General features: G+C 42.2%; 47 protein-coding genes and 1 pseudogene (1 of these 48 running past the window's edge). 34 read left to right on the forward strand and 14 right to left on the reverse strand.

The window, feature by feature from the left end:
* Nucleotides 1-135: 135 nt before the first annotated feature.
* The 10 genes from miaE to LG003_RS08570 form a co-directional block, all read right to left on the reverse strand.
* A complete protein-coding gene (gene miaE / locus LG003_RS08525) occupies nucleotides 136-897 on the reverse strand; it encodes a tRNA isopentenyl-2-thiomethyl-A-37 hydroxylase MiaE (RefSeq protein WP_262980532.1) in 762 nt (253 codons plus the stop codon).
* Between the two features lie 4 nt (nucleotides 898-901).
* Nucleotides 902-3457, reverse strand: coding sequence for a DNA mismatch repair protein MutS (gene mutS, locus LG003_RS08530; RefSeq protein WP_262980533.1), 2556 nt, complete (start codon nucleotides 3455-3457; stop codon nucleotides 902-904).
* A gap of 545 nt (nucleotides 3458-4002) precedes the next feature.
* Entirely contained in the window at nucleotides 4003-4458 is a 456-nt protein-coding gene (locus tag LG003_RS08535; protein ID WP_262980534.1) for a type II toxin-antitoxin system PemK/MazF family toxin, read from the reverse strand.
* An 801-nt stretch (nucleotides 4459-5259) separates the two neighbouring features.
* Nucleotides 5260-6390: a hypothetical protein gene (locus LG003_RS08540; protein WP_262980535.1), complete on the reverse strand. Its 1131-nt coding sequence runs from the start codon at nucleotides 6388-6390 to the stop codon at nucleotides 5260-5262.
* Nucleotides 6391-7034: 644 nt separating this feature from the next.
* Entirely contained in the window at nucleotides 7035-8150 is a 1116-nt protein-coding gene (locus LG003_RS08545; protein WP_262980536.1) for a DUF346 domain-containing protein, read from the reverse strand.
* A gap of 469 nt (nucleotides 8151-8619) precedes the next feature.
* Nucleotides 8620-9738, reverse strand: a complete 1119-nt coding sequence (locus tag LG003_RS08550; RefSeq protein WP_262980537.1) for a hypothetical protein — start codon at nucleotides 9736-9738, stop codon at nucleotides 8620-8622.
* A 457-nt stretch (nucleotides 9739-10195) separates the two neighbouring features.
* Nucleotides 10196-11323 carry a hypothetical protein gene (locus tag LG003_RS08555; RefSeq protein ID WP_262980538.1) on the reverse strand — a complete coding sequence of 376 codons (1128 nt, stop codon included), beginning with the start codon at nucleotides 11321-11323 and terminating at the stop codon, nucleotides 10196-10198.
* A 513-nt stretch (nucleotides 11324-11836) separates the two neighbouring features.
* Nucleotides 11837-14440, reverse strand: a complete 2604-nt coding sequence (locus LG003_RS08560; protein WP_262980539.1) for a TonB-dependent receptor — start codon at nucleotides 14438-14440, stop codon at nucleotides 11837-11839.
* A gap of 64 nt (nucleotides 14441-14504) precedes the next feature.
* On the reverse strand, nucleotides 14505-15545 hold the full coding sequence (locus tag LG003_RS08565) for a FecR domain-containing protein (protein WP_112877109.1): 1041 nt from the start codon (nucleotides 15543-15545) through the stop codon (nucleotides 14505-14507).
* A complete protein-coding gene (locus tag LG003_RS08570; RefSeq protein WP_112877108.1) occupies nucleotides 15524-16033 on the reverse strand; it encodes a sigma-70 family RNA polymerase sigma factor in 510 nt (169 codons plus the stop codon). The genes LG003_RS08565 and LG003_RS08570 overlap by 22 nt, the downstream gene beginning before the upstream one ends.
* A gap of 719 nt (nucleotides 16034-16752) precedes the next feature.
* Between LG003_RS08570 and LG003_RS08575 the strand changes: the two genes are divergently transcribed.
* The 10 genes and pseudogenes from LG003_RS08575 to LG003_RS08620 form a co-directional block, all read left to right on the forward strand.
* Nucleotides 16753-17784 carry a hypothetical protein gene (locus tag LG003_RS08575; protein ID WP_112877107.1) on the forward strand — a complete coding sequence of 344 codons (1032 nt, stop codon included), beginning with the start codon at nucleotides 16753-16755 and terminating at the stop codon, nucleotides 17782-17784.
* A gap of 631 nt (nucleotides 17785-18415) precedes the next feature.
* Complete coding sequence (locus tag LG003_RS08580) at nucleotides 18416-18970, forward strand: dihydrofolate reductase family protein (RefSeq protein ID WP_112877106.1); 555 nt, start codon at nucleotides 18416-18418, stop codon at nucleotides 18968-18970.
* Between the two features lie 382 nt (nucleotides 18971-19352).
* Nucleotides 19353-19625, forward strand: a complete 273-nt coding sequence (locus LG003_RS08585; RefSeq protein ID WP_240000735.1) for a hypothetical protein — start codon at nucleotides 19353-19355, stop codon at nucleotides 19623-19625.
* 520 nt (nucleotides 19626-20145) lie between these two features.
* Complete coding sequence (gene cas3, locus LG003_RS08590) at nucleotides 20146-22863, forward strand: CRISPR-associated helicase Cas3' (RefSeq protein WP_112877105.1); 2718 nt, start codon at nucleotides 20146-20148, stop codon at nucleotides 22861-22863.
* Between the two features lie 14 nt (nucleotides 22864-22877).
* A complete protein-coding gene (casA, locus tag LG003_RS08595; protein WP_262980540.1) occupies nucleotides 22878-24482 on the forward strand; it encodes a type I-E CRISPR-associated protein Cse1/CasA in 1605 nt (534 codons plus the stop codon).
* Nucleotides 24482-25063, forward strand: coding sequence for a type I-E CRISPR-associated protein Cse2/CasB (casB, locus tag LG003_RS08600; RefSeq protein WP_112877103.1), 582 nt, complete (start codon nucleotides 24482-24484; stop codon nucleotides 25061-25063). Before casA ends, casB begins: the two co-directional genes overlap by 1 nt.
* A gap of 20 nt (nucleotides 25064-25083) precedes the next feature.
* Nucleotides 25084-26118 (forward strand): type I-E CRISPR-associated protein Cas7/Cse4/CasC, encoded by a 1035-nt coding sequence (gene cas7e, locus LG003_RS08605; protein WP_112877102.1) that lies wholly within the window; start codon nucleotides 25084-25086, stop codon nucleotides 26116-26118.
* Nucleotides 26119-26128: 10 nt separating this feature from the next.
* Nucleotides 26129-26875, forward strand: coding sequence for a type I-E CRISPR-associated protein Cas5/CasD (gene cas5e / locus LG003_RS08610; protein WP_112877101.1), 747 nt, complete (start codon nucleotides 26129-26131; stop codon nucleotides 26873-26875).
* The gene (gene cas6e / locus LG003_RS08615) at nucleotides 26862-27536 is read left to right on the forward strand and encodes a type I-E CRISPR-associated protein Cas6/Cse3/CasE (RefSeq protein WP_112877100.1); all 675 of its coding nucleotides are present in this window, start codon (nucleotides 26862-26864) and stop codon (nucleotides 27534-27536) included. Before cas5e ends, cas6e begins: the two co-directional genes overlap by 14 nt.
* Nucleotides 27537-28610: 1074 nt before the next feature.
* Nucleotides 28611-29272 (forward strand): annotated as a pseudogene (locus LG003_RS08620) (transposase); the annotation flags it as partial.
* A 990-nt stretch (nucleotides 29273-30262) separates the two neighbouring features.
* On the opposite strand, the gene LG003_RS08625 reads toward LG003_RS08620, so the two are convergent.
* Complete coding sequence (locus tag LG003_RS08625; RefSeq protein WP_112877099.1) at nucleotides 30263-30877, reverse strand: plasmid pRiA4b ORF-3 family protein; 615 nt, start codon at nucleotides 30875-30877, stop codon at nucleotides 30263-30265.
* Between the two features lie 672 nt (nucleotides 30878-31549).
* Here LG003_RS08625 and LG003_RS08630 point away from each other — a divergent pair.
* The 7 genes from LG003_RS08630 to LG003_RS08660 all read left to right on the forward strand — a co-directional run bounded on the left by LG003_RS08630 (nucleotide 31550) and on the right by LG003_RS08660 (nucleotide 38674).
* Entirely contained in the window at nucleotides 31550-33127 is a 1578-nt protein-coding gene (locus LG003_RS08630; RefSeq protein ID WP_112877098.1) for a phosphoethanolamine transferase, read from the forward strand.
* A 956-nt stretch (nucleotides 33128-34083) separates the two neighbouring features.
* Nucleotides 34084-34605: an AidA/PixA family protein gene (locus LG003_RS08635; protein ID WP_112877097.1), complete on the forward strand. Its 522-nt coding sequence runs from the start codon at nucleotides 34084-34086 to the stop codon at nucleotides 34603-34605.
* 36 nt (nucleotides 34606-34641) lie between these two features.
* The gene (locus LG003_RS08640; protein WP_112877096.1) at nucleotides 34642-35232 is read left to right on the forward strand and encodes an AidA/PixA family protein; all 591 of its coding nucleotides are present in this window, start codon (nucleotides 34642-34644) and stop codon (nucleotides 35230-35232) included.
* A 536-nt stretch (nucleotides 35233-35768) separates the two neighbouring features.
* Entirely contained in the window at nucleotides 35769-36350 is a 582-nt protein-coding gene (locus LG003_RS08645; protein WP_112877095.1) for an AidA/PixA family protein, read from the forward strand.
* Between the two features lie 39 nt (nucleotides 36351-36389).
* A complete protein-coding gene (locus LG003_RS08650; protein WP_112877094.1) occupies nucleotides 36390-36986 on the forward strand; it encodes an AidA/PixA family protein in 597 nt (198 codons plus the stop codon).
* A gap of 470 nt (nucleotides 36987-37456) precedes the next feature.
* Nucleotides 37457-38038 (forward strand): AidA/PixA family protein, encoded by a 582-nt coding sequence (locus tag LG003_RS08655; RefSeq protein WP_112877093.1) that lies wholly within the window; start codon nucleotides 37457-37459, stop codon nucleotides 38036-38038.
* Nucleotides 38039-38077: 39 nt separating this feature from the next.
* Complete coding sequence (locus LG003_RS08660; protein WP_112877092.1) at nucleotides 38078-38674, forward strand: AidA/PixA family protein; 597 nt, start codon at nucleotides 38078-38080, stop codon at nucleotides 38672-38674.
* A gap of 396 nt (nucleotides 38675-39070) precedes the next feature.
* Here LG003_RS08660 and LG003_RS08665 read toward each other — a convergent pair whose 3' ends face one another.
* On the reverse strand, nucleotides 39071-39643 hold the full coding sequence (locus LG003_RS08665; protein WP_112896199.1) for a tyrosine-type DNA invertase: 573 nt from the start codon (nucleotides 39641-39643) through the stop codon (nucleotides 39071-39073).
* Nucleotides 39644-40326: 683 nt separating this feature from the next.
* Here LG003_RS08665 and LG003_RS08670 point away from each other — a divergent pair.
* The 17 genes from LG003_RS08670 to LG003_RS08750 all read left to right on the forward strand — a co-directional run bounded on the left by LG003_RS08670 (nucleotide 40327) and on the right by LG003_RS08750 (nucleotide 56886).
* Nucleotides 40327-40866, forward strand: a complete 540-nt coding sequence (locus tag LG003_RS08670; RefSeq protein ID WP_112877090.1) for a fimbrial protein — start codon at nucleotides 40327-40329, stop codon at nucleotides 40864-40866.
* An 83-nt stretch (nucleotides 40867-40949) separates the two neighbouring features.
* Nucleotides 40950-41498 (forward strand): fimbrial protein, encoded by a 549-nt coding sequence (locus LG003_RS08675; protein ID WP_112877089.1) that lies wholly within the window; start codon nucleotides 40950-40952, stop codon nucleotides 41496-41498.
* Nucleotides 41499-41517: 19 nt separating this feature from the next.
* Nucleotides 41518-44073, forward strand: a complete 2556-nt coding sequence (locus tag LG003_RS08680; RefSeq protein WP_112877088.1) for an outer membrane usher protein — start codon at nucleotides 41518-41520, stop codon at nucleotides 44071-44073.
* A gap of 95 nt (nucleotides 44074-44168) precedes the next feature.
* A complete protein-coding gene (locus LG003_RS08685) occupies nucleotides 44169-44918 on the forward strand; it encodes a fimbria/pilus periplasmic chaperone (protein WP_112877087.1) in 750 nt (249 codons plus the stop codon).
* A gap of 24 nt (nucleotides 44919-44942) precedes the next feature.
* Entirely contained in the window at nucleotides 44943-45536 is a 594-nt protein-coding gene (locus LG003_RS08690; RefSeq protein ID WP_262980541.1) for a fimbrial protein, read from the forward strand.
* Entirely contained in the window at nucleotides 45529-46119 is a 591-nt protein-coding gene (locus tag LG003_RS08695; RefSeq protein ID WP_262980542.1) for a fimbrial protein, read from the forward strand. The genes LG003_RS08690 and LG003_RS08695 overlap by 8 nt, the downstream gene beginning before the upstream one ends.
* Before the next feature lie 14 nt (nucleotides 46120-46133).
* On the forward strand, nucleotides 46134-46625 hold the full coding sequence (locus LG003_RS08700) for a fimbrial protein (protein WP_112877084.1): 492 nt from the start codon (nucleotides 46134-46136) through the stop codon (nucleotides 46623-46625).
* An 11-nt stretch (nucleotides 46626-46636) separates the two neighbouring features.
* A complete protein-coding gene (locus LG003_RS08705) occupies nucleotides 46637-47182 on the forward strand; it encodes a fimbrial protein (RefSeq protein ID WP_262980543.1) in 546 nt (181 codons plus the stop codon).
* 27 nt (nucleotides 47183-47209) lie between these two features.
* Nucleotides 47210-48025, forward strand: a complete 816-nt coding sequence (locus LG003_RS08710; protein WP_112877082.1) for an MrpH family fimbial adhesin — start codon at nucleotides 47210-47212, stop codon at nucleotides 48023-48025.
* A gap of 29 nt (nucleotides 48026-48054) precedes the next feature.
* The gene (locus LG003_RS08715; protein WP_112877081.1) at nucleotides 48055-48360 is read left to right on the forward strand and encodes a helix-turn-helix domain-containing protein; all 306 of its coding nucleotides are present in this window, start codon (nucleotides 48055-48057) and stop codon (nucleotides 48358-48360) included.
* A 913-nt stretch (nucleotides 48361-49273) separates the two neighbouring features.
* Nucleotides 49274-49867: a fimbrial protein gene (locus LG003_RS08720; RefSeq protein ID WP_262980544.1), complete on the forward strand. Its 594-nt coding sequence runs from the start codon at nucleotides 49274-49276 to the stop codon at nucleotides 49865-49867.
* Nucleotides 49868-49956: 89 nt separating this feature from the next.
* A complete protein-coding gene (locus LG003_RS08725) occupies nucleotides 49957-50676 on the forward strand; it encodes a fimbrial biogenesis chaperone (RefSeq protein WP_262980545.1) in 720 nt (239 codons plus the stop codon).
* The gene (locus LG003_RS08730; RefSeq protein WP_262980546.1) at nucleotides 50676-51248 is read left to right on the forward strand and encodes a fimbrial protein; all 573 of its coding nucleotides are present in this window, start codon (nucleotides 50676-50678) and stop codon (nucleotides 51246-51248) included. The genes LG003_RS08725 and LG003_RS08730 overlap by 1 nt, the downstream gene beginning before the upstream one ends.
* A gap of 102 nt (nucleotides 51249-51350) precedes the next feature.
* On the forward strand, nucleotides 51351-52016 hold the full coding sequence (locus LG003_RS08735; protein WP_262980547.1) for a fimbrial biogenesis chaperone: 666 nt from the start codon (nucleotides 51351-51353) through the stop codon (nucleotides 52014-52016).
* 178 nt (nucleotides 52017-52194) lie between these two features.
* Nucleotides 52195-52854 (forward strand): fimbrial biogenesis chaperone, encoded by a 660-nt coding sequence (locus LG003_RS08740; protein WP_262980556.1) that lies wholly within the window; start codon nucleotides 52195-52197, stop codon nucleotides 52852-52854.
* Between the two features lie 81 nt (nucleotides 52855-52935).
* Nucleotides 52936-55578 (forward strand): fimbria/pilus outer membrane usher protein, encoded by a 2643-nt coding sequence (locus LG003_RS08745; RefSeq protein WP_262980548.1) that lies wholly within the window; start codon nucleotides 52936-52938, stop codon nucleotides 55576-55578.
* 147 nt (nucleotides 55579-55725) lie between these two features.
* Nucleotides 55726-56886: a hypothetical protein gene (locus tag LG003_RS08750; protein ID WP_262980549.1), complete on the forward strand. Its 1161-nt coding sequence runs from the start codon at nucleotides 55726-55728 to the stop codon at nucleotides 56884-56886.
* Nucleotides 56887-57131: 245 nt separating this feature from the next.
* On the opposite strand, the gene LG003_RS08755 is transcribed toward LG003_RS08750, so the two are convergent.
* Together LG003_RS08755 and LG003_RS08760 are read right to left on the reverse strand one after the other, a co-directional pair.
* Entirely contained in the window at nucleotides 57132-57560 is a 429-nt protein-coding gene (locus LG003_RS08755) for an NUDIX domain-containing protein (RefSeq protein WP_112877073.1), read from the reverse strand.
* A 17-nt stretch (nucleotides 57561-57577) separates the two neighbouring features.
* Nucleotides 57578-57671 carry the 3' portion of an adenylosuccinate synthase gene (locus tag LG003_RS08760; RefSeq protein ID WP_262980550.1) on the reverse strand. The gene runs 1166 nt beyond the window's last position, so the window shows 94 of its 1260 coding nt (coding positions 1167-1260); its start codon lies beyond the right edge, outside the window — the gene reads right to left on this strand; the stop codon is at nucleotides 57578-57580.

Raw genomic sequence — 57671 nt, forward strand, 5'->3', positions numbered from 1 at the left:
GTTATACCCGTTATCTTTCAAGTTGCTTCTTTTTTGTTGGCTGTACTCGCTCACCCCGGTCACATAGTTCGCTATGCTCCCAGGGATTCACTCCCTTGCCGTCGCGATGCATCTTGAAATCCATAGGGTATATATTCAGATTACAGGGATGCCACTGTGGAATTTAAAATCGCTATCTGGATTTTGAATCAATTTAGCTTCAACTTGGCCAAAATAGTTTACCCGTTCGGTAATATCTTCATTAGCAATAGATTGCGCTAGTGAAAGATAGTCTTGGTAGTGACGTGCTTCAGAGCGAAGTAGGGAGATATAAAATTTACTCAGATCTTCATCCAAATGAGGGGCCAATTTGGCGAAACGTTCACAAGAACGCGCCTCAATATAAGCGCCGATAATCAGCTTATCGACCAATGTATAAGGTTCATGGTTGATGATATGGCTAAGCATGCCTTTAGCATAACGGCTGGCAGTGATGTTTTCATAGCTGATATCGCGTGCGTTCATGATTTCTAGCACTTGATAGAAGTGATGTAACTCTTCTTTAATCAGCAGTACCATTTTATCAATCAGATCCTGGCTATAAGGTGAATTAGCTTTGGCGGTGATCTGTTTGGTTGCTTGGTTTTGGCCTCTTAGTGAGTTGAGATCGCCAATTTTCTTGTAAGCAAAATCTTCATAAGGTTTAAACCATGCCAGAAGTGTATCTTCACTTCGCTGATCTACGGCATACTTGCGGATCAAAAACATAGCGCTCTGTGCTGCTTTCAGTTCGCATAATAGATGATCCCGTAAAAGCACAGGTAAATTTTCAGGCTGTTTTGCTCTATCTACCCACAAATCCGGGGTTTCACATTGCAAAAAATGGTATATCGGTTGTAAGAGGCTTTTGTCAAACATGTTCTTACACCATATCTTTTAGCCGATAAATCCATTCCAATGCTTGACGCGGAGTCAGTGAGTCTGGATTGAGATTTTCCAATGCTTCAATCGCCGGTGATGTCTCTTCTGTTAGTAGTGCAAGTTGTGGTGTATCGACATGACTTGCTGTTGCATGGTTGGATAGCGATTCCAGCTCTTTAAGTTTCTGGCGAGCTCGTTTAATCACTTCACGTGGAACGCCAGCGAGAGAAGCAACTGCTAACCCGTAACTCTTACTGGCTGCACCCTCTTGCACGCTGTGCATAAATGCGATGGTATCTCCATGCTCTACCGCATCGAGATGAATATTAACCACGCCTTCAAGTTTTTCCGGCAACGTGGTCAGCTCAAAATAGTGAGTAGCAAACAGAGTCATTGCTTTAATGCGGTTTGCCAGATTTTCTGCACATGCCCATGCTAGAGAAAGGCCATCGTAGGTTGATGTCCCTCTGCCAATCTCATCCATCAATACCAAACTTTGTTCTGTCGCATTGTGCAAGATATTGGCGGTTTCGGTCATTTCCACCATGAAGGTTGAACGGCCGGATGCCAGATCATCGGAGGCACCTACACGGGTGAATATACGATCAACCGGGCCGATGACCGCTTTTTCAGCTGGTACAAAGCTACCGATATAGGCCAGAAGTGTAATAAGTGCCGCCTGACGCATATAGGTACTTTTACCGCCCATATTTGGACCGGTAATAATCAGCAGACGCCGCTGTGAAGATAAAGAGAGTGGGTTTGAGATAAATGGTTCACTCAGAACTTGCTCAACAACCGGATGACGACCACCGGTGATTTGAATTCCCGGTTTATCGCTCAATGTTGGGCAAACATAATTCAGGGTTTCAGCGCGTTCTGCCAGATTTGCCAATACATCAAGTTTAGCCAGTGCTTCGGCGCTGGTTTGTAATTTGGCCAAATGAGGCAGCAGCAGATCGAATAATTCTTCGTAAAGCGCTTTCTCTATTGCCAGAGATTTCCCTTTAGAGGTCAGAACCTTATCTTCATATTCTTTTAGCTCGGGGATGATATAACGCTCAGCATTTTTCAGTGTCTGGCGGCGGACATAGTGAATTGGCACCAGATGGCTCTGCCCTCGGCTGACTTGAATATAGTAGCCATGAACACCATTAAAGCCGACTTTCAGAGTATCAAGACCCAGCTTTTCTCGTTCACGGATTTCCAGTTGTTCCAGATAGTTACTGGCGCCATCAGCCAGTGTGCGCCACTCATCCAGTTCACTGTTATAACCCGGAGCGATTACGCCACCATCCCGAACTAATACCGGAGGTGTTTCTACAATCGCTTTTTTAAGCAATTCCTGTAATTCATCAAACCTGCCGATATTTTTCTGCAATTGCTTGATATAAGGGGAATCTGAGGAGTCCATAACTTGATGGATATCCGGTAATTGCTGGAATGCATGACGCATTCTTGCCAGATCCCTTGGCCGAGCAGAGCGTAGAGCCAAGCGTGCTAGCACACGTTCGAGATCACCTATCTGTAGCAAAAATGGCTGCAACTCCAAGCCAATTTCCTGCAAGGTAGCAATAGCTTGTTGGCGATTTTCTAATATCTGGCGGTCCCTGACAGGCGCATGCAACCAGCGTTTCAACATTCGGCTACCCATTGGGGTAACACACAGATCAAGAACAGAAGCGAGAGTATTATCTGTACTGCCAGACAGATTTTGTGTCAGTTCCAGATTACGACGGGTTGCGGCATCCATAATAACCGTATCTTGCTGACGTTCCATCGTAATGCCACGGATATGCGGCAGCGCCGTGCGTTGAGTATCTTTGACATATTGCAACAGGCAACCCGCGGCACGCAGAGCAAGTGCTGCTTTTTCCACACCAAAACCGACGAGATCACGGGTACCAAATTGCAGGTTCAATTGCTGTTTTGCGGTATCCAGCTCAAATTCCCATAAAGGGCGGCGGCGCAGGCCATGAAAATTTTCAATCAGCGCCATATGCTCAAAACTTTCAGGATAGAGTAATTCGACAGGACGGCTACGTTGCAATTCAGCGGCTATCGTTTCCAGCTCTGCCATTTCAGATATTTGGAAGCGGCCAGATGTCACGTCTAGTGTGGCATAACCAAATCCTTGATTATCGTGCCAAATAGCCGCCAGCAGATTATCTTGCCGTTCCTGTAATAACGCTTCATCTGTCACGGTACCTGGAGTAACGATGCGAACGACTTTACGTTCAACCGGGCCTTTGCTGGTGGCAGGATCGCCAATTTGCTCACAGATAGCGACTGATTCACCTAATTGAACCAGCTTAGCTAAATAGTTTTCTACTGCATGATGTGGCACGCCTGCCATAGGGATAGGATTGCCGGCGGATTGACCTCGTTTGGTCAGGGAAATATCCAGCAATTTTGCAGCCTTTTTGGCATCGTCATAAAACAGCTCATAGAAATCTCCCATTCTATAAAACAGCAGGATATCAGGATGCTGTGCTTTAAGACGGAGATATTGTTGCATCATGGGCGTGTGGGTGTCGAAGGTTTCTGTATTAATCATGCAGTGGTCTTAGTTAAGTTTGTGAATCAATTCTTTCGTTATGGTATCGCACCAAGCTTTAAACTTACACAAGTAAAATCTGGAAGCAATTCGCAAATTTAGCTGTAATTTTGGTCTGGTTAAATTGGCTTTGTGTGGAAGATGATAAAGCTGCGTTGCTGAAGTGGTTGAAAGAATTTTCCAATGTTGACTAGTTTTTGCTTTCTAATGCTATAGCCGTAATTGCCTTGTTGGTAAAGAATTTCCTCGGTGATGATAGTGAGATTGTTGAGTTCGGTATTGATGTCGCCGCCGCCAGTATGACCAATGTAAAATCTGAGCAAGTGTCTCATTAGTTTTTGTCATCAACTTTGCCAGCAGCCTAAGCTTTTATGTACTAAACGCTTTTTTATGGAAATTCTTTGTTGAAGTTATGGAATGCTAAAACGGCAGAAGCCTAGCAATTCAATTAGCTAGGCTTCGCAGGTCCCTTAAAGGGGATAAATATTTTGGGCCTCTATGGGCAACAGCTATATTGTCAGCGATCTTACTGGAAAAATCAAGTATCATGATTTCGATAACAATTGACTTGCATTTATGGATTTAATTATTGCTAATTGAATTTTAGTGACAATTTCTCTGGGTAAAATTTGATTTAAATAACCTCTATCAGTTCTTGGCCTTTGTAGCCGTTGCCGGCTGACTTGTTGCACAAGATCCGCTTTTGCCCAACGTGTTATTTGTTCAAAATATTTCATATTTTCAATAACGTTTTTATCAATTACAACGTGCATTCCACGTTGTAATTTATTTTGATCACATTTGCTTGATATAGGAACAACTATACAGGCATTTCCATCTATTTTACCGTTTATAATAACAACAAACCGATTTTTTACCATTTCAGGTGGTATATGACCATCATAGAAATTAGTTATTATTTTTCCTTCTTTATTTTTTGGGTAATTCCCATAGTCACATTCCAATATTTCACCCACTTTGGGACTGAAATTTATAGGCATTTGGTATTCCTCTATGTAAGGTGATAAATTCTACTATGACTTAATGATTTTTACTAAGGGCTTATTTCAATAGGATTATATAATGGAAATCAACCATTCTCATTGATGTAAAATAAAAACGGTTGATTACTACAAATTGTGATGTATATCATATTTTAAATATGGATGAAATTTGCTGTATTTGTTAGTAGTACTATTACAGCCGTAAAAATCCGAAATCCGTGTTTTTTTGATGTCCGTGACGCAGAAAAATAGCATGGTTTGCAGCTTTCCTATGAGCGTTTCTTCTGTTGAAAAAAGGAAATATGGCTGTAGTATTCTAGAGAAAGTGCTGACTGAGTGGCTGGATTAGTTTGTAACTCGTAATATACATTCATTATAAGAGTCACTATATATTGATTTATACCCTATGGATTTCAAAATGCATCGAGACGGCAAGGGAGTGAATCCCCGGGAGCATAGCAAACTATGTGACCGGGGTGAGCGAGTGCAGCCAACAAAGAGGCAACTTGAAAGATAACGGGTATATAAGCCATTGCGGTTGAATGATGAAGATTAAGTGAGACAGTAATGACGGATGAATTAATCAGTTGTAGATGTGTAGGTTAAAATATATTTTTTGCTACTTTTACAAAAATAATCGTTAAATGCTCGAATATTGATGATAAAAAAGTCCTGATACAGAATTTGGGTACAGCCCCACTATCCTCCTATCTGGCCCGGTGAATCGCAATGGATATTTTCCTTTTGCACCGGGCCAGCAGCTCATGATTATCTCGTGTGAAGCCAGCTTTTTTCTGATTACTTGATCACTGAAGCATCGATCAAGGTGATACCACCGATGAGAGCCCAGGTGGTCCACGATGATGTGGTTGATGAAGTTGTTTGCCAGAGGTGCCAGAGCGCTTTGTCAAGGCCAAGCACAAAGACCTCGATCCGACCGTCTGAATTCTTCGCTACCGTTGGGGCACTGGCGATAATACCTGTAAATGAGCTCCAGTTAGACCACGGGCCGTTATGGGAAGTTTGCCTGGTGCGCCAGAGCGTGTTATCAGCGCCGCGAGCAAAGACCTCAAGCTGGCCAGAGATATTCTTCACCGCCGCTGGGGCGCTAGTGATCACACCATCCAAACATTGCCAGTTTGACCATGAAACGGAATCGGAGCTTATCTGTGAAATGTGCCGGAGTGTGCTATCGGCACCGCGAGCAAAGACTTCGAGCCGACCATCGCAGTTGTCGATGACCACTGGGTCGCTAGTGATTACACTTTTTAGTGACTGCCAATTTGACCATTGATCAGTGTGAGCAGCCGTTTGCCAAATGTGCCAAAGGGCATTATCGGCACCGCGAGCAAAGACTTCAATCCGACCATCGGCGTTGAGATGTGCAGCCGGGTTACTCGTGAGCGTGCCGCCCAGAGATTTCCAGTTTGACCACGAATTGGTATGGGCTGCGGTTTGCCAGATGTGCCATAGCGCGTTATCCGTGCCGCGAGCAAAGACTTCAAGTCGGCCGTCAGAGTTGAGACATACCTCAGGGTTGCTGGTTATACCTCCATACAGCGGCTGCCAGCTTGACCAAGTATTGGTATCAGCGGCGGTCTGCCAGTTGTGCCAGAGTGCATTATCCGTACCACGTACGAATACTTCCAATCGACCGTCCGAATTACGATGAACGGCAGGTTTGCTGGTTACTACTCCGTTAAACTTGTTCCAGCCGGCCCAAGAGGAGTTTGGGAGCGGTGCTGTTTGCCAATTGTGCCACACTGCGCTGTCAGTGCTTACACCGAAAACCTCAAGTCGATTATCGGCATTGTTTGCTACTGAGACAATTCCAGATAACGCTATCGCAGAGTTCTCGATTTCTACCTCACCTGCAACATATGCTTCGGTATTATCTGGATTTGGCATTTTAATAGGTTCTTTTTTCATATGTATATTCTCTTTAAAAATAATTTTTCGGATTCATAAAATAATCATTTAATGAGAGAGGTATTCTGATTTATATATTGATTTTTTGACTAGTCTCCTATGTGATTTTATTAATAAAATAAAGGGTAGATGTTTTTGTTTTGTTAGTTATTGACTTGTAAAATGTTAATTAAATATAGTCTCACATTATGTGATTACATATTGTTTTGCACGAAATTATTTAAGTGGAATAAATTTAAAATAAACTGTTTTTCATTTTAAAGTCCCCGCTGTTTTCTATTTTAAATATATTTGTTTAATGTTTTTTTAAATATTTTATTGAATCATTATTAAAGCACAAAATTCATAATCTGGCTATTGAGAAACGTAGATCCTGATTTAATCATGTACCTAAAAGAGGTTATTCTGTTTGAAGTTGTTTTCCAGGCATATTCGACTAATAGTCTGTTTCAGATAGACAAAATATCTCCTTGTCATCAACGATAATATGCCAACTCGAATCGATGCCAGGTTTGTGTATCGAATATGAGATTTTTACCGGCAAATTAGGTACCACTGGCCCGATGAAGCACAGTGAATATTTTCCTTAACGTATCGGGCCAGAAGGTGACGTTCGTCTTGTGCAAAGCTGGATTCATTCCAGATTATTTGATTGCTGAAGCGTCGATTAAGCTGCCTTTGAGGGATACCCAAGCGGACCACGATGATGTGGCTTGCCAGATGTTCCAGAGTGCGTTATCGGTGCCACGCGCAAAAACTTCAAGCCGACCATCGGCGTCTTCCACTGCCGTTGGCGCGCTGGTGATCGTGCCATTTAACGTGGCCCAGTTAGACCACGGACCGGAATGGGAAACCGTTTGCCAGATGTGGTAGAGCGCGTTATTGGTGCCGCGTGCAAAAACTTCAAGCCGGCCATCGGAGTTCTTCACCACCGCAGGAGCACTGGTGATCACGCCATTCAACGAAGCCCAGTTGGACCACGGGCCGCCATGGGGAATGGTTTGCCAGATGTGGTAGAGTGCGTTATTGGAGCCGCGCGCAAAGACTTCAAGCCGGCCATCAGCGGTGCCGATGACGACAGGATCGCTAGTGATTATACCACCGAGTGAATCCCAACCTGACCACTGATTGGAATCAGGAGCGGTTTGCCAGATGTGCCAGAGTGCGTTATCGGTACCACGCGCAAAGACTTCAAGCCGGCCGTCGGAGTTGATATGAACCGCCGGGTTGCTGGTGATCACGCCGTTCAAAGATTGCCAGCTCGACCACGGACCGGAATGAGCGGCAGTTTGTGAGATGTGCCAAAGTGCATTATCGGTGCCGCGTGCAAAGACGTCGAGCCGGCCATCGGTGTTGACATATACCGCGGGGTTACTAGTAATTGTACCCCCTAAAGATTGCCAGTTTGACCAACCGGCATTGGCGGCGGTTTGCCAGATATGCCAGAGCGCATTATCGGTGCCGCGTGCGAATACCTCTAGCCGACCGTCTGTATTGATATAAACGACAGGTTTGCTGGTTACGTTTCCGCTAAGTGAGATCCAGCCGGACCAGGAAGAGCCTGAGTGTGGTGCCGTTTGTCTGTTGTGCCACACGGCATTGTCAGTGCCCACACCAAAAACTTCGAGCCGTCCATCGGAGGTGTTTACTACTGAGACAATTTCAGACAACGCGATTGGTGCGTTTTCGATTTCTATCTCATTTGCAGCAAGTGACTCGGCATTATCTGGCTTTGGTATATTAATAGGTTCTTCTTGCATATATATCCTCGTTAAAAATAATTCTTTAGATTCACTAAATAGTCATTTAATAAGCAAGATGTTTAATTCTGTGAATCAATATTCTCACTTTTACTCTTTATTCTTTGAAGAAATAATTAATGCTTTATTTGATGTTGATTGATGGTCCGTGAAGTATTAAGTGGGTGAGATGCTACATTATAAAACCTAGTGTGTTTATATATATTTTTACATACTGTCATTCAAAAATAATAAATTATAAATAAATTATTTCTCTGTTTTAAGGTTTCATTTTACTTATATTTGAAAAATATATTTTTATCATAAATAACGGGAGCGAACTTGAGCGAATACCCGGTTTGTGTGTCGAATATTGGGTTAATTTCAGCAAATAAGGTACTACTGGCCCGATGCAGTACTGTGAATGTTCTCCTTTAATGCATCAAGCCAGAAAGTTATGCGTGTCTTGTGTGAAGCTAATCTTTCCAGATTATTTAATGGCTGAAATGTCGATTAAGTTGCCGCCGAGGGATGCCCAGCTAGACCATGACGATGATGTAGTTTGCTGAATATGCCAGAGAGCGTTATCGGAACCGCGTGCAAAAACCTCAAGCCGGCCATCGGCATTCTTCGCCACCGCAGGAGCACTGGTAATCACACCAGACAATGAGGCCCACTCAGACCATGCACCAGATGCTGCCGTTTGCCAGATATGCCAGAGAGCGTTATCGGGGCCACGCGCAAAGACCTCAAGCCGACCGTCGGCGTTGATGTGTACCGCAGGGTCGCTGGTGATGACACCAGACAGTGAGCGCCAGTTTGTCCAACCAGCATTAGGAGCAACTTGCCAGATATGCCAGAGAGCATTATCGGAGCCGCGTGCAAAAACCTCAAGCCGACCATCAGCGTTGGCGATCACTACTGGATTGCTCGTTATCACGCCGCTCAGTGACTGCCAGTTTGTCCAGGGATAGGCATGAGAAGTCGTTTGCTTGATGTACCAGAGAGAGTAATCGTTGCTGCGCGCAAAGACCTCAAGCAGACCACTGGCGTTGATATATACCGCGGGATCACTGGTAAGCACGCCATTTAGTGACTGCCAATTAGACCACGGACCGGCATGGGGAGCGGTTTGCCAGATGCGCCAGAGAGTGTTATCGGAACTGCGTGCAAAGACCTCAAGTCGGCCATCGGAGTTGACATATACCACTGGGTTGCTGGTGATCTGACCACCTAAAGATTGCCAGCCTGACCAACCGGCGCTGGGTGCGGTCTGCCAATTATGCCATAGCGCATTATCTGTGCCACGCACGAATACTTCCAATCTGCCGTCTGAGTTAATGTGAACGGCGGGTTTGCTAGTTGCTATTCCAGTTAGCGAGTGCCAGCCGGACCAGGAAGATCCGGTGTTTGGTCCCGTTTGCCAGTTGTGCCATACAGCATTGTCGGTGCCTATACCGAAAACCTCAAGTCGACCATCCGCGTTGTTTGCCGCCGAGATAATTCCGGGTAACGCCGTCCAAGAAATTTCATGGGATGTTTCTATTTCTTTTGCGACAGATAACTTGGTATTATCTGGAGTTGATGTATTAATAGATTCTTTTTTCATAATATATATCCTCTTTAAGCAATATATTTAATATTTACATTAATATTCTTGCTTGTGTTTTTTTATTAGGGAAAGACATGATGAATATTTTTATTTGATGATGATTTCTGATCTGTGAAATATTGGGTAAATGTGATGTTACATTATAAAATCCCATACGTTTATATATATTTTTACATACAGCGATTCAAAAATAATAAATTATAAATGAATTGTTTTGCTGTTTTAAAGTTTCACTGTTCTTGTGTTTGAAAATATATCTTTGTCATGGCTATTTTAATTTTATTCAAAGCATCTGATAACCAATCGATTATTCTGTTAGAGATTGCTTTCCAGACATATTCAATTAAGAATCTATTTTGGGTACTACTGGCCCGATGCAGCGCAGTGAATGTTCTCTTTAATGCATTGGGCCAGAAAATGACGTATGTATTGTGCGAATCTAGCTCCTTTCAGATTATTTTATAGCTGAGGCGTCGATTAAGGTTCCCCCTAGGGATGTCCAATTAGACCACTGATTGGAATGGGGGACAGTTTGCCAAATGTGGTGGAGTCCATTACCGTTATCGCGCACAAAAACATCAAGTCGGCCATCAGCGTTCTTCGTGACATCTGGGGCGCTGGTGAGTCCGCCACTCAATAAGGCCCAGCCTGACCATGAACCGGAATGAGTGTCAGTTTGCCAGATGTGGTAGAGTGAAAGTTCTTTGTTGGAGCCGCGTGCAAAGACTTCAAGCCGACCATCGGAATTCTTCACCACCGCTGGGGCGCTGGTGATCACGCCACTCAATGAAGCCCAGTTAGACCACTGACTAGAATGGGGAGCTGTTTGCCAGATATGGTACAGTGCGTTATCGGCACCACGCACAAAGACTTCGAATCGACCGTCAATGGTGCGGATGACCATTGGATCACTCGTGATGGTGCCGCCTAATGACTGCCAACTTGACCAATAACCGGTATGGGGAGCAGTTTGCCAGATATGCCAGAGAGCGCTATCGGCACCGCGGGCAAAGACCTCAAGCCGACCATCGGAATTGATATGGACTGCCGGGTTGCTGGTGATCACGTGACCTAGAGAATACCAGTTCGACCACGGATTGGAGTGGGGAGCGGTTTGCCAGATATGCCAAAGTGTGTTGTCGGCCCCACGAGCAAAGACCTCAAGCCGACCATCGGCGTTGATATATACCGCAGGGTTACTGGTGAGCGCTCCTCCTAAAGATTGCCAGCCTGACCAACCGGCGTTGGGTGCGGTTTGCCAGTTATGCCATAACGCGTTATCTGAGCCACGCACAAATACTTCTAATCGACCGTCTGAATTGAGATAAGCGGCAGGTTTGCTGGTCACACTTCCACCGAGTGAGCTCCAGCCGGTCCAGGAATCTCCTGTGTGTGTTGTCTGCGCATTACGCCACACTGCGTTGTCAGTACCCACACCGAAAACCTCGATCCGACCATCAGAGGTGTTCGTTACTGAGACAATTCCAGATACCGCGATGGTAGGGTTTTCGATTTCTACTTTGTCCGTAACAGATAACTCAGTATTATCTGGATTTGATGTTTTAATCGGCTCTTTTTTCATATGTATATCCTTGTTAAAAATAATTTTTTAGATTAACCAAATAGTCATTTAATAATTAATGTCTTAATTCTTTAAAATTAATCTTTTCATTTATGTTCTTATTTCTTCTTAAAAAATAATGAATAATTTTTTATTTGAAGTTAACTTATGATAATTAAGTTATCGATAAGATATGATTGTATATTATAAATCTCTATAGGCTGATATATATTTTTACATACAATCATTTAAAAACAATTAATTACATGTAAACTATTTCATTATTTTAAAGTTTCATTTAATTTCTATTTTAAATATACTTTTAAAGTTGTTTTAATTTCATTAAAAATATCTGATGGCATATTATATTTATGTGAAAGTTTAAACCAGTGCCGAGCTTTAATTTTGGAGGTTGTATTAACTCCAGAGAAATAAGAGAAAATAATGTATATTGATATGTTGCTTTCACCCTAATTACGTTCTTTTGCCAGAAAGTGGCATATCATGGATATGCCACCAGTTTAACGAATGAATTTAAAAATAAGTTGTGATACCGGCACGAAACGTTCTTCCCGGTGAAGGGATATAACCGAGGCTAAGAGGCTGGATATAATATTTGTCGAACACATTATCCACACCAAACTCAAATTCGACATGCTTATTTATGCGAGCAGTCAGAGAGATATCGGCCACAGTTGCAGGCCGCCAGATAATGGGCGCCAACAGAGGAGCAGAACCGCGTCCTGGTTTTCCTGCTGGCACAGATCGTTGACCATAATGGGAAATTCTGGCGTTGGCAGATACATTGTCATTTAAGAATCGCTGTGTCAGATCGAGTGATACCGCATATTTAGGAGGAATGTGATTAGTCGCATAATCTGAAGGGAGGCTACGTGCGATGCACCCGTCATTTTCCGTACAGAATTTGACTTTTGTGTAGTAATTCATCGATAAACGCGCATCAAAGTGATCACCATGGTAAACACTCGCCAATTCCAATCCGGCAAATTTTGCTTCTTTAATATTACTGATGTACATACTCCAGTAATCATCCATCCATGAGCGGCTGATATAGTCCTTTATCCGATTATCAAAGTAGGACATTGCGATATCGAAGCTATCATTTTGAGCAATAACATTCTGGAAGCGTGATGTCAGCCCGACTTCGATATTTTTTGAAATTTCAGGTTTTATATGGTCGTCAACACTCATCATATAGCCACGAATACCTTCAACCATTGATGGAAAACGTGGGGCATAGGTATATTTGGCATGTAATGCTGTTTCATGATTAAGTTCAAGCTTAGTGCCTACCCAATAGCCGTGAGCGTGATCTCGCTTGTTGTTTATTTTCCCAGAGGTGAGCTGTGGTAACCAAGAGCTACCCGGACGAGCTGGACTGTCATCTTCGATCTGGTAGGATTTAAAATCCCATCCGCCCATTAGGGTCAGACGGTCGGCAAGCATATAGTTCCCGTTTAGGAAAAAACGGCCTTCTTTACGCTCTCCTTCCCGATTAACGGCATATTTCCATTTACCTGCGCTTGGGCCTGTGCGTTCACGAATAAAGCTGGTGCCGTAGTTTAACTCAATATCTTGCATTGAAAGCTCAAATAATGAGGTGTTACTCAAATTCATCCCTACTGTACGCATGAATTTTTTATCACCGAGGGTATTATTTGCGGTTCGAGGGCGATCGTTAACCCGTGTTTGCCATACTCCGATATCCAAATTAATCCAGGGATTTGACCCAGGTTCCCATTTATAGTTGAGGCTGTGTCTGTTCATGTTGAGTCGTGTCAGTGGCCCCTGTTCCAAGATCATAAATGTTTGGCTTAGGTTTGCCATATCCGCAACATAGGATTCTCCGTAGAGATTTTGGTAATGGCTAATGATAGCGGAGATTTCATGGCCATCGCCAAAACGAACTTTTCCTTTACCCAGTAATGACTGGCTATCTTCAGAAGTGTTAGGTACGGCATCTCCCATTGCGTACAGCGAATAACCGGCCATTTGTTCACTGAATTGTGGAATGCGGCAATCTTGTGGATCACTCTCACACAAATAGCCTGGCATGCCACGTTCCTTAGCACCCGGTCCGTGTTTGCCAGAGTGGTAATTACCTCGCTTGCGCTGAGAAGCGCCAAACAGCAATTCATAGGAAGGTTCGGCTATCGCGAAAACAATACTCCCGTTGCGATTCTTTGCGTCGAAAAGAGAGGTTTTTGATGGGGAAGCCCAATCATTGCGTTGATAATCGTCAGGATTGGAGTGATTGTTCAACAGACTTCCTTTCAGGCGCACTCCTACCTTTTGTCCATCGAGGAGGATATCACTGGCTTCAATGGTTTTTATCTCCACCGTTCCCCCAATGGCACCCATACCGCCTTTTCCTGTCGGGCCTTTACTAATATCTACCCGGCCGATGAAATCGGGATCAATAAAGGAACGGTTGGAGACACCTTGATAGCCGCGGTATAGCGCGGTCTGGTTAGATGCACCATCAACGGTAGTTAGGACTCGGCCTTGTCCTTGCAAGCCCCGGATATTCACATCCAGGCTGCCTGAACTGCGTGCTTCGCCGGATAATACCCCCGGTGTTGTTTTGAAAATATCAACGGGGTGGATCACGCCGAATTTTTCAATATCTTTGCCTTTGATGGTAGTACTGTCGAATCGCAATGGTTCATTACCTGAATACCCGCGATTGCCTGCTACCGTAAGGGGGTTTAGTACGATTACACCCTTGTTGGTCATATTCTTTGTCATTTTTACCAGCGTATAACTGCCATCGGTATGTTGGGACAGTTGTAAATGGCTGCCTGTGAGCAGTTGTACTAAACCTTGATGAGCACTGAAACTGCCGTTTAATGACGGTGCTGTTAGCCCGTTGGTTAAATTTGGATCGAAAGAGAGCGCCGTACCGGTTTGCGCCGCAAAGTGGGACAAAGAATTACCTAATGAACCTGGCGGAATATGAACAGAATAGAGTGTATCTGCTGGTGTGGTAGCGTAAAGGGGGCGTGCCGGTAGCAGTATTAATGGCAATAACAGTGTGGCTAAAGACTTTTTCTGCCAACGTGGTTGTGAATCTCGGCAGTCAACATGATATGGCATAGTAAATTCTTGATATGACATAGTAAGTTCTCCATAACTTTTTAAACTTCTTTTATTTCTATGCCGTATGAGATTGAAAAAAGTGTCAGTAAAAATGATTATTTTTATTAACTGGGTGAGGTGAGTAGAGGATAATCCAATAGCGGGTCAGGCTGCGCATTGAGAGCGGATAAGTTTGTAATAGCATATGCAGCGCCAGATCCGTATCCCGTATGGGAAAAGCACCAGAAACCCGCAGATTAGCGACTGCATCATCACAACGGATGACACCGGAACGATAGCGATTCAGCTCAGTAACCACTGCTGCCAGCGGCAAGTTATCAGCTACCATCATGCCCTGTAACCAGCTTAGGGATGCTGTTGAACGGGGATGTTGTGGGGCAACGGCAAATTGAGTGAAATGAGTTGCCTCTCCGGCATGCAATATGTGTGGCAAACCGTTATCTGGCGTAATGCGAACCGCTCCTTCTACTATTTCCACCTGAGTGTGTGAGGCTTGTTGGCGGACGCTGAATTTTGTGCCCAATGCCACAATAACGCCTTGCTTAGTTTGTACCTTAAATGGGCGAGCCGGATAGCGACTATCTTTATAAGTTTCGATATAGATTTCCCCTAGCTTTAGACCAATAAGCCGTTGGGTATCGTCATAATGAACATCTGTTGAGCTTTGAGTATTTAAAGTCACTTGACTGTTATCCGGTAATGACCAGCACTGAATTTGCCCGGTTGCAGTGTGATAATCGCCGGTGAGAAGCTGAAATTGCTCAGAGTGCCAGAAGAGCGATGATGCGCCAGCCGGTATTAACAACATGAGTGTAAGCTTTCTGATGGCTTCTCGACGAGAAAGGGGCTGTTTGTTGTTTAACAGAGGTGAGGCGATATGCGGTGGTAAATGGTGTAACCGTGCTAACAGACATTGTGCCCGTTCCCAGGCTTGAGCATGTTCTGGACTTTGTGCACACCAGGCAGCGCAGGCATTCCGATCAGCTTCGCTGGCATGACTATCATGCAAAACGGTCAACCATTCTGCGGCTTCGGCAAGTATCGTTTCAGAAGGTGTACTTGATGAAGAAGATGTGTCGGTGGAAGCCATACCAATCCCTCTTATGCCATCGCTATCAGACATTGATAAAAGCCTTGTTTCATATAACGTTTTACTGTGGACAGCGAAATATTCATCTGATTTGCAATATCTTCATACTTCATCCCTTCTATCTGGGAAAGTAAAAAGACAGTTTGCACTGGCGCGGGGAGTTGACTAAGCATAATGTCAATTTCCTGAAGTGTTTCGAGGATGATAAGTTTTTGCTCTGGTGCGGGAATAAGCGGTTCAGGCAGACTGACGAGTAAGTCCAGATAAGATTGTTCAAGTGAGCGGCGGCGATACCAGTTAACCATCAACCCCTTGGCAATAGTGACGATGTAGGCACGAGGTTCATTGAGTGGTTGTGGTAAAGGTGAACGAAGTAACTTAACAAAAGTATCTTGGGTCAGGTCTGCGGCAGTTTCATCGCAGTTAAGACGATGCTTAAGCCAACGAAATAGCCAATCATGATTGTGGATGTACATGCACTGGATCTGTTGAGTGTCAGAAACATTAACGGTCATTTTCATGTTATGCTATCAATGTAAATGCAAATCATTATCATTTTTGTATGTTACAGGTAATTGCTTTCCGTTACCAATAACTTTCCGTTACCAATAAATAGTGGATGCGAAGCGGCTGATCAAATGCATTTTTATTTACTATAAAGCAAATTAATGAATTAATTTGTAGTTTTGATTGTGATTGACAGGGATAAATTATAAGTGCCTTAAACAGAGATCGAGAATTTAAACTAAACATTCCTTTATAGTGCTATAGAATATGAGTAGTACTTCAAGGCAATTAAGATGATGATTAAGGCGTTAATAACGTATATTTTAAGGTTAAATCAATGGAGAAACTGATTCTTATTTATGGCCTAATTGATTTGATCTCTTGTTCATCCTCTATTGAGTTTTACTGTTAGTAGAGTGTTTAAGGTGTTGAGAATATCTGAATTGTTATTTTTTTAATAGTTTCAAATTGAATTTAATATTAAAAATATTTTCACAAGGGAAAATTTTAAATCATTTTAGATTTAGGGGTAAGGTAATATGATGTTGGGGTTATTGATGAGTGCCTAATATATCATGTAATTATCTTTTAATATTGATTAATGTAGGAGGTTGGAATAATAAATTTGACGTTCAAAAATAGCAAAATTCAGATATATAGCTATAATAGATGATTATATATACGATCATTACAGTGGTTAATATATTAAAAGCTTAAATGAACGAGGGATAAGATGGAAGGTACTTTAATTATTTGTATTGATTCGATTCTGAGATTTCGTTCAGATTACGATACGACAATAGCTGTACCGATGTTATCAGTCCAGGAACAGTTAGGGAAAAATGATCCGTTATTTTTCCTGAAATATTTCAGAAATAAGGTCCTAATAGAAAAAGGAGTGACAATATCAAATATATTTCTCGCGATAGAACCGTGGCAGGCTATGCTAAGCACTTGGTTGGAAATTGATATTGCTGCTTATATTGCAGAGATTAGAAAGCCTTCGCAAGAAGAACCGATATTTGATTGGATCAGTATTCAAAGAATCACATCGGTTCATCGGGTATATCAGCGAAAAGATATGAAAGATAATGAAAAACTGTCTGAATATTTTAATCGTGAACATACGCCAACAAAATATTTTAATATTGAATCAGTTTGTATGGCATCGGGTTATAGAAAAGGCGATAAAGAACATTACAGTATCAGTGAATATATCCATGAAATTAAAAATATCCCAGTTATTGCCAGTGACAGACAAATATTAATTGGCTATGATGATAATAATACGGATATTTTGAATAATAAATGTTTTGGTATATATGATAATAGAAATATCAAATATATACAGGGAACAACCTCGTTTGCGTTTTATGAATTGATGGAAGCTATTTTTAATGATGGTTTATTCTACAATTCACCACAAACAGCTTGCCATAGCTTAGAGATGATAAAGGAGATGTTAGAAATTATAGATCGCGGAAATATGAATCACGAAAAGGATAATAAAGGGTGTATTAATCAACAAGAAAATAATAGTAGAAATATTAATGGAGGTAATGATGATGGAGAATTAAATGTTGAATTTTATGATAGTGCTTTTGATCCACTGATAGAGCATATAGAAACAGAGAGGGAGTATTGGAATTATATAAAATTATTATGTCATTCGCATGGTCATTTGCCAGTAAGAATTGGCACGATTAATGAAGCTAAAGTTCCTGAATATCGCTTCTATAACAATATTATAGATGATGAAAGTTAGCTTTTATGGATGAGCTATGTTTCATCATCAAGTGTTAAAGTGCTAATAGATATTATCTTTTTGTATCTGGTCTTATTTTATTGGCTAAGTTGTTTGTTTTACTTTTTATTTTAATTTCTTGGGTTTTTCATATCTGTAACTAAGTGATATTGAATGATGGAATTTAGGTTTTAGGGTATGGAAGCAATGTTTTAGTGTTTTACTTTTTCATGTATTGTGTTGGAGAAAATATGAAGTAACGGAAGTGAATATGTGTGGTAATATATATCTTATAAAGTATAATTTCTTAGAAAATACGCGTTATCTTTTGACGGAAGTTTGAAAATATTTTAACTATACCCTATGGATTTCAAGTTGCAGCGCGGCGGCAAGTGAACGCATCCCCAGGAGCATAGATAACTATGTGACTGGGGTAAGTGAAAGCAGCCAACAAAGCAGCAATTTGAAGGATGAAGGGTATATACCCTATGGATTTCAAGATGGATCGCGACGGCAAGGGAGCGAATCCCCGGGAGCATAGATAACGATGTGACCGGGGTGAGTGAGTGCAGCCAACAACTTGAAAGATAACGGGTATATCATCAATCCGGGTGTATAGCGTTTTAACATCGTGTTTAATAGGAAGGTAATAATGCCGAAATTAATTTATTACGTCGCTGCGACAATAGATGGTTATATTGCTAATAAAAACAATGAACTGGATTGGTTGTATGAGTTTATGCTTGGGGATGATGCAACACCTTATGATGATTTTTATCGAGGTATTGGTGCTGTGATTATGGGAGCAAAAACATACGAATGGATAATGACAAATTCACCGGATGATTGGCCATACAAAAATGTTCCCGCCTTTATTCTTTCTCATAGGGCGCTGTCAACGCCTGAAGGGTTGAATATCACCATAACCAATGAAACAGTAAGAGCTATTGCTGCCAGAGCGAAGAAAGAGGCTAATGGTAAAGATGTCTGGTTAGTTGGGGGAGGTAAAACCGCTGCATATTTTGCTGAGGCTGGTGAATTACAACAAATATTCTTAACCACGATTCCGGTATTTTTAGGTGAGGGCGTTGAGGTTCTTCCTGTAAGTGAAAAAGTACATGTCATACCTAAGACGCAACGTTTCTTACGTAGCGGCGCTATTGAAAGTTTGCTGGATATAGTTGGTGCAATCTTACTCCGTAAATAAGATTACTGCCGTCATGTTCATTTGTCCTGTTTTCAGCTAAACAGGTTTAACGCTACAGTCAGATGTATTGCCCACATTAATCGCGCCATATTGATGGCATAAAAGTGGCGCGATTATCTGAATTGCACCATAATCGTGCCAGTATTCTTACTGGGGATGATCCACTTACCGTATTTACAGCCTTATTGCTGATGTAAATAAGCGAACTTCCCGCCTGGCAGCTAATTTTCCGTTGATTCGTTCAAATCTATGTCCGTTAACTTTTGTCGATATACCGGAAGAGGCATATAGCCGTGCAATGCTTGGTATTTATGAAATGACCTGAGTTGAATTACTACGGGATCTTTATCTATGGGCTTATGAGCGTTCTGCCCGAGAATATTTGGCTGTCACGCAGGGAATCACCACACCAGATCCGTTAAGATTACAATATCGAAATGTGATTAAGCAGATCGTTTATCGGGTAGTTGCCACGCCGGAGACGGATTCAATTGACGTTATAGATAAATTAATTTCCGATGAATTAAGCCAATCTGAGCGTGACACGTTAAAGGCATTGGTTATTGAAGAACTACGGCGATTATATGAAGGTGTGTTGGCAAGGTATGGCCTCCGACCTCCACAATTTGAAAAATGGAAGCGAAAACACCGATAGTCTTTGTATTCACGCTATTGAATTGCCGCATGGTCATAAAAAATTTCTGGATTAATTACATCATTATCTTAGATAAGCTATTAATTAGCTCTTTTGTTATGCCGTCGCATCAGAGCTTAAATTTATACAGATAAGGATTAAAAGCGATTTGTGGAATAATTGTAATTGACATCGCTAAACACCCATCAGTACTTTCATCTCACCTTGGCCTGACATCATATACGCAGGGTTATCAGTGTAAATGAACCTTTGGTAAAACGGGTACATACCTTAAAATATAATTATCTTTATTTATCAGATAGATGAATATAGGTTGGCTACCCAGTCAAACTGCGCCTTGCACTACGATGTCACTTTAATTCTGGCTTATGCTCAGAAGTAGGACAAAAATTCATCTGTTTAGGTAGTGAGTTTTTATACAGAATTATCCTAAAAAAACAGAAACTAGTATTTTTCTGATCTAAATTTTCGCATTATGTTCTAAAAATAGGTAAAAGAGATGTTTAAGTAAGGATTTTAGATGGAAATGCCGATTTATTTTCAATACTGGGGTAAGGCGAAGCGAGTCTTAGAGATTGATAGTGCAGATTATCATCTACTTCCTTACCATTGTTTAGATGTTGCTGCGGTAGGAATGCAGTTGCTCTCTTTAGAAAGGTCGCTAACTAGAGATCTTGCTAACTTTTTAGCGTTATCTACGCAGCAGTTACGAAGCATGGTCTCTTTTATATTGGCTTTGCACGATATTGGTAAATTTGCATCTGCTTTTCAAAAATTACTTCCCGGTTTGGCAGTAGGTCTGCATCGACCAGATTGCCCTAAAGAGTATGATGGCCGTTATTTTTGTCATGATCGTATAGGATTGTATTTCTGGGAAAATATCAAAACGGGGTTACTTAATAGACTTGTTAATATTGAAGGCGCTGAACAAAGAGAACAGCGAGAGATGTTTGATACCTTAATGGTATTCATTGATTGTGTATTAGGGCATCACGGCCGGCCAATTGAGAAAACAGGCTATAAAGCGATTAAACATTTTACTGAACCTCATAATTTTAATGCTGCCAAACTCTTTGCACATCATTTGGTTGAATTATTTCAACCTGAGTTTCCCATTGAAAAATTACAATCCAAAGAGTGGCGACGGCAATTAGAACAAGTGAGTTGGCAGTTTGCTGGTATTGCAATATTGGCGGATTGGATTGGTTCTGATAGCCATTATTTTACTTATCAATCTAAACCTATGCCGTTAACAGATTATTGGAAACATGCTCAAGCAATGGCAAAAAAAGCGGTTATGGCGATAAATTTAGGTAGAACGCCGGTAATCAAACCGTTTATTTCCATTCAGAAATATTACGGTTTTGCTGCAACACCATTGCAACAGTGGGCCGAATCAATACCTGTAGATGATTCTCCTCAGTTGTTTATTTTAGAAGATGTTACTGGAGCTGGTAAAACAGAAGCGGCTCTTGCTCTTACACACCGTTTGATGCAGGCAAAAGCCGCTGATGGTTTTTATTTCGGTTTGCCTACAATGGCGTCTTCTAATGCAATATTTAGCCGGATTGCTAAACATTACCAGCAAATGTTCTCGATAGAGGATGACGGTAAACCAAATATCGTTTTAGCTCATGGTACGTGGGGGATGAATAATCAATTTCGTGAACCCGTTTTAGCGTTAGGTCACCCAGATAGAAACGATGGTAAAACAGATATCGCTGCTTCAGCGCAGTGTAATCAATGGCTAGCTGACCCACGTAAGCAGGCGTTGTTAGCGCCTGCCGGAATCGGAGCGATTGATCAGGCTTTATTGGCTGTATTACCAAGGCGCTATCAATCATTAAGATTATTTGGGCTTAATCGTAAAGTATTAATCGTTGATGAGGTTCATGCGGCTGATGAATTTATGTTTAATTTACTGGAAAATTTATTAGCGCTGCATCTTTATCAGGGTGGTTCAGCTGTTTTATTGACAGCAACATTGACCTTTAAACAGCGTCAACGTTTAACGGATATTTGGCTAAATGTTGGCGGATTGAGTTCTCAATTATTGCAAAAAACCGATTTTCCTTTAGCAACCAAAATAAGTTTAAATGCCACATTGCCCGTTATTGAACAACCGTTATCAAGCCGAAAAGATGTTAGCCGGGAAGTCAAAGTTGATTTCTTAAATAGCTTTGGCAGTTGTGTTGAAAAGGTATTAGCCGCCATTGTACAAGGGCAATGTGTCGTTTGGATACGAAATACAGTAGATGATGCTATTGAGGCTTATCAGACACTGCGAAGTTTACTTACTGAACCTGAGCGTTGTCTGTTATTTCATAGCCAGTTTATATTGCAACACCGAAAAGAGATTGAAGATCGTGTATTGACTATTTTTGATAAAAATAGTCATGGTGAATTGCGGCGGGGCAAAGCATTAATTACCACACAGATATTCCAGGAGAGTTTAGATACTGATGCCGATGTCATGATTTCAGATATTTGTCCTATTGATGATCTTATTCAGCGAGCTGGGCGTTTGCATCGCCATACTCGCGATAGTGATGGTATTTATCGGTGGGGTATTAAAGATTCACGCCCTGCACCAATATTGTGTATCTATGCGCCTGAATGGAGGGAGCAACCTGGATCAGATTGGCTAAGCCATAATTTTCGTAACACACAATATGTTTATCGCTCGCCTGCGCGTTTGTGGTTAACCATGCGCGTGTTGAGAAAACTGGGTGCTATACGTATGCCTGCGGAAACGCGTCAATTAATTGACGCGGTTTATGGTCATGCTTATGAGCAAACGCTTGAAGTGTTGAAACATCAAGAGAATGAATTAATTGATGAGGAGCGAAGTCAGGCAGCTAAAGCTAAGTCTTATTGGTTACAGTGGCAATTATATGGTTATTGTGATCGAAGTGCTGATAATTGGTATGAGGATGATTCAGATATTAATGCTCGCTACAGTGATATTGAAACCGTTGAGGTATTATTACTGAAAAAAGGTGATTCAGGACAACTTGTACCTTGGGTAAATTCAGACGAATTTTCAGTGTCACTGAGTACGATTAAATTATCCAGAAATAAGTATGCGGATAAATTAGCCCCAATTCCAACAGAATTAATACCTGCTCTCAATGCATTGCAGCAGAGATATTACCAAATTAGATATTTGCAACCTTGGTTGCCAGATCAAGATCCGAATTTTACTTATTCTTCAACAATAGGTTTTTGTGAAAGATAAAAGCAGGAGGTGTTATGAACTTAGTTCAGGACCCGTGGTTGCCCTTTCGGTTACGTGATGGCAGTGAAAAAGTACTGCCCATTAATGCGATATGTGATCATGATGTTATGGACTTTGCTTTACCGCGAGCTGATTTTCAAGGAGCAGCTTGCCAATTTGCCATTGGTTTATTACAAACCGTTTTTGCGCCGGAAGATAAATATCAATGGCATGCTCTGTATGAAATATCACCTGATAAGAAGGTATTACAACAAACTTTTAATAAAGTGATACATGCTTTTAATGTTACCGGTATAGGGCCTCTTTTTATGCAGGATTTCGATCCGCTGCAAACAGTAAAATCAACCACTGTAGCTGGATTGTTAATTGAAGCACCGGGAGCGAATGGTTTAAGACTTAATACGGATCATTTCATTAAACGTGGCATCGGAGATGTGATGTCTCTTGAAATGGCAACTTTGGCACTGTTTACCTTACAAATTAATGCACCGTCAGGAGGGGTGGGACATCGAGTAGGATTACGAGGTGGGGGACCATTAACCACGTTAGTGGTGCCGCAACAAACGGATGCCACATTATGGCAAAAACTGTGGTTAAACGTTATTAGTCGAAGTGAATGGCATTATTCGGAACCTGATTTAACCAGTGCTCAGGTTTTTCCTTGGTTAGCGCCAACAAAAGTGAGTGTTAATGAAGGGACAGAAATTCATGCTACGGATGTACATCCCTTACATATGTATTGGGCAATGCCGAGACGTATACGTCTTGTAGTGGAAAAGGGTGAGAATATTTGCAAAATTTCAGGTAAATATTCTGAGTTCACTGTCTCTGAATATCGGACACAAAACTATGGCGGCAATTATACCGGTAATTGGACCCATCCGTTAACGCCCTATAAATGGGATACTAAAAAACCAACACAACCCTTATCTATTAAAGGCCAGCCGGGAGGGGTGACATATAAAATTTGGGATGCTTTAGTATTTACCAGCCATGAGAGAGGACAGCGTTGTGCGCCGGTTGTGAGTCATTTTTATTCTTTATGTGGTCATTTTGCTGAACTCCGAAGGGCAATGCCTCGTCTGTGGGTATTTGGCTACGATATGGATAATATGAAAGCACGTTGTTGGTATTCTGTCACTGTGCCGTTGTTTTTTGTCTTACTTGAACAACAGGAAAAGATTCTATATCAAGTCAAAGAGCTGCAAAAACTGGCAATCAATATGATTTGGCTATGTCGGAATCAAATAAAAGCGGCTTGGTTTGAAAAGCCCATTGATGTGAAAGGAGACACTTCCTTTATTGACCTGACTTTTTGGCAACAAAGTGAATCCCTATTCTTTTCTGTGGTGCATCAACTTATCAATAATGCAAATTCCGATGTGCCGTTTCTGACACCAGAACAGGCCAAACATTGGCTCAATACCTTGCGTTATCTCTGTAGAGATTTATTTGATGAATATGTTGCTTTATCTGAATTAGGTAATGAGCGTTCAATGGCGAAACGTATGAAAGCGCGTCAGCAGTTAATTATCGGGTTATATGGACAAAAAGCGTTAAAAGAGATCAAAACATTTATCACTAATCATCATATTCACTCCGGGAAAGAGGAGGTGTAATGGACAGTAAGAGTGAAATCATATTATTGCATTGGTGGCAAAGTATGTTTATGTCACCAAAACAGCTAAAAGAGAAAGGTATTATTCCAGCGCCTTCTACTTATAGAGCCCAGTTAAAACGCTGTGAAAGTGTTGAGATGGCCATGTTAACTGAAGGCTTTCGGGCTTTATGGCTCAGCTTACCTGATGAAATTAGCTTATCAGATAATCCGGCAAAATTGGAATATTGGGCCACGATGGCGGTGGCATTAGTTTATGTTAAAAACAACAGTGATATCAAATTGGCGGTAGCGGCGGGTAAGAAAGGAGGAGGAAATAAACCGGTGGTCAGTGAATTAAGATTTTCACAATTACAAAATGCTAAAACACCGAATGAATTATTACGTCGATTACGTCGGGTTTTGCAGCAAATCAAAGGCAATATTTCTGTTTTGGCTTTAGCGCGGGATATTGAGGAGTGGTTTGCTGAATATGGACAATTACAGCCATGTAAGGCGGATAGGCGTATCAAAGTGAGGTGGGTTATGGATTATTACCGTGCTGCTAGTGGTAAATCAGTTGATTTATCGGATTTTTATTAATTGAGTTTAGGATGATTATTATGAGTCAGTTTATTCAATTACACCTATTAACTTCCTATGCGCCATCTAATCTGAATCGTGATGATTTAGGCCGGCCTAAGACAGCGAAAATGGGCGGTTTTGAACGTTTACGCGTGAGTTCTCAAAGTTTAAAACGTCACTGGCGTACTTCTGAATTGTTTGAACAGGTGCTATCAGAGAATATGGGTATTCGCACCAAGCGACTTGGTATCAAGGTGTTTGAAACGTTGATCAATGCTGGCGTGAACGAAAAATCTGCTAGAGCATTGGCTACGACTATTGCTGGTGTTTTTGGAAAAACGAAAAAAGATGCTTTAGAAATTGAACAATTGGCACATATCAGCCCGGAAGAGCAACAATCTGTCATGTCGTTGATTGCGGTGCTGACGGAAGAAAACCGGACACCAACGGCTGAAGAGCTTAATTTATTAAAAACTAAGCAAACCGCGGTGGATATTGCTTTGTTTGGTCGGATGTTAGCTTCAAGTCCGGCATTTAACGTCGAGGCTGCCTGTCAGGTCGCTCATGCTATTAGTGTACATAGTGTGGTTATTGAAGATGATTATTTTACAGCGGTGGATGATTTAAATGATGGTAAGGAAGATACGGGGTCGGCCCATATAGGGGAATTGGGTTTTGCCGCCGCGCTGTTTTACAGTTATATCTGCATTAATAAAACGCAATTAATAAAAAATTTGGATGGTGATGAAGCCCTTGCTAATAAAGCGATTAAAGCATTAACAGAAGCCGCTGTGAAAATATCGCCTACGGGTAAACAAAATAGTTTTGCTTCTCGTGCTTATGCCAGTTTTGCTCTCGCTGAGAAAGGCGAGCAACAACCTCGTTCTTTATCTGTTGCATTTTTAAAGCCCATTAACGACAGCGACCAAGGTTCATCGGCAATTGATGCATTAGAAAGCCAAATGCGCAATATTGATCTGGTTTACGGTATTTGTGCCGATGCCCGCTATAAATTCAACACATTCACAGGGGAAGGAACTTTGACCGAGCTGCTTGAATTTGTTGCACAGTAATGGGGGCAGAATGAAAGCATATTTAGTCTTCCGATTATATGGCCCGATGGCAAGTTGGGGACAACCTGCGGTTGGGGGGGAGAGGCCAACGGAATTGTATCCTGGTCGCTCTGCGATTTTGGGGTTATTAGGAGCAGCGTTAGGTATTCGACGAGATAATGAGTCTGAATTAGCAAAATTACAAAAAAGTGTGTTAATTGCAATTAAGCAGACAGTTCCTAGCTCTTTAATGCGTGATTATCATACGACACAGGTGCCGACGCACAATAATAATGTGGTTCATCAGAACCGTAAAAGTGAATTAAGGTCAGATAAACTTAATACCATCCTGTCTAATCGTGATTATCGTTGTGATGGTATTTGGATCGTTGCTATTACATTAACTGAACACGCTTGTTTTACGCTTGAACAATTCCGGGATGCTTTACTTAAACCCGTATTTATCTTGCATCTTGGACGTAAATCTTGCCCGCTTGCTTTGCCTCTCAGCCCTAAACTCATTACGTCATCGGCATTAAAAATGGCATTGGATATCTCTTTTCCACCGTTGATTCATTCTGATAGCGAAGATAAGTTGTGGCTAGGCGCAAACGGTATTGTGACTTATTTTTGGGAGGGAAATAAAGATGAAATTATCTCTTCAAATATCTTAATCAGCCATCCTTGGGATGAGCCGATTAACCGAGGGCGTTGGCAATTCCGGCAACGTACTATGTATCAACTTTCTATCGAGGAGGGTGTTGATGTATTTGTCTAAAATTGTGCTTCGGCAATCGAGTCAAACAGCAAATATATTAGCAAAATTGGGTGCAAATGGCGTTTATACTTCTCATCAATTGTTATGGAAATTGTTTTCAGCAGACGAAAAACGGCAATTTCTATTTCGGGAAGAGATCGGAATAATGGGATTACCTGTATTCTATGTTTTATCTAAAACCTCACCTCAAACTCAGTCACCATTGTTTGAGGTGGAAACGAAAGCATTTTATCCTCAATTGAAGGAGGGGCAGCGTTTAGCTTTCAAATTACGCGTTAATCCAACAATCTGTATTACTGATCCTTCTGGAAAACGTCAGCGTCATGATGTCTTGATGCATGCTAAGTTTCAGGCAAAACAGCAAGGTGAAACGGAACAGGGGAAAATAAAAGTTATGATGGAGAATGCTGCCCGTAATTGGCTGTTAAATCATCGTCGTATGCAGCAGTGGGGTATTCAGTTTGACGATTTACTGGATATTGAAGGTTATACTCAGCATCGAAGTGTAAAAAAGCAGGGGCAAAAAATACAATTTTCCAGTGTTGATTTTCAAGGGCTTCTGACGATTACCAACGGTGAGCTATATTTGGAACAGTATGCAAAAGGCTTTGGTCGTGCTAAAGCGATGGGATGTGGATTGATGTTAATCAGAACAGTATAATGGCATTGATGTCATTTAAATTTATTTTTGTTGAAGATCGTAATGCAATATTCTTTGTTGTATGAGGATATTGATGTTAAAGGTAGCAAATTCGCTGTTGTTAGGCGTTCGTGTTATGTTTCAAAAGCATGGTAAAAAGTGATATTGCTAACTAATATCATCCTGTAGAGTAAGGCGTGGTCGTTACTCTCGGAAATATTGATAAAATAATTACCGTGTTCCTCACCTCTGTGGGGATAAACCCGAATTTTGGTATACATTTGCACAGGGAAAAATATGTTTCCTGTGTTTAATGGGATAAACCGCTATAATTAGTGGTAGGATATCGTGTTAGTGAGTGTTCCTGGTCATTACCGGGGTAAACCAAACTCGATAAATCTCGTCAAAGAGAGAATTTAAGTGTTCCCTGTATTTGCGGGGATAAACCGCGGCATGAGTGATGCTTTACTATGTTCACTAAATGTTCCCTGTACTTACGGGGATGGACCTAGCAGTGCTCCAAATAGTTATATAGCTAAGGATGAGTTCCCTGTATTGTACTCACGGGGATAAACCGTACGAAAATGACACTGATCATTGGCTTCCTTGGTGTTCCCTATCTCTCTGGGGATAAACCGGACAGTAACAGTGATAGAGTCGGTAGTAATTGGTGTTCCTTGTGTCCACGGGGGTGAACCGAACTGATACTGTTGTGTTTTGGATTTGGAAGCGTGTTCCCTGTACTTACGGGGATAAACCGAACAGTTAGCGTTTGAGCTGGCAGAGATGGACTTGTTCCCCGTTTCTACGGGGGTAAACCGCTAAATACAGAACTATCTCCATCTGTTGCAATTTGATCCCTGTAATCTACGGGGATCAACCGTCATCCGGAAAGATAATTGACGTAAAAGGTCAGAGTTCCTTGAATTGATGGGGATAAACCAGATTCAGGTTTCATGATGATAGTTGAAGTAGAAATGTTCCCCGTTTTTACGGGGACAGCCCTTTGGGCTTTCAGATTGTTGACAAAGTGCTGGTTTTTTATCCGGCACTTTGTTTTAATTAAGTTCCGTTCATTCAACGGAGCTTGCCGCCATGCTAAGAACACCCCCTCTCCAGACTTTCCCGCCAGAAACGCTCTCGCTTGACGAACTGGTTCCTAAAAATCATTTGGTCCGTCAAATCGATGCCGCCATTGATTTCGAATTTATCCGCGAATGAGTCGCCCCATTGTATTGCCACAATAATGGCCGTCCTGCTATCGATCCGGTCATGCTGATTAAAATGATGTTACTCGGCTACTTGTTTGGTGTCCCCAGTGAACGCCGTCTGGTACAGGAAATTCAGGTTAATGTGGCTTACAGCTGGTTTCTGCGCCTCGGACTGACAGAGAAGGTCCCTGATGCCTTAACCCTGAGTCAGAACCGCCGCCGTCGTTTCAATCATACTGCGGTCTTCCAGCAGATTTTTGACCACATTGTTGAACAGGCGATGGCCAAAGGATTCGTAGGCGGACGCGTACTCTATACCGACAGCACCCACCTGAAAGCCAGCGCCAATCCGCATAAATCGGAGAATGTCATGCGGCCGGTTCCCCCCGGTGCCTATTTTGACGCACTGGATAAAGCCGTCACTGAAGACCGGGCGGCAGCCGGAAAAAAAGCCTGAAGCCAGCCCTAAAGAAACGGCAGAGAAAGACGAAGGTTAGTCCCACTGATCCGGAAAGCGGGTTTATGCACAGGACCAACAAACCCAGGTGATCAAGACGTTTAATGACAGGCTCAGGTATGGACATAGTCACTTTCCGGCAAATAAAAGTAATAGCTCAAAACGCGCGATCGCCGTCAATCTCATTGGCGCTATTAAAGATATAAAGTATGCGTAAGATCACACTGTTTTTAAATCAGGAATGAGGTGCGGAATGACAGCTATAAGTTTTTTATCTGGAAATATGTTTGTGAGACGATTAGTGTGGCCCCACAGGGGTTTCATATTTTGCCCAGAGTTGAAATAATCAATTCTTTTGTTAAAGAAATAATGTAGTAAAAATCCCATCATCACCGATAAAAACAGCGCTTATCGCGTGAATAATGGCGAGTTGATGACAGGAAGACAGAAATCAATCCTGATCAGTTAATCCCCAGGAATAAGGGGAACAGGGAGGTAATTTTTTTAAATATAGTCCATATGATGGAGGTTAATTAGTAATTAAACATTCATCAGATAGCAAGCGTTTTTTTCAAATTTACAAAAATATAAATTTGTAAGAAAGTGTTATAAATTCAATATAAAATCAAGCTATCTCGAAGTCATTATATTAATCTTTAGTTAAAAAATATTTTTATTACAATCTGTTATGATGATTAATGGCATTATCTATTTAGTCGTTGTTTTAATAACTTTGTTAATGCAGCCGGAAAGGAGTGGTGAAAGAAGAGAATCTTATATGCATGCTTCGTTTTTGCATGCGGTTTGTATTTCCTATTGATTGATAAGAATCGCCGGCAATAGTAATACCTGCTGTGATAGTTACTGTATTTAATATCAAATGAGTGATGATAATGGTGTTAAATACCAGTGCAGCTTGATAGGGCTAATCTGAAAATACCGCAGAAACTGCACTCGATACTGAGTTAAGTATCATCTAATTCCATGGGAAAAATTAATTCAAATCAAGTCACGATGTTTGTCATAGTGACTCATCTGAAACTTTTCCCAATGATGATAGATTTGTCTCTTTGTTAAATTCACTCCCAATCCCACAAGAGATGGTAACGATCTCGTGACCAGCGATAATAGAGCGCCAAGAAAGCATTAATATTGTTAATGGGAAATTGCTCGAAGTCGAAATGTTCATCTTCATCCAAATCAAGTAATTCGCTTATCCATAGCCGCGTTTCTGCATATTCCTCATGGCAAGGATCATTCAGTATTGCGATTAAATCTTCATAACCATCAATCCCGCCGGTATCTTCAAAGGGACAGGCGCGAGCACCATCCAGACAATAAAAAGGAAGCGGAAGATCATTTGCCGGATAATCACTGTTTTCTAAAGTAATTTCGTGTTCCCATTCATCACCAAAATCATAGAGATAGGTAAAAGATCGCCCTTTTTGTTTAATCAGATCAGCCAGACGGTATAAATCTTCTTCCTTGCCATCAGATGGGCTTTCTGGCATTTCTGTTAGTCGCAATTTGCCAATACGAAATTCATGTAGATGACTATCCTGCCATCCCATAATGATCTGTATCACGTCATGCAGCCTGTCAAATGAAATAGAGGCGGGAACGACAAATTGCCGCCAAATAGCGGGTTTTGAGTCTGTGAGCGTTACTTTTAATTGATAGAATTTTTCATTCATCACTAACCTCCTAATGGTTTTGAGATGATTCTTTCCATGTGTGCCATCTATTGTCAATATTTTATTGGATTTTCCTGGCTGGATTTACTGGAATGCCAGCATGTTTAGCTTTGTATGAAAAGCTTGGGCCATGTCATCAATTTCAGCGGCTAATGTTCATAATAGCTTTTAACAACGGATAACTTGACCTGACTCGTTTTCTCTTTACTGAATATCGATTGAGAGGATAATGTTTCTTTAAGATACACAGTGCTTAAGGTAGATATTTTAACTATTTTTCAGTTAGTTATCAGTTTCCTCGGATATATGCCTTCGTGCATAAGTTACTTACTCAGTATAGTTTAAAATTACGAGCAGGATCGATATATTCAGAAGTTTTGCTATTAACAAAAAAAACGCATATTATTTACATACCGTTAATCAAATATAGAAGATTAATAACTGTCCTGACTCAGGAAATCCTTAACTAAATTACAGATAAATGAGTAAGGTGTTTTTTTATGCGTTAGTTTAATAGCTCAGTGTAGCAATCTGAATGGTGCTGCTTGAAGTTGTATCATGGATAGTAGTTGATTAATCACGGATTTTCTTATTGTAAAACCACTCCTATTAATAAGAAAAGGTTATGAATTTTTGGTGTTTTATTGCATAGATTAAAGGAAACGAGTAAGTATGCTGTTGAGTAAAAAAATCCAAGAAAATTTCACTTTGATATGCTTATTTGGTTTTATTTCATTGGCCCATTTAAGCCTTGGATATCAGCTAAAGTTTATATATGTATTTAGCGCTTTTTCAATTCTGATATTATTATCTAATTTTAACAAATATATATATTATATTTTTGTATTCATGATTGGATTAGTTGGCGTGATCTATTCTCCTGTTGGATTGAATTATGGTTATCCCGATATAAATTCAGTGGGATCTTTAATTTATACGAATAAAAATGAAGCGTTCGAATTTATCAGCGGGCTGCCTATTTTTACCTATTTAGTGGTGTCAGCTATTATTATATTAATGATTTTATCTTTTAAGATAAAAGCGACGCTGAAGAGAAAGAGTACAATATTTTTATCACTATTTTTTGTATTGTCAGCTTTCTGGTCACCGGTAAAAGGATATATAAATTCCGGTTTCAATCCTGACTTTAATCTATTGGCATCAGGATTACCCGAAGTTAGATTTTTTAGTGATGTCGTTGAGAGCTATAAAGAAGTTAATTCAGAAAGAATGAGGTTCGCTGAAATAATAAAACAGAAAGACTCTTGGCAGCCGGTGGTAAAAGAGGATAAATATGAAACCTATATCATGGTCATTGGTGAAAGTGTTCGAAAGGACTTTATGAATGCGTATGGTTTTCCTTATAACAATACGCCGTGGCTGGACAAGGCGAATGGCAAGATATTTACAAATTACATCTCATCAGCGGCATCGACTCAGTTATCTTTGACTAACTCACTGGCTCTGAAAGGTGAGAATGCGATCAATTTGAATGATAGTGTCATAACATTGGCGAAAAAAGCCGGGTTTTATACTTATTGGATATCTAATCAGGGGATGAAGAGTGCTTTTGATTCTCCAGTTGCGTTGATTGGACAACAGGCAGATAGCGTCCACTTCCTGAAAAGTGGCAGTTCTGATGACCGGCGTTATTTGCCTGATGATAAATTGATGCCTTATATTAAAGAAGCATTGATACCAGAAAAGAAGAAGAAACTGATTGTTATTCACCTGATGGGATCTCACCCACAGGCGTGCGTCAGAACGAATGGAAAATATGATCTGTTCTTACAATCGGAAGAAATTTCTTGTTATGTAAAAAGTATATCTAATACAGATAAATTGCTTTCTGAAATTGCGTCTGAGGCTAATAATCATCATTTAAGATGGACGATGCTTTATTTTTCGGATCATGGGCTTTCTTATGTTGATAAAGGAACCGATCAGGAAAACCTGACACATGATGATGAAAATAAACAGAGTTTTCAGGTGCCGTTTTTTATTACTGGCAGTAATTATTCTTATCGTGAAGAGATAACGGCACAAAGAAGTGGATTGCATTTTCTGACTCTATTTTCTGAGTGGCTTGGAATAAGAGAAAAGAATATTCCCGATGATTGTAATATGATGTCTAATAGTCAATGTAGTGGGCAAAATAAGATTGTTACCTTTAAAAATGAAGTTAAAGATTATGATGAATTAAATGAAGATCTTCCCGATACACAATTCTTGTCGAAGAATATCAATTGATAATTTATGTTAATTAATTATTATAGTGATGATTTAATCATTGAGTAAAATTAAATGACACAAGGGATTTCTTCTAAAGAAGAGATCCCTTTTACAATCGTCCACACTTTAGTTGAGTGCTGATGAGATATAATGTTTCATCTTATGTTATCGGTATTTTGTTATTCTTAGGCTGATTCCAATAATATAGCTTGCTTCTTTGGTGCTGCTTTAGCTAAAAAAATACACTTTGTGATTAGATATAGGAAAGCGTATCTTTAATACCAGAGGGAATAAATTAAACGCTGAGAATTTTTTAAAAGCTTACAAACCTTCGCTACAAGACGAGCATCTACATCAATATTATATGGGGAGGTGTATGATAAATGAATATTTATTCGATGCTATATAAATAATTTATAATATTGATAATGAATCGAAGAATATATTATAGTGTCAAACTTTTGAATCAATAAAATAAATGATAATTTGCTGTTATATATACCCTATGGATTTCAAGATGCATCGCGGCGGCAAGGGAGCGAATCCCCGGGAGCATAGAGAACTATGTGACCGGGGTGAGTGAGTGCAGCCAACAAAGAGGCAACTTGAAAGATGACGGGTATATAAGTAAAATATAAGGAAGGTCATAATGTAGAGTTTGTTAATATAAAAAATATCGATAAGGTTAATCTCGTTGAGATCAAGTTAAATATCACCAACAACGACATCTTAAAAGAATACTAATCTGTTTATGAACTAATATCGTCATGATATTAGTTTGATATAAATTCTTTTTTTAAAACAATAAATTATCGGTGGGATTTGGCTGTATCTAAAAAGACTTCTGATAAATATATAAGTAATTTTCTTATCTAAACTGTGATTTATACCAGTAGTTATTTCAGGTTTAGTAGTTAATTATTAGAATGATAGAGGACTCTTAGTGCAACTTAATCCAATGAAGGGGTACAAAAATGAATGAAGCTGTAGATGTTCTTATTTGTGTGGATGTTGATGGTATCATTAATGATTATAATAAACTGGGAGCAAATCCAGACAACTCTACAATGGTAGATAATAAATATTTTCATTACATTACTAATAATGAAAATGCTTATACACCTAAAGACAATGCTACGGGTGAATTGATAGTAAAAATGGGTGTTGGCGATACTATCAGGTGGAGAGTAATATCTTTAACTCAACAGTTGATACATTCAGTAAACTTATACAAAAAAACTAAAGAAAATAGCTATAAAGCGATAGCACCGATAAAATATACTCAAGAAGTAACAAGGGTCAATTACCCAGAACAAGATGATAATCAATTACCCGGTACACCGTTTAAATATGGAGTAGAATCTGTAACACAATCCTGTATAGAATCAGAAGGTAAGAAATCAGGTAGAGAAAGATTGACTTTTATAATAAGCATACATTATAACCTTGAGTTAATTGGGTATATTTCTCATAGCTCTTTTATTCACGTTTTGTAAACTACAAAATTAATATAAGATAATAGGGATAACATTATGAATACTACTGATAATGCTGAATTTTCTAAGAGTATAGATATTTTAATATGTATCGATGTGCAATCTATCTTAAATAAGTTTGACAGTCTGAGCCAGGATTATAAAAAGCCGACTAAAATTGATGATAACTTGTTATATTATATTACCACTGAGAATCAAGCGTATTCTCCCGAGAAAAACGCTACAAATTCACTTAAGGTTACAGGTAAGGTAGGTGATGTAGTTAGGTGGCAATCTTCTAGCATATCTGCTCAATTTAACCATAAGGTGTTTTTATATCGTATGGAAAAAAAGGATGCTAATGATTGCATTTCTCAACCAATGACGGTATATACATTAACTAATGTTGTTGTCCCTAAGCTTAAAAAAGCGCTAATACCTCCAGAAGAAGATATTATTGAATTGCCACAAGCGCCTTTATCCGATTTTATCTATGAAAAAAGACATATTTACTATCAAAAATCTACGCTGCGTAGCCCAGGTATAACTCAATATGCATGGTATATATCTATCTATGATGACTTAAATAAGCTGGTTGGTTATTGCTATCATACGCCATTAACGAGTATCGTTATTTCTGAGGATTAATTGTAATTTAACCATTTAACCAGCTAATGTAACTTAGTATTTTAATTTGTCGAATTAATATACGTGTTACGCCAAGGATAGGCAGAATTGCATTTAATATAAAAATTAAAAGTTTCACTGCCATATTACTTAATAAATATATCAAATTTATTTTCATTTTATTATTAAACTAGAAATTTATAGTTAAATTAATTATTCGGTATTTTATTTTTTTTACTACATGTTTTTATTGTTAATTTATTATAAATAACAATAAAAAATTAATTTTACAGTTAAATATCACAAAAATATAATATTAACTTAAGAGAGGATGTTGAATTACTCATGTTTGCAAATGGTGATTTAATACTAAAAATAATAATTACTCATTTCAATATTAACATGAAGTTTATTTATATATTGAATAATTGTTGCAAATATATAGATAATTTATTTTTAAAAACTATGATTTATATCAGTGGTTTTTTTGAACTTAATTATTAATATAATAGATGATTGTTAAACAATCTAACACTTTATTGTGAAGGAGAATAGATATGAGCGACGCTATAGCGATTTCGAAATATCAAACTGTAGATATTCTTATTTGTGTGGATGTAGAAGCTATTCTTAGTAATTATGATTTAAGTAAATCAAAAACACTAGGGACGGCGAAATCAGTACATAATAAATATTTTTATTATATAACAAGCAATGGGAATCTTTATACTCCTAAAAATAATGCTAAAGGAGAGTTGGAGGTAATTATTAATGTTGCTGATAGCATTAGATGGAGGCCAATGTCTTTGACGCAGCAATTTGAATATACAGTACTTTTATGCCGCATGAGATTACAAGCTGATGACGGTGGTGATGTTTCGCTTATAACATTACCGCAACTTGATTATGGTGATATTTCTATTCCTTATTTGGCTAAAGCTGATAATAATAATATAAGTAGTGTGGTATATAAAAGAGATGGAGAAAGTCATGGTGGACTAATAACACGATATTATCATGAATCAACAGCGCAGAGGGTGGGGCGTGGTTCGTATGTCTGGTATATGAAAATATATCGTAAAAAACAACTCATCGGATATATTGGTCATGATCCTTTCATTACAGTTCTAGATAATTAAATACTTATAAAACCAATATATAAAAACAGGAATAGTATTATGAATAATATTGAATATACAGAGCTGGATGATGCAAGGTCCATTATTGGTGTACAACTGATTGATGTTCTTGCTATTGTTGATGTAAAAGCTATCACAAATGATCTCGGTAATTCTATTAGTAAGGACCCTGGCAAACCAACGGTAATGGATGATAAATACATTTATTACATTACTTCTCAAAATAATATCTATGTTCCCAAAAATAATGCTCAAGGTACACTTTTAATTCAAGGTAAGGTAGGGGATATCGTTAGATGGCGGGCCTCGACGCTATCAGCTCAATTTGATGATCAAGTATTTTTATATCATATGGCAGGGGTAGGTGCCCAATCGCTAGTTTCGCCTCCAACTCTAACTTCAGCTATATCTCAAGTTGCGGCTCCAAGTAAAGAGGCAACGTTAGGGACTAACCAAGACTATCCTGTAGTACTGGAAACTCGTAATATTTTCAATCAAGGATCTAAATTACGTACTCCAGGTATAGCCAAATATTCATGGTATATATCCATTTTCGAACGATGGAATGTTAAAGATAATATTGGTAATCTTGTTGGTTATCTTGCTCATTCTCCAAATATTCAAGTGGTTGATTAAATTTAACATTACTTAAAAATTTAATAAATCAACCATGAAATATTAAAAGTTGGTAAGTAATCACTGGAAAACAGCGTATAATTTCCAGTGATTTTACTTTATTTACGATGATTAATCGTCATCTAATTATTCAACTAAATGATATATACCCTATGGATTTCAAGTTGCATCGCGACGGCAAGGGAGCGAATCCCCGGGAGCATAGTTAAATATCAGGAAAGTATCACTTTAACGCAAAAGAAAATGTTGAATTACTCATGTTTACAAATTGTGATTTAATACTAAAAATAATAATTTTTTGATTCAATATTAATATGAATTTCATTTATATGTTGAAAATTTATTGTAAAAATACAAGTAATTTTATTTTAAAAACTATGATTTATATTAGTGGTTTTTTTGATCTTAATTATTAATATAAAAGATGATTGTTAAACAATCTAACACTTTATTGTGAAGGAGAATAGATAATGAGTGACGCTATAGAGAGTTCTAGATATCAAGTTGTGGATATTCTGATTTGTGTCGATGCAGAAGCTATCGTTAGTCATTATGATTTAAGTAAATCACAAACATTAGAAACTGCGAAAGTGGTATCTAATAATTACTTTTATTATATAACAAGTACTGGGAATCTTTATGCTCCTAAAAATAATGCTCAAGGAGAATTGGAGATAACAGTCAATGTTGCTGATGACATTAGATGGAGGCCAATGTCTTTGACACAGCAATTTGAATATACAGTACTTTTATGCCACATGAAAGGAACCGCGATTAGCGGTAATGATGTTACGCTTATAACATTACCGCAACTTGATTATGGTGATATTTCTATTCCTTATTTGGCTAAGGCTGATAATAATAATATCAATAGTGTGGTATATAAAAGAGATGGAGAAAGTCATGGTGGACTAATAACACGATATTATCATCAATCAACGGCTCAAAGAGAGGGGTACGGTCAATATACTTGGTATATAAAAATATATCGTAAAAAACAACTCATTGGATATGTCTGTCATGATCCTTTCATTAGAGTTCTAGATGACTAAATACTTAGAAAACTAATATATAAAAATAGGAATAGTATTATGAATAATATTGAATATACAGAACTGGATGATGCAAGGTCCATTGTTGGTGTACAACTGATTGATGTTCTTGCTATTGTTGATGTAAAAGCTATCACAAATGATCTCGGCAATTCTATTAGTAAGGACTCTGGCAAACCAACGGTAATGGATGATAAATACATTTATTACATTACCTCTCAAAATAATATCTATGTTCCCAAAAATAATGCTCAAGGTACACTTTTAATTCAAGGTAAGGTAGGGGATATAATTAGATGGCGGGCTTCAACTTTATCGGCTCAATTTGATGATCAGGTATTTCTATATCATATGGCAGGAGTAGGTGCCCAATCACTAGTTTCGCCACCAACTCTAACTTCGGCTGTATCTCAAGTTGCGGCCCCAAGTAAAGAGGCAACGTTAGGGACTAACCAAGACTATCCTGTAGTGCTGGAAACTCGTAATATTTTCAATCAAGGATCTAAATTACGTACTCCAGGTACAGCCAAGTATTCATGGTATATATCCATTTTTGAAAGATGGAATGTTAAAGACAATATTGGTAATCTTGTTGGCTATCTCGCTCATTCTCCAAATATCCAAATAGTTGATTAAATTTAACATTACTTGAAAATTTAATAAATCAACCATGAAATATTAAAAGTCAGCAGGCTATCACTGGAAAACAGGGTATAATTTCCAGTGATTTTATTTTCTTCATTCCTGAGAAAGTATCCATTCATGTAATAATGGAATTTTTTATTAAAACTCTCATTGAATACACGTTTTTATTTAATTGTTTTATCTTTTAATTTCCAAGAAAATTATTTTAAAAGTAATTATAAGAAATAATGGGTAGATCTTATAATGTGAATAACCATTTTATCGGATAAAAACCCTCATCAGTATATGGACAAGGATTTTTATAATCGAATGATTGGATGATTTTTTTGTTTTAGAGAGAAATAGTTTCTCATACTACATGTCTTACATAGAAAAGAGATATTGAAATTAATCGAGTCCTTTTGCAGGAGCCTCCCATATTTTGAAAAATCGTTTTACATTGCTTGCGGTGTAAATAACGGTATGGGATATATTTCGATGACCGAGATAATCTTGAATAAGGCGTGTATCTCTTCCTAAATCAGCGAGAGCATAACCACAGGAATGTCTTAACATATGTGGATGAGGTGAAATATTGACTAATGCTTGTTTGCCATAACGCTTTAATAAACCATAAACTTGTTGGCGTGAAATAGCACCTGATTTTTGTGATAAAAAGACCCACTCTGTATCTGATTCTCTCCAACTCTTTCTAATATTAAACCATTGATTTAAAGCTTTAATTTCTTCTGGTATTAGTGGATGTGTTGTTGATAATCCCCCTTTTAATCGTCTGACATGAATAATTTCTGAGTTAAGATCAAGATCGGATAACGTTAGATTGCATAACTCGCTCACTCTAAATCCATGAATGAAGCACATTAGTAGCATGCAATAATCTCGCTCGGCATGATATCCTTGACGTGCTTTTTCTAAAATCGCATTAATTTCATATCTGGTTAAAAACTTACGTTTCTTCATGAAAATAATTCCTGTGAAATTGGGGCGGATAGTTATAGGTAGAGAAATAATATTAATCTACCGGAATATATCAATTAATAGAACTTTTATAAAATTATTAGCTGATAACTCTATTTATTTTGGCAAAAATCTATAAATACCGTTTTTAGATAGTTATAAATAGCCATTTTTTAATAGAAAATATCAGCTTGTAAGCTTTGCAATTATATATTTGGAAATTATTTAACAACAAAAAGAAACTAAACAGAATGCACCAAACTGTAAATATGTTCCTATAAAACGACTGATTAAGTCAAATTTTGTGTAATTCCAAATTGCTAATCTTTAACTATTTATAATATATGGCTTTTTTTCATTATTTTTTACTATTTTTCATACTTTACCATCAAATTATTGTAAAAAATTAGTGGGTTCATCTGAATTCAATCAAATATTAATTCATTAATTAGATTATAAGTTCAAATTAATGTCTTTTTTAGAATATTAACTCCGAAATATCATGCATTCTTAGTTTTTTTGACTGAAAAAAACAGTTTGGTGCATTTTGTTTGGTTTAGAAAATATTAATCCGAGATTTTTAAACTATTTTGCGCTGAATATTAGGTGCATGGGGCTGGAGTCCTGCACGGTTATTTTTTTATGGTTATGGGTATTTTATCCTTAAATTCAAGGAATTAGTTCACATGAGATTGAATAAATTGGTTATGGCCCTGGGGTTAGGTGTGGCTTTGGCTGCCGGTTCGGTAAATGCAGCGAATCCTAGCCAAGGTCACGGAACGGTGACTTTTACCGGGTCTATTACTGATGCGCCTTGTTCTATCACCCCGGAAACGGTTGATCAGGTAGTACCGATGGGCTCTATTTCTAGCGCATCTTTGAAAAACGGTGGCCGTTCTTCTTCCACGCCATTCAAAATTTCTTTAGATAACTGTACGACTGAAACGATAAGTACAGTCACCACGACGTTTGTTGGCGCCAAATCTAGCATCGCCGGCGGTGATGGTTTGCTGGGTATCGAAGGAATTGCTAAAGGTGCGGGTATTGCGATCACTGATGCGGGCGGTAACAAAATCAAACTAGGTACCCCCTCACCGGCTGTAGCTCTGCATGATGGTAATAATGATCTGCATTTTGCTGCCTATCTTCAGGGTGATACTTCACCTGATGCCGTTGTTCCGGGTAATTTCACCGGCATTGCCAACTTCCAGCTGACTTACCAATAAGTCTTTTCATGCACGGAAACGCTTACAAGGAGGCGGGCGTTTCCTAATCAAAAGTTTTGAATAAGTTTAGCTGGAGAGAAGTCATGAGCCGATATTCTGCCGTTGTTGTAGTGCCCTGCCTGTTAATGTTTTCCTGTGTTATTGAAGCTGAAACGGCTGCTCCACAAGGAACGCAAGGATATGGTCGCGTTAGCATGCAAGGCACCATCATTGATACGGCCTGTGCGATTGATGCAGGTAGCCGTGACCAGACGATTGAGTTAGCCACAATCCCGGTAAGCCGGATGATGCATGATGGACAGGGAGCCGTGCGCCCCTTTTCCATCCGTTTGATTAACTGTGTACTGACTTCTGCCGCCTTGGGTAAACCCGATTGGCGCCACTTTCAGGTGATGTTTGATGGCGTGCCGGATGGGAACAATTTCCGGTTATCTGGTGTGGCTCAAGGAGTGGCATTACAAATTACAGACATATACGGCAATCAGGCGTATCCGGGAACTCCACTACCGGTGGGGGACTTACAGGCAGAGCAGATGAAGCTTAATTACGTGATGCGATTGGTGGGCAATCACCAGTTATTGCAAGCGGGGCAGTATCGAACCACGGTTCGGTTCAGGCTGGATTATCACTAATCATCGATCTGGGAATGTTATGGCTTTGTTTTTGGGTTTGACCACTGAATATGACAGGGTGGTCTCGGTTCGGTGTGTCCTGAAACCTCTTATTGTTTCGGTACTGCTTGCTTTAATGGGTACTCATGCGGTGTATGCGGAAGAGGAAATTGAATTTAATACGGACGTGTTGGATGTTCAGGATCGTTCTCGGATTAATTTAAAAGAGTTTTCCCGTGCGGGTTATATCATGCCGGGGAATTATCAGATGACGGTGCGTCTGAATAAAAGCGAACTGCCGGAGATGCCTGTGACTTTTATGGTACCACCGGATGATCCGAAGGAGAGTGTGGCGTGTTTGCCGCCTGAGCTGGTCAAGCAGTTGGGGCTGCGGGCGGAATGGGAATCAAAGATTACCTGGTGGAACAATAACCAGTGTCTGGAGACTAAAACGCTGCCTGGCATGACAGTGCGCGGTGATCTGAGCAGTGACACGTTATACCTGAGTGTGCCTCAAGCCTATCTCGAATATAACTCACCAGACTGGGACCCGCCGTCACGTTGGGATGAGGGGATTTTCGGAATGATGTTTGATTATAACGTCAATGCTCAGATCTCTAAGCCGGCGAAGGGAAGTGCAAATCAGAATGTCAGTGCTAATGGTACGACTGGGATAAATTTGGGGGCGTGGCGCCTGCGGGCAGACTGGCAATCACAGTATAACCACGTCACTGGGCGGGCAGGGAGCACAGAAAAAAACTGGGATTGGAGCCGTTATTACTTGTACCGGGCAATACCACATTGGCAGGCTAAGCTAACGTTGGGTGAGGATTACCTTAATTCAGATATCTTTGACAGCTTCCGTTTTACCGGTTTGAGTCTGGTGACGGATGACAATATGTTGCCTCCGAACCTGCGAGGCTATGCGCCAGAGGTGACGGGGGTAGCGAAAACCAATGCCAGAGTGACTATTCGTCAGCAGGGGCGGGTGTTGTATGAGACCCAAGTTGCGCCAGGTCCATTCCGTATTCAGGACATCAATGATGCAGTGAGCGGCAAACTGGATGTGCGGGTAGAGGAGCAGGATGGCGGTTTACAGGAATTTCAGATCGATACTGCGAATATTCCCTATTTAACTCGTCCGGGCCGGGTTCAGTACAAACTGGCGGCGGGTAAGCCGACTAACTGGAAACATCACAGTGAGGGATCGGGCTTTGGTATTGGTGAGTTTTCCTGGGGAATAAACAATGGTTGGTCGCTGTACGGTGGGATATTGGGGGCCGGGAATTATAACGCGTTGTCATTGGGGGTTGGGCGTGATCTGATGGTTTTTGGCGCTCTTTCCTTTGATGTCACTGAATCCCGCGCCCATTTACCGGCTGAGGACCAAACGTTGACTGGTGGCTCTTATCGTCTCAGTTATTCCAAGCGTTTTGAGGAGTATGACAGTCAGGTGACTTTTGCCGGTTACCGTTTCTCGGAACGTGACTTTATGAGCATGAGCCAGTATCTGGATCGCCGTTATCACGATGGTGATGCGGAGAGTAATAAAGAACTTTACACCATTATGTTGAATAAGCAGTTTACGCATATTGGTACCAGTATCTACTTAAATTACAGCCACCAGACTTATTGGAACCGTTCGAATAACGATCGCTATAACTTATCGATATCACGTTATTTTGATATTGGAAGTTATAAGAATATTAACCTGAATCTGTCTGCTTACCGTAATAAATATGAAGGTAAAAACGACGACGGGATGTATATGACATTATCCCTGCCGTGGGGTAATTCAGGAACTGTCAGTTATAACGCAATGGTCAACCGGGAAGGTAACTCCCACACGGTAGGTTATTACGACCGAATTAATGAAAACAGTAACTATCGTTTAGCGGCTGGCACCAGTATTGATGGCAAGGCTGCGGCTAACGGTTATTTAACCCATTACGGCGATCGTGCTCAACTAACGACCAGTGCAAGTTATCAGGATGGGCGTTATACCACGGGAGCGCTTTCTATTCAGGGGGGGATGACCGTGACGCCGAAAGGCGCGGCATTGCATCGCATTAATATGCCGGGTACCACCCGTTTGATGGTGGATACCGATGGTGTCGGTGGCGTACCGGTGAAAGGCTTTGGCGCGATTACCCATACCAATATGTTCGGTAAAGCGGTGATCTCTGATGTGAACAACTATTACCGTAACAGTGCGAGTATTGATTTGAACAAACTGCCGGACAATGTGGAGGCAATCCGGTCGGTACAACAAGCGACGCTGACGGAAGGGGCGATAGGTTATCGTAAATTCCAAGTGATATCCGGTGAAAAAGCGATGGGTATGATCCGCTTGCCGGATGGTAGCACGCCGCCGTTTGGGGCAACGGTACTGAATAAGGATCAACGGGAGATCGGTATTGTCAGTGATGGTGGGAACACCTATTTGAGTGGGATCAATCCGGGAGAGAAACTGGATGTGCGTTGGGATGGGGAATTGCAATGTGTGATTGAGCTGCCACATCAATTACCAAAAGTAGAAGAGATGGCTTCGTTATTACTGCTCTGCCAGTTAGCCGACGGCAATAAACAGCCATAACTTTCATTGACTGGCAGAGTAAAAACCTTGTTGCTGTCACCGAAGTGTATCGCGGTGACCTGTAATGATTATTCTAAGAATGAGTAATTGAGAGCATGAAATTGAAGAAGACAATCAATGTAGTCACGATCGCTATCCTAAGTCTGTCGGTGATCAGTGAGGCAATGGCGGCGATTGCGCTGGATCGTACCCGGATCGTGTTTAACGGTGAGGATAAGTCCACCAGTATGGATATTAGCAACCAGAACAAAGAGTTGCCGTATCTGGCGCAGGGATGGATAGAAGATGAACAGGGTAACAAAATCAATGGTCCGTTAGTGGTGACGCCACCGGTGCAGCGGGTAGAGCCGGGCGCTAAGAGCCAGGTGAAAATACAGTCATTGCCAACAATCGCGCAGTTACCACAGGATCGGGAAAGCTTGTTCTATTTTAATTTGCGTGAAATTCCGCCACGCAGCAAGAAACCGAATACCTTGCAGATTGCGCTACAAACCCGGATCAAACTGTTCTATCGTCCGAAAGCCATTTTTGCCAGCCGTACCGATTTGGATAATCCGTGGCAAGAGAAGATGACTTTGACGCGTCAGGGGGACCGGTATCAGGTGAACAACCCGACACCCTATTACATCACCGTGGTGGATGCAGCAAGCCAGCTTAAGGGTAAAACGGTGGCAGACTTTAAGCCATTTATGATAGCGCCCAAAAGTAATGCGGTGCTGAGTGGTAGTGCAGGGGCATTAGGGAGTGCGCCGGTACTGACGTATGTCAATGATTATGGTGGCCGGCCGCAATTAACTTTTAGTTGTGCAGGCAACCATTGTCAGGTGACCAAACGTTCGTCGTGACGGGCGAAGCCGGGAGGAACGACGATGAACATCAAGCGGATAGGCTGTGGACTGACACTGGCGATCTGGCTGATACCGGTGATAGAGAGCCAGGCGGTGGAAAAGCGAGCAGCAGATATCGAAGGTTTGCACGGCGAACTGCATGTGTTTGGTGGGCTGACTGAGGCGGCTTGTCGACTGGACATGACCTCTGCATGGCAGGAGGTGAATTTGGGGAGCACGCCAAACAGTGACTTACGCGAGCCAGGTGATAAAGGGACACCGATACCGTTCACATTGAAGTTTCGTGACTGTCTCAGAACCAAAGGGGCCGTAGGTGACAGTCGGACCGGCAATCTGACGTGGAATCAGTTACAGCCGGTGGTGACAGTCAGTTTTGTGGCGCCGGCGGATCGCGATTATCCACATCTGGTGCGGGTGACCGGTATCACCGGGTTGGGGTTACAGATAACAGATACCGCTAACAATGATATCCGGTTGGGAGAGCAGGGACGCCCACGTTTTGTGGCAGCGGGACAGGACAGCCTGGAATATTACGTGACGCCAGTGCGGACACCGAGAGCGCTGGGGATTGGGCAATATCGCGCGGTGGTGGATTTCAGGGTGAATTATGACTAACTCTCTGTGTTCTCTTTCTCTGTGTTCTCTGCGAATAAAAAGACAGTATCGCAGGCAGAAAAAATGGAGTGTATTACTGCTTGGCTGTTTGTTAAGTGTAAATGCTCAGGCTGATTTGCTGACAAAAAGGGGAAATATAGCAGCAAGACCTGTCAGCAATTTTTCGGGTAAAACACCGGTCAATATTTACGGCGTGGTTATCGCACCTCCACCTTGTGTGATTAATAATGGCAATACTATCGATGTAAATTTTGGCGACGTGATGATTACTCGGATTGATGGGGTTAATTATATGCAACCCGTCAAATACACCGTGAAATGTGAAAAAATGCCAGCTAATGCAATGAAAATGATGATATCGGGTAACACTGCCAGTTTTGATCCAGCGGTGTTGCAAACCAATCACACTGGGCTTGGTATCGCTGTCATTCATAACGGACGAAAATTGCCCGTCAATGACTGGATGAAATTTAACTATCCTGATTTTCCTGAATTACATGCGGTGCCGGTAAAAGATATGGCTGCGGTATTGCAAGGCGGCGACTTTGGCGCGGGTGCGACCATGATGGTTGAATACCAGTGAACGGGAGACATGCAATGAACTATTTGATCTATCGTGTTTTCTGGGGTGCGTGCTTGGGATTAATCAGTGTGATGCCGGGACGGGCAGCCGATAATATGTGGTTTCACGGCACACTGCTTGAAGCGCCTTCTTGCGTTATTAATGACGGTAATATGATTGATGTCTATTTTGGTCACAATGTTGGCATCTATCAGGTGGACGGAGTGAATTATACTAAGCCCGTGAATTACCAGTTGGTATGTGCGCCTAATATCTCAGGTTGGAGTTTAGGATTGACAGTGATTGGCCCACCAACCTCATTTGATGCCGCTGCGTTGCAAACCAATATTACGGATTTAGGCATTCGTCTGACGTTGGATGGTAAAGCATTCACCCTTAATGAGCGTATTCCGGTGACATCACAGAAACAGCCGGTAATACAAGCGGTGCCGGTGAAAAAACCAGGAAGTACGTTGCCGGAAGGGGCATTTGAAGTGACGGCGACATTGCTGGCGGAATACCAGTGAAAGGAAACTTAATGAAATATTTAAAATTATTCGTGTTGCGTGTTGGTTTTATGGTTATTGCTGCCACGGTTTATAGTCATCAAGGGGTACAGGCTGCGGATAATATGCGTTTTCACGGTGCGCTGGTTAAAGAACCTTGCACGATTAAATCGGGTGATGAAGATATCCAGCTCGATTTTGCAACAATTTCTGAAAAATATTTGTATCTGCATGGTAGGACCCATAGCGAACCTTTTCTGCTCAGATTATCTGGTTGCGATATGAGTGTGGGCAAATCGATTAAACTGACATTCAGTGGCATGGAAAATACGCAATTGCCGGGCTTATTAGCGTTAAGTGCTGGGAGCCAAGCCGCTGGGATTGCCATTGGTATAGAAACGGCAGAAGGCAAACGGTTGTCGTTGAATAAACAGGGAGATGCCTATCCGTTAAAAGAGGGTGAAAACTTGATTGCACTGCAAGCATATGTGCAGGCAGAACCTATTGCACTAGCTAACCAGACGATTAAGCGAGGCGCATTTCATGCGATTGCGACATTTAATCTAAATTATGACTAATTTGCACAGTTTTATTAGGTAGCTTAAATGAAAAAGTTATTTTCTGTTTGCTTGGTACTTTTATTGCTGTTTTCATCAAGTGCGGCTGCATCGATATTTTCATATATCACTAAATCCGAAGGGATTCCTACAAATGCCTATTATACTTTTGTCATTGAACGTTGGGACCCAGAAAACGATTTTACGCCAAATCCTTGTTATGGTTATTCTGCATGTTGGATATCGGTTAACCATCGCCATTTTGCTGATGGTTATTCAGGGCAGCCCTATAGGCTATTTAATACTCGCGTGGAAAGATTTAAGACAATGAAACAAGTTCAGGCGGAGATATTGAAATATACCAGTTTTCCGATCACCGGCGTTGCAAAACATTTCGGCCCTGCGATTCGATCGCATCAGGAGTGTGTCGGGCTATTTTATGAAACCGATCAAAATGGTTTTCATGGAAGATTATTACCTGGATCTTTATGTGGCGTTGCACCACCACCGATAGGATTTTGTCAGGTCAGAGAAGGCTCCGTTGAACTTAATTACGGTAGTATTGATGAGGCAAAACTGGAAGGCGCAACCAGAGCGGAAAATATCAATGTGACCTGCAATGTAGACATAGAGATTATCGTGACAGCGACGGGTCCTGATAGGGGATTAGTACCTTTAAGAAGTGATGGTAGCTTGAAAGCTAAATTGCTATTAAATGAGGAAAATGGTGAAGATGGTGTTGCTGTGTTTGTACCGGCTGGCGGAAATGTACCCGTTACAGTGAAATCAATTTTACAAAAAAATGGCAGAGTAGAGGCAGGACCTTTCTCAGGATCAGGGGCAATAATTTTGGCGATGCCATAAAAAGGTGTTTTTTTAATTTAAAGGCTGGGATGAAAATGAAACAAGATCATCTATTAGTAGGGAAGCGTATTCAAAAAAGAAGGAAAGAGTTGGGTATGACTGCCGCCAAATTGGCGGAAAAAATAGGTATTAGTCAGCAACAACTCTCACGTTATGAGAGAGGGATAAACCGAATTAATTTATCCCATCTGGTGCAGATCGCTTCAATATTGGAGACACCGATAAACTGGTTTTTCCTTGATTGTAACTATCCTGCAACCAATAACAGCATCAATAAATTAACAGACCAATATATCCCTATTGCGGAGGCTACATTGGGTAAATTTGGATGTTAACTGATCTCGGCTCCAATCGGGGGATCTATAAACCAGTTGATGACTGAGTTTCGTGACCGACGGAACGGTCACTTTTATGATGTCTCTGTCTGCCATGTTATTACCACAACGTTATTACCGCCAATAAATAGCCCATTCTTAATCCATCTCATCTTTTGAAAAAGTTCTTAGAATTCAGATAGTCGTTCAATCATGTAACAGTCAGTTTGTCCGTTGAAATAAGAACTACTTTCACAGCTCAATATGCCTGCTCAATGACGGGCAGTTTCAATCAGCGTGAGTTGAAGATGAACGCTCAAAACGAACCCAATATCAGGCTTAATCAATCACACTCAATATCGAAAATTCATAAGAACAATTAACTTATTTTTTCTCGATTCCGGGGAGTTTGGTTTTTGGACAGTGATAAGAGGGAGGGAACGCAAAGAAAAATGTTACTCAAGGTAGCGACACAGTTCTCGATGACATCAATTTCTGATGTAGGATAAAAAACCGAACATTTAGAGTTATTTTGTTCGGTTATCTTCAACTGCCGGGGCAGTATACGGAAAATTTCATAACTTAAAAGAGATTTTTTGTATTTTTTTGTAAAAAATTACTTAATTTTTTGATTTAAAAGAGAAATTATTTCTTACGTTATGAATATTGTAGGTCGTTTAAAGGTTGTTTTTTGAGCGATTTGATATTCATTTCCCGATGATAAAGGCTGAAATCCTCAAACCAAACGATATAAGTCAGAAGTAATTTCGTGACGTGAATATTTTTTTGTAAATATTTCATCTAGTTAATAACCGAACAAAATAACTCTAAATGACTAGTAAACACACCGCGTTGGCGGCCTGACTGTTTAATCTGTCGTGATGTTGTTTTAGGCAAAATGTATGTAAATAGATGTAGATAAGGAATAGATGAAATGAAAAAGCAAATTTTGAAAACCAGCGTATTAGCCGCAGTGCTCCTGAGCATGGGGATGGCACATGCTTCAGGTGGTACTACGGTAAACGTGATGGCTACCATAGGCCAAGCGACTTGTGAACTCAATGTTGAAGGTGATGTTACTGGTAGTAACGGTTCCTACCAATTAGATATGGGAAGCGTTAAATCATTAGACGTTAAAACCCTACAACCTTCTGCCCCCACATCAGCAAAAGATATAAAGGTCAAACTAATTAAGTGTGGCGCTCAATATGGAAACACAGCAAGCAACAAATTCACTCCTAGTGCTGCAATTGAGATGAATGTTTTTGGACAGACCATTGATACAGCTAAGAAGATATTTAATGCCAACTCTGCCGCTACCGCAGGAGTGGCTGTGTATCACAATGGTACTGCCATTACTAGCGGACAGAAGATTAAGCTCACTAGTACTAACGAAATTGATTTCGCAAAAGCACTAACCGAAGGCCAAGGTATGGCAGCATTTAAAGTGGCTCTGGCTTCCGAGTCAGGCGTAGCAGCTTCTCAAGAGGTAATAGCCCCAGTAACATTCCAAGTAGTTTATAAATAATCAACGCCATCAAGTGCTAAGGGCATCATAGCAATCGAATTGGACAGGGAAGTTCAATTCTTGCTTACTCAACACCAAAAGGTGACTCAATGAAAAGATTGATTACAGCAATGATAGTGACCGGTCTGTTAGGCGGCGCAGTCACTTCCGCACAGGCGGAGGGAGTAAGTATTGATGCCACCCGTATTGTCTACCCGGCTGATAGCCATACGACAACCGCCTCAGTGCGCAACAGCAGTAAGGAGACCGTCTATCTGATGCAAATGGCGGTCAATACGGCTCCACAAGGGGGCAAGACCGCGCCGTTTCTGGTGACGCCACCTCTGTTTCGTATGGAACCCGGCAGCCAGAATCAGGTGCGTATCATCAAAACTGGCCAGGCACTGCCCGCTGATCGGGAATCCCTATTCTGGTTTACCGCGCAAGCTATCCCGTTAAGCACCGAATCCGATAATCCCTCTGGTAAGCAGATCACTGGGGGCGTACAGGTTGCGCTAGCTAACACGATCAAGCTGATGTATCGCCCGTCAGGACTGCCAGTTGCGCCGGAGCAAGGATTTGGCTCACTACGCTTCAAACCGACAGCCGAGGGGATCACGGTCACGAATCCGTCACCCTATTACATCACCTTCGCCTCCTTAAAAGTGGGCGGACAAGAGCTGATGACGAAACAACAGAAAGAGAACATGGTATCACCGTTCTCGGTCCTGTTTTTACCCCTCAAAGGAGTGCATTACCCAGCCAAAGTAAACTGGACGGTGATTAATGACCTCGGTGGAGGATCATCCTATCAGGGGGAGGTACCGTAATGTGCAAACCGTGGACTCTTATCAGACAAACAACCCTGGCAGGTTTGCTCTGTACCGCCCCCCTGCCCGGGGGAGCCAGTTCAAACACGGCAGAACTGACGCTGGCTCTGACGCTAGAACAGCCAACCTGTGAACTTAACGTACAGACATCCCATGTTGAGTTTTCATCCATACCGCTGAATGAAGTGCAGCGCAGCGCGGAACATATCGCCGCAGCGGACAACAAGCCTGTTACGCTGGCGTTGTCAGGCTGCGCGGGATCAGCCAGAGCGGGCCGTACCCCGGCGATTAAAATAGCCGGCCCTACACCAGAAAACCACCCGACGTTATTTCGGGATAAAGCCTCCACGGTGGCGGGCAATGTGGGCTTTGGCCTGCGCTATCAAGCGCCGGAAAGCGGACTGGGGAGCTACCTGAAAAATGGCGATTATGTGGACTTAGCGTCACCGGGTAACGCCGCCAAAGACAGTCAAATCACTTTCCTGATGGATATGCGACATGAATCTGGCGCGGCGGTGCCGACCCCCGGTGAATTGACCGCGCACATTCAATTTCAATTTGATTATCACTGAGTGCAGCTCAAGTAACAGGTTTCAGGAGGCGTTGTGGAAAAAGGTCGGTTACGCACAACGCGATACAGGCTGGTGCCACTATTGTTCTGGCTAGGGTTAGGGATGACCGGCACAGCACCCTGTCAGGCAGCCGGTATCAGCCTGAATAAAACCCGGGTGATTTTTACCCAGGGGGAACGGGCGCAAACGCTGACGGTGGTCAACACCACATCTCAGGCGTGGCTGGTGCAGGTGAGGATCACGGGAGATCAGGAAAAAACCGCACCGGCGTTTGTGGTGACGCCGCCGCTGTTCAGGCTGGAGGCCAACAGTCAGAACAGCCTGCGTATTTTGCCGACGTTTAATCGGCCCCCTTTTCCGATGGATCGGGAATCGCTCCGGTATGTGCAGATGAACGCTATCCCCGCGACTCCGTCGGTGACGGATGAGCCTGTTCGGGAGCAAGCGTCGATGAGCGTGGGGATGCGGATCAAGTTTTTCTGGCGACCGCGTGACCTGCCGATGTTGCCGGAAGAGGCGTATGGACAGCTTCGCTTCCAATCGCAACCCGATGGCATTAAGGCGTGCAATCCCACCCCTTATTTCCTGTCACTGGACAGCCTCACGCTGGACGGACAGGCGCTCGATCTGAACCGCTATCCCTCCATGATAGCGCCGCAGGACTGTGTGACCTATGTCGAACAAGGGGGTAAAAAATCAGTGAGCTGGTCGATGATTAATGATTACGGCGGGGCTTCAAACCTATTTACCGCTAGGGTAGCGCATTAAATCCACCCTTGTTTTCTATGGAGGTGGAGAATTATGGAGGTGGAGAGTGAAGAGAGTCAGTAACAAGCATGGGCGGACACACTGGGGGTTAATGCTTTCCTCCCTCGGTTTCGCTCTGTTGGTAGGGAATCTATTCAAGGCGCAGGCGGCGGAGAATCAGGGACTATCGTTCTCCCCCATGCGGCTGTCTTATGTCGCCAAAGATAGCCCGGGGGGTGTAACTCTCAGCATGACCAATCACACAGAACAAGGCTATCTGGTACAGGGATTTGTCAGCCCGATGGACCCGGATACCGGGCGCTTTGACACCAAAACCGGGTCAGTCCCGCCTTTTGTTGTCCTGCCGCCGTTAAAGCGGGTCGAGGCGGGGGGGAAATTTTCCTTCCGTATTCGCCAGCTTGGCGGGCAGTTACTGCAGGATCGGGAATCGGCCTTCGTGGTCTCGCTGCGGGCTATCCCGGGCGTCGCTGTACCGGATATCGCCGAGGCACCGGCATTCAGCCGTCAGACGGGCAAAGCGTCGCAGGTGCAGGTCGCCCTACAGATGAATATCCGGCTGTTTTATCGTCCTCAGGGGATCCCTGCACGGGATAACGCCACGGTAGCTAAACAGGTGAAATTTTCCCTTCAAGGGACGCAGTTGCGGGTGGACAATCCCACGCCCTATTTTCTGACCTTTTCTGTTCTGAAAGTCGGCAGTCAACAGGCAGATGACCACACCCGTCAGGCAATGGTGCCCCCGAAAGGCATGCAAACCTATTCATTTACCGCCGGGACACCGGGACCACTGGTCTGGCGTTTTCCCGGCGACAGTCAGGATCGCCACGTCCCGTTATGACCCATCCGCCCTGCGGACGGTGTACCGGCAAAGTGACCTCAAGATTAACAACATTGGCTTAATTAGAAGCAGAGATGAGCTATGGCAATAAACATTTTATTTCCGTCTGCGCTGCGGGCGGGTAACCAACGCACGTCCGGTCAACCGGGCAGTTTCCGGCCCCGTCCGGTATACGTATGTCTGCTGTGTTCACTGACGGCGACAACCCTATCCGCCTCCGCGCGGGAATACTTTAATCCCGCGTTCCTGATGGGCGCTGACGGTGAACACAGTCATGTCGATCTCTCGGCGTATGAAAATGCGGGGTATGTCGCGCCGGGACGCTATCTGGTGGATGTCTACATGAACCAGAATAAGGTGGATAACCGCGAGATTGAATTCAGGCTGGTCAACGGCCATCTGCAACCGATATTAACCGTTGCGCAGCTCGAAGAGTATGGGGTTAATACCCGTGGGTTACCGGCTTTTCAGGGAAAAGAAAGCGACAGCTCCATTACGGATCTGACGAAACAGATCCCTCATGCCCGCGCGACCCTGGATTTTGCCCGTTTGCGTCTGGATTTGAGCGTCCCGCAGGTCGCCATGCAGCCCCACCATTCCGGGATGGTCGATCCGTCACTGTGGGATAACGGGATACCAGCCTTTTTGATGAACTACAACGTGAACGGCTCAGAAGGGCGTTATGACGGTCAGGGAAGCGGCGGCGGATCACGCTCCCGCAATCTGTTCGCCTCTTTTCGCAATGGGTTGAATCTGGGCCCGTGGCGTCTGCGCAGCACACAAACTTACAGTTACAACCGTCAGCGTAACGAGGGACCCGCCGGTTTTTCTCCTTCCGCGCAGACCCAATGGCAGGTGAGTAATACCTACCTGCAACGTGATATCCAGTCACTGCGTAGCGAGTTCACCGCCGGTGAAACCTATACCGGTGGGGATATTTTTGACAGCATCCCGTTGCGGGGCATGAAGCTGGCTTCTGAGGATGCTATGTTGCCTGACAGTCAGCGCGGTTTTGCCCCGGCGATAACCGGTGTGGCGAACTCCAATGCGCAGGTGACGGTATCCCAGAATGGCTATACCGTGTATCAAACCACGGTAGCGCCGGGGCCATTTCGTCTCAATGATCTGTACACCACCGGGGGCGCGGGCGACCTGACGATCACCATCAAAGAGGAAGATGGCAAGACCCGGGTCTCCACCCTCGCTTCTTCATCTGTTCCGGTGATGCAGCGGCCCGGCGGCATGAAATATGAGTTGACGGCCGGTCAATATCACGGCGGCAACCTCACTGATGGCAGCCGTTCCCCGGTATTTGCGTTGGGCACGCTGGTTTATGGTTTGCCACACAATATCACCCTGTACGGCGGTGGGTTGGTCGCAGGCAACTACCAGTCGGGTGTATTAGGCTCGGGCGTGTCACTGGGGGCTTTCGGCGCCCTGTCTGCGGATGTGACGTTTGCCCGCGCCCGGTTACAAGGGGTTAAGGGGCAGGAAGATAACCAGCAACAGGGCCAATCTTATCGGGTGAAATACTCCAAAAACTTGATCAGTACCGGCACCGGCATTGATCTGGCTGCCTACCGCTATTCCACTCAGCATTATTACAGTTTCGGTGATGTTAACAGCATGGGATACAGCCTGAATGACTATCAGGTGCCGTGGGCGCTTGACCGGCGTCAAAGCACCTGGCAGGTCAATCTGCGTCAGACACTGGGACGCTGGGGCAGTCTTTACGCCTCCGGGACGCGCAATGATTACTGGAATGGCCGTACCGACAACAATCTGAGTCTGGGTTACAACGCCATGCTGATGGGGATCAGCTATAACCTGAGTTATAACATTTATCGCGTAAAAGGGGCGGGCCACTGGCCGGAGAACCGTCAGGTGTCATTCAATATGCAGGTCCCGCTCAGTCTCTTTGGGTCATCGTCGGCATTACAGGGCGTTTACACCCGCTATACGGTCTCGCGTGACTCACAAGGCAACACCACTCAGCAGACCGGCATCAGCGGCATGTTATGGGATAATCGCCTGAATTATAACCTCCAGCAAGGTTGGGGGAACAGCGGCCAGCAAAACAGCCGATCCCTGTCTCTGGGTTATCAGGGCAGTCAGGGGAGTGTTAATCTGGGCTACAACGACAGCGCAAATAGCCAGCATGTCACCTACGGGGCTTCCGGCGCCCTGCTAATCCATCCTTACGGCATGACGCTGTCACGCTCACTGGGTGGTGAAGCGGTGTTAGTCCGCGCGCCCGGCGCGAAAGGGGTCACGGTCAGTAACGGCAATGTGCAGACTGACTGGCGCGGCTACGCCGTACTGCCGGGCGGCTCGGTATATCACAAAAACACCATCAATCTTGATCCATCCACCTTGCCGGACGGGGTGGATATTGACCAGACCAGCAGGAACGTTTATCCGACCAAAGGGGCAGTGACGCTGGCCAATTATCAGGTTCGTTTAGGCAGCCAGTTGTTGTTGACTTTGACCCATCATGGCAAACCGGTGCCTTTTGGCGCCACCGCGACACTGGAAGGGAATGCCACTCAGGCCGGCGGCGGCATTGTGGGCGATAACGGCCGGGTTTATCTCAGCGGCATGCCCTCTGCCGGTCGTGTGAAAGTTAAATGGGGAAACGGGGCAAATCAACAATGCACCACGCGTTATCAGGTGTCGTCCGATACTCCCGGTCAACTGGTGCAGGCCGATGCCGTGTGTCTGTAAGCGTTACCTTTATATGGGTGCCGTGACAGGCGCGCCCGGTGAGATATCACCTGTCTCGCTTTGGCCTCCGGGACACCGCCAGAAGTGAAGTTATCCCGGTAGTGAAATAAGCGATTTGAACAGATGAGTAATTTGGAGAGAAGAAGAATGTTAAACACTGAACGTTTGTGGGGCGGTAATGTAGAAAACTCCGTTCCAACCCTCATGGGCCTGGGGGTATCACTGCTCTTTTTATTGACCGCTTTGCCCCTCCAGGCAGCAGAGACTTATCAGGACTGCGAGGCTGAACTGATGAGTAAGCTTAGCAATGTCACCGTAACCGGCTATGCCATGATGCCAAACAACAAAGATAAACGTGATTATTCACGGGATGAGATAGTGGGTTATACCACCAGTGGTCCTCTTGACTGGTCAACAACCTGTCGCGTTCCGGCTGGAACGCAGTTTATGGTCTACACGGCGGCGTCTGGAGCGAACTCATCAACCTCTTCGTTGTTATCGGGTCGCGTCCGGGTGGGGCTGCCTGGTGACTTTATGGTTGATATCGGACAATCTTCACTCTCTTGCCAGACGCATGGTTCATCCGGTACCTATCGTTCAGCCAATCTGGCCGGGGGGAATGCCGGTGTTAATATTCCCTGTGTTCCCGATGCTAACGGTCTGGTTGATATCAGTGTTCGTACTGTGACAGGGGAGATTTACCCGGACAATGACGGCAATTTCAATGTGAAACTGGGTGGAAGTCATTTGTCAGTGGGCGCGATCGGCTGGACTCCCGCGGCCATCTCAGGTTCTGACGGGATGCTGAAACCCCTGTGGACTACGGTTATTCTTTCACCAGTTAAAAAGCCGTCTACCTGTGCGGTTGTCCTGACGCCTTCATCGGTGGATTGGGGAACGGTGAAAAGAGCGGGTAAACGGGTGGGAGACTCCCTGGCGCCGGCCAGACAGATAGGGATAAGCAGTACCTGTTCTGGCGATGATGAGGTATTCCAAAATTCACGTCTGCTCTACCGGATCGATGGACCATTCGTGCCGGGCAAACCGAATGCGCTGGCTTCATCAATAGATCAGGTTGCCTTCGCGTTCTTCGATTTTGCCAATAAACCCTTATCACTCAGTACCGGGCACCGAGGTACAGGGGAGAACGCGAGATACGTTAAGTTCGGGGACGATAGTTATACCGCCTCAACGCAACTGTCTGTGGAGCCGATCCTGTTGAAGACTGACGGCGCCGGAGGGCAAGCCAGAGCTGTCGCGGTTATTTCAGTATGGTCGGATGTTAACTTCATCGAACCGTCGGCTTAGTTGTTGCGATTATTGCAGCGTCGAGGGACGCTGCTGTTTTTTGCTACACAGAAGCACCTATTTCAGGTATATACCCATTCTTTCAAGTTGCCTCTTTGTTGGCTGCACTCGCTCACCTCGGTCACATAGTTCGCTATGCTCCCGGGGATTCAAGCCCTTGCCGTCGCGATACATCTTGAAATCCATTGGGTATAGGTGCTTCTGTGTTTGCATAGCGCTTAGATACAGTATTTGCTATATCGTATTTAGCCTCGCATTTCTGTTATTTCTATTTCTTTATCGAAACGTAAATGTTCATCGGCCGCCATTGGAATTAACCAACGTAAATTGTAGATCACATTATCGGGTAATGAATTTGTTTCATAGATATTGACGATCTCTTTCTCGATAGAATTGACAGAATAGACACGATCATCATACATATAGAGAAAATTCACCTGATAAACGTCAGGGCGGGTTAAGACAGTAAATAATCGCCACTCTTCAGGACGTGTTGCAATGCCGGCTTCTTCAGCAAACTCTCTTGCCATTGCCTGTTGAGGGTTTTCACCAGCCTCTATTTTTCCACCAATCCCGTTAAGTTTCCCTTTTTGCCAACTGGGTTGTAATTTTGAAATCAGGGATACATGTTTTTTATCTTTAGAAAACATAAACCCTGTTACATAGTTAATCATTATTTTCTCCCCCGATTTTATTTCATGATTAATGTCTGATTTCTGTCTGGCCCATAGGAAATATATTTGATTGGGACTCCAGCATAGTCTTGAATAAAAGATAAGAAGTCA

This window comes from Photorhabdus kleinii (genome assembly GCF_025384885.1).
Taxonomy (GTDB): domain Bacteria; phylum Pseudomonadota; class Gammaproteobacteria; order Enterobacterales; family Enterobacteriaceae; genus Photorhabdus; species Photorhabdus kayaii.

Excerpts from the sequence above, each read along its gene's own strand:
- LG003_RS08715 (WP_112877081.1), top strand. The coding sequence starts at position 48,055 with ATGAAAATGAAACAAGATCATCTATTAGTAGGGAAGCGTATTCAAAAA.
- LG003_RS08675 (WP_112877089.1), top strand. The coding sequence starts at position 40,950 with ATGAGCCGATATTCTGCCGTTGTTGTAGTGCCCTGCCTGTTAATGTTT.
- LG003_RS08695 (WP_262980542.1), top strand. The coding sequence starts at position 45,529 with ATGACTAACTCTCTGTGTTCTCTTTCTCTGTGTTCTCTGCGAATAAAA.
- LG003_RS08750 (WP_262980549.1), top strand. The coding sequence starts at position 55,726 with ATGTTAAACACTGAACGTTTGTGGGGCGGTAATGTAGAAAACTCCGTT.
- LG003_RS08710 (WP_112877082.1), top strand. The coding sequence starts at position 47,210 with ATGAAAAAGTTATTTTCTGTTTGCTTGGTACTTTTATTGCTGTTTTCA.
- LG003_RS08680 (WP_112877088.1), top strand. The coding sequence starts at position 41,518 with ATGGCTTTGTTTTTGGGTTTGACCACTGAATATGACAGGGTGGTCTCG.
- LG003_RS08665 (WP_112896199.1), bottom strand. The coding sequence starts at position 39,643 with ATGAAGAAACGTAAGTTTTTAACCAGATATGAAATTAATGCGATTTTA.
- LG003_RS08655 (WP_112877093.1), top strand. The coding sequence starts at position 37,457 with ATGAGTGACGCTATAGAGAGTTCTAGATATCAAGTTGTGGATATTCTG.
- LG003_RS08720 (WP_262980544.1), top strand. The coding sequence starts at position 49,274 with ATGAAAAAGCAAATTTTGAAAACCAGCGTATTAGCCGCAGTGCTCCTG.
- LG003_RS08690 (WP_262980541.1), top strand. The coding sequence starts at position 44,943 with ATGAACATCAAGCGGATAGGCTGTGGACTGACACTGGCGATCTGGCTG.
- LG003_RS08735 (WP_262980547.1), top strand. The coding sequence starts at position 51,351 with ATGACCGGCACAGCACCCTGTCAGGCAGCCGGTATCAGCCTGAATAAA.
- LG003_RS08725 (WP_262980545.1), top strand. The coding sequence starts at position 49,957 with ATGAAAAGATTGATTACAGCAATGATAGTGACCGGTCTGTTAGGCGGC.
- casA (WP_262980540.1), top strand. The coding sequence starts at position 22,878 with ATGAACTTAGTTCAGGACCCGTGGTTGCCCTTTCGGTTACGTGATGGC.
- LG003_RS08650 (WP_112877094.1), top strand. The coding sequence starts at position 36,390 with ATGAATAATATTGAATATACAGAGCTGGATGATGCAAGGTCCATTATT.
- mutS (WP_262980533.1), bottom strand. The coding sequence starts at position 3,457 with ATGATTAATACAGAAACCTTCGACACCCACACGCCCATGATGCAACAA.
- cas3 (WP_112877105.1), top strand. The coding sequence starts at position 20,146 with ATGGAAATGCCGATTTATTTTCAATACTGGGGTAAGGCGAAGCGAGTC.
- LG003_RS08640 (WP_112877096.1), top strand. The coding sequence starts at position 34,642 with ATGAATACTACTGATAATGCTGAATTTTCTAAGAGTATAGATATTTTA.
- LG003_RS08570 (WP_112877108.1), bottom strand. The coding sequence starts at position 16,033 with ATGAAAATGACCGTTAATGTTTCTGACACTCAACAGATCCAGTGCATG.
- LG003_RS08660 (WP_112877092.1), top strand. The coding sequence starts at position 38,078 with ATGAATAATATTGAATATACAGAACTGGATGATGCAAGGTCCATTGTT.
- LG003_RS08685 (WP_112877087.1), top strand. The coding sequence starts at position 44,169 with ATGAAATTGAAGAAGACAATCAATGTAGTCACGATCGCTATCCTAAGT.
- LG003_RS08745 (WP_262980548.1), top strand. The coding sequence starts at position 52,936 with ATGGCAATAAACATTTTATTTCCGTCTGCGCTGCGGGCGGGTAACCAA.
- LG003_RS08575 (WP_112877107.1), top strand. The coding sequence starts at position 16,753 with ATGGAAGGTACTTTAATTATTTGTATTGATTCGATTCTGAGATTTCGT.
- cas5e (WP_112877101.1), top strand. The coding sequence starts at position 26,129 with ATGAAAGCATATTTAGTCTTCCGATTATATGGCCCGATGGCAAGTTGG.
- miaE (WP_262980532.1), bottom strand. The coding sequence starts at position 897 with ATGTTTGACAAAAGCCTCTTACAACCGATATACCATTTTTTGCAATGT.
- LG003_RS08580 (WP_112877106.1), top strand. The coding sequence starts at position 18,416 with ATGCCGAAATTAATTTATTACGTCGCTGCGACAATAGATGGTTATATT.
- casB (WP_112877103.1), top strand. The coding sequence starts at position 24,482 with ATGGACAGTAAGAGTGAAATCATATTATTGCATTGGTGGCAAAGTATG.
- LG003_RS08630 (WP_112877098.1), top strand. The coding sequence starts at position 31,550 with ATGCTGTTGAGTAAAAAAATCCAAGAAAATTTCACTTTGATATGCTTA.
- LG003_RS08550 (WP_262980537.1), bottom strand. The coding sequence starts at position 9,738 with ATGAAAAAAGAATCTATTAATACATCAACTCCAGATAATACCAAGTTA.
- LG003_RS08540 (WP_262980535.1), bottom strand. The coding sequence starts at position 6,390 with ATGAAAAAAGAACCTATTAAAATGCCAAATCCAGATAATACCGAAGCA.
- LG003_RS08705 (WP_262980543.1), top strand. The coding sequence starts at position 46,637 with ATGAAATATTTAAAATTATTCGTGTTGCGTGTTGGTTTTATGGTTATT.
- cas6e (WP_112877100.1), top strand. The coding sequence starts at position 26,862 with ATGTATTTGTCTAAAATTGTGCTTCGGCAATCGAGTCAAACAGCAAAT.
- LG003_RS08730 (WP_262980546.1), top strand. The coding sequence starts at position 50,676 with ATGTGCAAACCGTGGACTCTTATCAGACAAACAACCCTGGCAGGTTTG.
- LG003_RS08670 (WP_112877090.1), top strand. The coding sequence starts at position 40,327 with ATGAGATTGAATAAATTGGTTATGGCCCTGGGGTTAGGTGTGGCTTTG.
- cas7e (WP_112877102.1), top strand. The coding sequence starts at position 25,084 with ATGAGTCAGTTTATTCAATTACACCTATTAACTTCCTATGCGCCATCT.
- LG003_RS08625 (WP_112877099.1), bottom strand. The coding sequence starts at position 30,877 with ATGAATGAAAAATTCTATCAATTAAAAGTAACGCTCACAGACTCAAAA.
- LG003_RS08545 (WP_262980536.1), bottom strand. The coding sequence starts at position 8,150 with ATGCAAGAAGAACCTATTAATATACCAAAGCCAGATAATGCCGAGTCA.
- LG003_RS08535 (WP_262980534.1), bottom strand. The coding sequence starts at position 4,458 with ATGCCTATAAATTTCAGTCCCAAAGTGGGTGAAATATTGGAATGTGAC.
- LG003_RS08635 (WP_112877097.1), top strand. The coding sequence starts at position 34,084 with ATGAATGAAGCTGTAGATGTTCTTATTTGTGTGGATGTTGATGGTATC.
- LG003_RS08560 (WP_262980539.1), bottom strand. The coding sequence starts at position 14,440 with ATGTCATATCAAGAATTTACTATGCCATATCATGTTGACTGCCGAGAT.
- LG003_RS08645 (WP_112877095.1), top strand. The coding sequence starts at position 35,769 with ATGAGCGACGCTATAGCGATTTCGAAATATCAAACTGTAGATATTCTT.
- LG003_RS08740 (WP_262980556.1), top strand. The coding sequence starts at position 52,195 with ATGCGGCTGTCTTATGTCGCCAAAGATAGCCCGGGGGGTGTAACTCTC.
- LG003_RS08565 (WP_112877109.1), bottom strand. The coding sequence starts at position 15,545 with ATGTCTGATAGCGATGGCATAAGAGGGATTGGTATGGCTTCCACCGAC.
- LG003_RS08700 (WP_112877084.1), top strand. The coding sequence starts at position 46,134 with ATGAACTATTTGATCTATCGTGTTTTCTGGGGTGCGTGCTTGGGATTA.
- LG003_RS08755 (WP_112877073.1), bottom strand. The coding sequence starts at position 57,560 with ATGATTAACTATGTAACAGGGTTTATGTTTTCTAAAGATAAAAAACAT.
- LG003_RS08555 (WP_262980538.1), bottom strand. The coding sequence starts at position 11,323 with ATGAAAAAAGAGCCGATTAAAACATCAAATCCAGATAATACTGAGTTA.